72 protein-coding genes (1 of these 72 running past the window's edge) are annotated in these 57,671 nt (G+C 28.6%); 67 read left to right on the forward strand and 5 right to left on the reverse strand.

The annotated features are described in order from the left end of the window. Positions 1-105 precede the first annotated feature (105 nt). Positions 106-669 carry an HD domain-containing protein gene (locus tag B2W91_RS19515; protein ID WP_291583970.1) on the reverse strand — a complete coding sequence of 188 codons (564 nt, stop codon included), beginning with the start codon at positions 667-669 and terminating at the stop codon, positions 106-108. A gap of 158 nt (positions 670-827) precedes the next feature. After that, the gene (locus tag B2W91_RS19520) at positions 828-1,412 is read right to left on the reverse strand and encodes a LysE family transporter (protein WP_291583972.1); all 585 of its coding nucleotides are present in this window, start codon (positions 1,410-1,412) and stop codon (positions 828-830) included. A 117-nt stretch (positions 1,413-1,529) separates the two neighbouring features. Between B2W91_RS19520 and B2W91_RS19525 the strand changes: the two genes are divergently transcribed. Beyond that, positions 1,530-2,084 carry a helix-turn-helix domain-containing protein gene (locus B2W91_RS19525; protein ID WP_291583974.1) on the forward strand — a complete coding sequence of 185 codons (555 nt, stop codon included), beginning with the start codon at positions 1,530-1,532 and terminating at the stop codon, positions 2,082-2,084. A gap of 128 nt (positions 2,085-2,212) precedes the next feature. Here B2W91_RS19525 and B2W91_RS19530 read toward each other — a convergent pair whose 3' ends face one another. Next, on the reverse strand, positions 2,213-2,875 hold the full coding sequence (locus B2W91_RS19530; protein WP_291583976.1) for a hypothetical protein: 663 nt from the start codon (positions 2,873-2,875) through the stop codon (positions 2,213-2,215). Further along, the gene (locus B2W91_RS19535; RefSeq protein WP_291583978.1) at positions 2,865-3,206 is read right to left on the reverse strand and encodes a PadR family transcriptional regulator; all 342 of its coding nucleotides are present in this window, start codon (positions 3,204-3,206) and stop codon (positions 2,865-2,867) included. The genes B2W91_RS19530 and B2W91_RS19535 overlap by 11 nt, the downstream gene beginning before the upstream one ends. A gap of 621 nt (positions 3,207-3,827) precedes the next feature. Between B2W91_RS19535 and serS the strand changes: the two genes are divergently transcribed. The 54 genes from serS to B2W91_RS19805 all read left to right on the forward strand — a co-directional run bounded on the left by serS (position 3,828) and on the right by B2W91_RS19805 (position 48,794). Continuing rightward, positions 3,828-5,105 carry a serine--tRNA ligase gene (serS, locus tag B2W91_RS19540; RefSeq protein WP_291583980.1) on the forward strand — a complete coding sequence of 426 codons (1,278 nt, stop codon included), beginning with the start codon at positions 3,828-3,830 and terminating at the stop codon, positions 5,103-5,105. Positions 5,106-5,878: 773 nt separating this feature from the next. Further along, complete coding sequence (locus tag B2W91_RS19545) at positions 5,879-8,044, forward strand: transcriptional regulator (protein WP_291583983.1); 2,166 nt, start codon at positions 5,879-5,881, stop codon at positions 8,042-8,044. A gap of 125 nt (positions 8,045-8,169) precedes the next feature. Beyond that, the gene (locus B2W91_RS19550; RefSeq protein ID WP_291583985.1) at positions 8,170-8,595 is read left to right on the forward strand and encodes a membrane-associated protease 1; all 426 of its coding nucleotides are present in this window, start codon (positions 8,170-8,172) and stop codon (positions 8,593-8,595) included. Positions 8,596-8,642: 47 nt separating this feature from the next. Continuing rightward, the gene (locus tag B2W91_RS19555) at positions 8,643-9,068 is read left to right on the forward strand and encodes a membrane-associated protease 1 (RefSeq protein WP_291583987.1); all 426 of its coding nucleotides are present in this window, start codon (positions 8,643-8,645) and stop codon (positions 9,066-9,068) included. A gap of 83 nt (positions 9,069-9,151) precedes the next feature. Beyond that, positions 9,152-9,592, forward strand: coding sequence for a J domain-containing protein (locus tag B2W91_RS19560; RefSeq protein WP_291583989.1), 441 nt, complete (start codon positions 9,152-9,154; stop codon positions 9,590-9,592). Between the two features lie 14 nt (positions 9,593-9,606). Next, the gene (locus B2W91_RS19565; protein ID WP_291583991.1) at positions 9,607-10,167 is read left to right on the forward strand and encodes an FHA domain-containing protein; all 561 of its coding nucleotides are present in this window, start codon (positions 9,607-9,609) and stop codon (positions 10,165-10,167) included. A 16-nt stretch (positions 10,168-10,183) separates the two neighbouring features. After that, the gene (locus tag B2W91_RS19570) at positions 10,184-10,687 is read left to right on the forward strand and encodes an FHA domain-containing protein (protein ID WP_291583993.1); all 504 of its coding nucleotides are present in this window, start codon (positions 10,184-10,186) and stop codon (positions 10,685-10,687) included. A gap of 11 nt (positions 10,688-10,698) precedes the next feature. Then, positions 10,699-11,535: a PP2C family protein-serine/threonine phosphatase gene (locus tag B2W91_RS19575; RefSeq protein WP_291583995.1), complete on the forward strand. Its 837-nt coding sequence runs from the start codon at positions 10,699-10,701 to the stop codon at positions 11,533-11,535. Positions 11,536-11,561: 26 nt separating this feature from the next. Next, entirely contained in the window at positions 11,562-13,379 is a 1,818-nt protein-coding gene (locus B2W91_RS19580; protein ID WP_291583996.1) for a PP2C family protein-serine/threonine phosphatase, read from the forward strand. Positions 13,380-13,388: 9 nt separating this feature from the next. Further along, positions 13,389-14,669 carry a normocyte-binding protein gene (locus B2W91_RS19585; protein WP_291583999.1) on the forward strand — a complete coding sequence of 427 codons (1,281 nt, stop codon included), beginning with the start codon at positions 13,389-13,391 and terminating at the stop codon, positions 14,667-14,669. After that, positions 14,666-15,361, forward strand: coding sequence for a hypothetical protein (locus B2W91_RS19590; protein WP_291584000.1), 696 nt, complete (start codon positions 14,666-14,668; stop codon positions 15,359-15,361). Before B2W91_RS19585 ends, B2W91_RS19590 begins: the two co-directional genes overlap by 4 nt. Before the next feature lie 16 nt (positions 15,362-15,377). After that, positions 15,378-18,017 carry a molecular chaperone gene (locus B2W91_RS19595; RefSeq protein WP_291584002.1) on the forward strand — a complete coding sequence of 880 codons (2,640 nt, stop codon included), beginning with the start codon at positions 15,378-15,380 and terminating at the stop codon, positions 18,015-18,017. 44 nt (positions 18,018-18,061) lie between these two features. Then, a complete protein-coding gene (locus B2W91_RS19600; RefSeq protein ID WP_291584004.1) occupies positions 18,062-18,451 on the forward strand; it encodes a hypothetical protein in 390 nt (129 codons plus the stop codon). A 113-nt stretch (positions 18,452-18,564) separates the two neighbouring features. After that, entirely contained in the window at positions 18,565-18,945 is a 381-nt protein-coding gene (locus B2W91_RS19605; protein ID WP_291584006.1) for a hypothetical protein, read from the forward strand. A 33-nt stretch (positions 18,946-18,978) separates the two neighbouring features. Then, entirely contained in the window at positions 18,979-19,362 is a 384-nt protein-coding gene (locus B2W91_RS19610) for a hypothetical protein (protein WP_291584007.1), read from the forward strand. A gap of 48 nt (positions 19,363-19,410) precedes the next feature. After that, positions 19,411-20,190, forward strand: coding sequence for a hypothetical protein (locus tag B2W91_RS19615; RefSeq protein WP_291584008.1), 780 nt, complete (start codon positions 19,411-19,413; stop codon positions 20,188-20,190). An 89-nt stretch (positions 20,191-20,279) separates the two neighbouring features. After that, positions 20,280-20,879 carry a hypothetical protein gene (locus B2W91_RS19620; protein WP_291584009.1) on the forward strand — a complete coding sequence of 200 codons (600 nt, stop codon included), beginning with the start codon at positions 20,280-20,282 and terminating at the stop codon, positions 20,877-20,879. Continuing rightward, positions 20,879-22,297 (forward strand): contractile injection system protein, VgrG/Pvc8 family, encoded by a 1,419-nt coding sequence (locus B2W91_RS19625; RefSeq protein ID WP_291584010.1) that lies wholly within the window; start codon positions 20,879-20,881, stop codon positions 22,295-22,297. Before B2W91_RS19620 ends, B2W91_RS19625 begins: the two co-directional genes overlap by 1 nt. A gap of 296 nt (positions 22,298-22,593) precedes the next feature. After that, the gene (locus B2W91_RS19630) at positions 22,594-23,190 is read left to right on the forward strand and encodes a hypothetical protein (RefSeq protein ID WP_291584012.1); all 597 of its coding nucleotides are present in this window, start codon (positions 22,594-22,596) and stop codon (positions 23,188-23,190) included. A 17-nt stretch (positions 23,191-23,207) separates the two neighbouring features. Then, the gene (locus tag B2W91_RS19635; protein ID WP_291584015.1) at positions 23,208-23,732 is read left to right on the forward strand and encodes a hypothetical protein; all 525 of its coding nucleotides are present in this window, start codon (positions 23,208-23,210) and stop codon (positions 23,730-23,732) included. A 30-nt stretch (positions 23,733-23,762) separates the two neighbouring features. Further along, positions 23,763-24,158, forward strand: coding sequence for a DUF4280 domain-containing protein (locus B2W91_RS19640; RefSeq protein ID WP_291584017.1), 396 nt, complete (start codon positions 23,763-23,765; stop codon positions 24,156-24,158). A 26-nt stretch (positions 24,159-24,184) separates the two neighbouring features. After that, a complete protein-coding gene (locus B2W91_RS20960) occupies positions 24,185-26,959 on the forward strand; it encodes a contractile injection system protein, VgrG/Pvc8 family (protein WP_349680823.1) in 2,775 nt (924 codons plus the stop codon). 24 nt (positions 26,960-26,983) lie between these two features. After that, positions 26,984-28,219, forward strand: coding sequence for a PoNi-like cognate immunity protein (locus B2W91_RS19650; protein WP_291584019.1), 1,236 nt, complete (start codon positions 26,984-26,986; stop codon positions 28,217-28,219). Between the two features lie 323 nt (positions 28,220-28,542). Then, a complete protein-coding gene (locus B2W91_RS19655; RefSeq protein WP_291584021.1) occupies positions 28,543-29,004 on the forward strand; it encodes a hypothetical protein in 462 nt (153 codons plus the stop codon). 137 nt (positions 29,005-29,141) lie between these two features. Then, positions 29,142-29,606 carry a hypothetical protein gene (locus tag B2W91_RS19660; RefSeq protein ID WP_291584023.1) on the forward strand — a complete coding sequence of 155 codons (465 nt, stop codon included), beginning with the start codon at positions 29,142-29,144 and terminating at the stop codon, positions 29,604-29,606. 17 nt (positions 29,607-29,623) lie between these two features. Beyond that, the gene (imm48, locus tag B2W91_RS19665; protein ID WP_291584025.1) at positions 29,624-30,022 is read left to right on the forward strand and encodes an Imm48 family immunity protein; all 399 of its coding nucleotides are present in this window, start codon (positions 29,624-29,626) and stop codon (positions 30,020-30,022) included. Positions 30,023-30,054: 32 nt separating this feature from the next. Then, a complete protein-coding gene (gene imm48, locus B2W91_RS19670; RefSeq protein WP_291584027.1) occupies positions 30,055-30,468 on the forward strand; it encodes an Imm48 family immunity protein in 414 nt (137 codons plus the stop codon). Between the two features lie 243 nt (positions 30,469-30,711). Further along, on the forward strand, positions 30,712-30,855 hold the full coding sequence (locus B2W91_RS19675) for a hypothetical protein (protein ID WP_291584029.1): 144 nt from the start codon (positions 30,712-30,714) through the stop codon (positions 30,853-30,855). Positions 30,856-30,890: 35 nt separating this feature from the next. Then, a complete protein-coding gene (locus B2W91_RS19680) occupies positions 30,891-31,457 on the forward strand; it encodes a hypothetical protein (RefSeq protein WP_291584031.1) in 567 nt (188 codons plus the stop codon). 29 nt (positions 31,458-31,486) lie between these two features. Beyond that, positions 31,487-31,888 (forward strand): hypothetical protein, encoded by a 402-nt coding sequence (locus tag B2W91_RS19685; RefSeq protein WP_291584033.1) that lies wholly within the window; start codon positions 31,487-31,489, stop codon positions 31,886-31,888. An 18-nt stretch (positions 31,889-31,906) separates the two neighbouring features. Continuing rightward, positions 31,907-32,347, forward strand: coding sequence for a hypothetical protein (locus B2W91_RS19690; RefSeq protein ID WP_291584035.1), 441 nt, complete (start codon positions 31,907-31,909; stop codon positions 32,345-32,347). A gap of 678 nt (positions 32,348-33,025) precedes the next feature. Then, complete coding sequence (locus B2W91_RS19695) at positions 33,026-33,424, forward strand: hypothetical protein (protein WP_291584037.1); 399 nt, start codon at positions 33,026-33,028, stop codon at positions 33,422-33,424. 294 nt (positions 33,425-33,718) lie between these two features. Continuing rightward, positions 33,719-34,219 (forward strand): hypothetical protein, encoded by a 501-nt coding sequence (locus B2W91_RS19700; protein WP_291584039.1) that lies wholly within the window; start codon positions 33,719-33,721, stop codon positions 34,217-34,219. Positions 34,220-34,225: 6 nt separating this feature from the next. Next, positions 34,226-34,939, forward strand: coding sequence for an SMI1/KNR4 family protein (locus B2W91_RS19705; RefSeq protein WP_291584041.1), 714 nt, complete (start codon positions 34,226-34,228; stop codon positions 34,937-34,939). 95 nt (positions 34,940-35,034) lie between these two features. Then, positions 35,035-35,589 carry an RNA 2'-phosphotransferase gene (locus B2W91_RS19710; RefSeq protein ID WP_291584043.1) on the forward strand — a complete coding sequence of 185 codons (555 nt, stop codon included), beginning with the start codon at positions 35,035-35,037 and terminating at the stop codon, positions 35,587-35,589. Positions 35,590-36,007: 418 nt separating this feature from the next. Further along, on the forward strand, positions 36,008-36,718 hold the full coding sequence (locus B2W91_RS19715) for a hypothetical protein (protein WP_291584045.1): 711 nt from the start codon (positions 36,008-36,010) through the stop codon (positions 36,716-36,718). Between the two features lie 351 nt (positions 36,719-37,069). Then, positions 37,070-38,305 (forward strand): PoNi-like cognate immunity protein, encoded by a 1,236-nt coding sequence (locus B2W91_RS19720; RefSeq protein WP_291584048.1) that lies wholly within the window; start codon positions 37,070-37,072, stop codon positions 38,303-38,305. Between the two features lie 136 nt (positions 38,306-38,441). Beyond that, positions 38,442-39,173: a DUF434 domain-containing protein gene (locus B2W91_RS19725; RefSeq protein ID WP_291584049.1), complete on the forward strand. Its 732-nt coding sequence runs from the start codon at positions 38,442-38,444 to the stop codon at positions 39,171-39,173. A gap of 460 nt (positions 39,174-39,633) precedes the next feature. After that, on the forward strand, positions 39,634-40,098 hold the full coding sequence (locus B2W91_RS19730) for an SUKH-3 domain-containing protein (protein WP_291584050.1): 465 nt from the start codon (positions 39,634-39,636) through the stop codon (positions 40,096-40,098). 31 nt (positions 40,099-40,129) lie between these two features. After that, on the forward strand, positions 40,130-40,363 hold the full coding sequence (locus B2W91_RS19735) for a hypothetical protein (RefSeq protein WP_291584051.1): 234 nt from the start codon (positions 40,130-40,132) through the stop codon (positions 40,361-40,363). A 185-nt stretch (positions 40,364-40,548) separates the two neighbouring features. Then, a complete protein-coding gene (locus B2W91_RS19740; protein ID WP_291584053.1) occupies positions 40,549-41,364 on the forward strand; it encodes a hypothetical protein in 816 nt (271 codons plus the stop codon). A gap of 437 nt (positions 41,365-41,801) precedes the next feature. Beyond that, the gene (locus B2W91_RS19745) at positions 41,802-42,284 is read left to right on the forward strand and encodes an immunity protein YezG family protein (RefSeq protein ID WP_291584055.1); all 483 of its coding nucleotides are present in this window, start codon (positions 41,802-41,804) and stop codon (positions 42,282-42,284) included. Between the two features lie 308 nt (positions 42,285-42,592). Further along, positions 42,593-42,856, forward strand: coding sequence for a hypothetical protein (locus B2W91_RS19750; RefSeq protein ID WP_291584057.1), 264 nt, complete (start codon positions 42,593-42,595; stop codon positions 42,854-42,856). Positions 42,857-42,955: 99 nt separating this feature from the next. Continuing rightward, positions 42,956-43,600 (forward strand): hypothetical protein, encoded by a 645-nt coding sequence (locus tag B2W91_RS19755; RefSeq protein WP_291584059.1) that lies wholly within the window; start codon positions 42,956-42,958, stop codon positions 43,598-43,600. 55 nt (positions 43,601-43,655) lie between these two features. Next, positions 43,656-43,856 (forward strand): deaminase domain-containing protein, encoded by a 201-nt coding sequence (locus B2W91_RS19760; protein WP_291584133.1) that lies wholly within the window; start codon positions 43,656-43,658, stop codon positions 43,854-43,856. 28 nt (positions 43,857-43,884) lie between these two features. After that, positions 43,885-44,292, forward strand: coding sequence for a hypothetical protein (locus tag B2W91_RS19765; RefSeq protein ID WP_291584061.1), 408 nt, complete (start codon positions 43,885-43,887; stop codon positions 44,290-44,292). A 185-nt stretch (positions 44,293-44,477) separates the two neighbouring features. Continuing rightward, on the forward strand, positions 44,478-44,723 hold the full coding sequence (locus B2W91_RS19770; protein ID WP_291584063.1) for a hypothetical protein: 246 nt from the start codon (positions 44,478-44,480) through the stop codon (positions 44,721-44,723). A gap of 120 nt (positions 44,724-44,843) precedes the next feature. Then, positions 44,844-45,008 carry a hypothetical protein gene (locus B2W91_RS19775; RefSeq protein ID WP_291584065.1) on the forward strand — a complete coding sequence of 55 codons (165 nt, stop codon included), beginning with the start codon at positions 44,844-44,846 and terminating at the stop codon, positions 45,006-45,008. Continuing rightward, a complete protein-coding gene (locus B2W91_RS19780) occupies positions 45,008-45,355 on the forward strand; it encodes a hypothetical protein (RefSeq protein WP_291584067.1) in 348 nt (115 codons plus the stop codon). The genes B2W91_RS19775 and B2W91_RS19780 overlap by 1 nt, the downstream gene beginning before the upstream one ends. Positions 45,356-45,774: 419 nt before the next feature. Next, positions 45,775-46,089, forward strand: a complete 315-nt coding sequence (locus B2W91_RS19785; protein ID WP_291584070.1) for a hypothetical protein — start codon at positions 45,775-45,777, stop codon at positions 46,087-46,089. 440 nt (positions 46,090-46,529) lie between these two features. Then, positions 46,530-46,952: a hypothetical protein gene (locus tag B2W91_RS19790; RefSeq protein ID WP_291584072.1), complete on the forward strand. Its 423-nt coding sequence runs from the start codon at positions 46,530-46,532 to the stop codon at positions 46,950-46,952. 203 nt (positions 46,953-47,155) lie between these two features. Continuing rightward, complete coding sequence (locus B2W91_RS19795) at positions 47,156-47,866, forward strand: hypothetical protein (protein WP_291584073.1); 711 nt, start codon at positions 47,156-47,158, stop codon at positions 47,864-47,866. A gap of 322 nt (positions 47,867-48,188) precedes the next feature. Then, the gene (locus B2W91_RS19800; protein WP_291584075.1) at positions 48,189-48,437 is read left to right on the forward strand and encodes a hypothetical protein; all 249 of its coding nucleotides are present in this window, start codon (positions 48,189-48,191) and stop codon (positions 48,435-48,437) included. A 15-nt stretch (positions 48,438-48,452) separates the two neighbouring features. Further along, the gene (locus B2W91_RS19805) at positions 48,453-48,794 is read left to right on the forward strand and encodes a hypothetical protein (protein WP_291584077.1); all 342 of its coding nucleotides are present in this window, start codon (positions 48,453-48,455) and stop codon (positions 48,792-48,794) included. Between the two features lie 178 nt (positions 48,795-48,972). Here the strand turns inward: B2W91_RS19805 and B2W91_RS19810 are convergent, their stop codons facing one another. Next, a complete protein-coding gene (locus B2W91_RS19810) occupies positions 48,973-49,155 on the reverse strand; it encodes a hypothetical protein (RefSeq protein ID WP_291584079.1) in 183 nt (60 codons plus the stop codon). A 163-nt stretch (positions 49,156-49,318) separates the two neighbouring features. On the opposite strand from B2W91_RS19810, the gene B2W91_RS19815 reads away from it, so the two are divergent. The 12 genes from B2W91_RS19815 to B2W91_RS19870 all read left to right on the forward strand — a co-directional run. After that, positions 49,319-49,507, forward strand: coding sequence for a hypothetical protein (locus B2W91_RS19815; RefSeq protein ID WP_291584081.1), 189 nt, complete (start codon positions 49,319-49,321; stop codon positions 49,505-49,507). 10 nt (positions 49,508-49,517) lie between these two features. Beyond that, entirely contained in the window at positions 49,518-50,066 is a 549-nt protein-coding gene (locus B2W91_RS19820) for a hypothetical protein (protein WP_291584083.1), read from the forward strand. 20 nt (positions 50,067-50,086) lie between these two features. Further along, on the forward strand, positions 50,087-50,500 hold the full coding sequence (locus B2W91_RS19825; RefSeq protein ID WP_291584086.1) for a hypothetical protein: 414 nt from the start codon (positions 50,087-50,089) through the stop codon (positions 50,498-50,500). A gap of 710 nt (positions 50,501-51,210) precedes the next feature. Further along, entirely contained in the window at positions 51,211-51,924 is a 714-nt protein-coding gene (locus tag B2W91_RS19830) for a hypothetical protein (RefSeq protein ID WP_291584088.1), read from the forward strand. 135 nt (positions 51,925-52,059) lie between these two features. After that, on the forward strand, positions 52,060-52,695 hold the full coding sequence (locus B2W91_RS19835) for a hypothetical protein (protein WP_291584089.1): 636 nt from the start codon (positions 52,060-52,062) through the stop codon (positions 52,693-52,695). Positions 52,696-52,912: 217 nt separating this feature from the next. Beyond that, positions 52,913-53,239 carry a hypothetical protein gene (locus tag B2W91_RS19840; protein ID WP_291584091.1) on the forward strand — a complete coding sequence of 109 codons (327 nt, stop codon included), beginning with the start codon at positions 52,913-52,915 and terminating at the stop codon, positions 53,237-53,239. Positions 53,240-53,416: 177 nt separating this feature from the next. Further along, the gene (locus B2W91_RS19845) at positions 53,417-53,941 is read left to right on the forward strand and encodes a hypothetical protein (RefSeq protein WP_291584093.1); all 525 of its coding nucleotides are present in this window, start codon (positions 53,417-53,419) and stop codon (positions 53,939-53,941) included. 28 nt (positions 53,942-53,969) lie between these two features. Continuing rightward, positions 53,970-54,638 carry a hypothetical protein gene (locus tag B2W91_RS19850; protein ID WP_291584095.1) on the forward strand — a complete coding sequence of 223 codons (669 nt, stop codon included), beginning with the start codon at positions 53,970-53,972 and terminating at the stop codon, positions 54,636-54,638. A 48-nt stretch (positions 54,639-54,686) separates the two neighbouring features. Next, positions 54,687-55,157 (forward strand): hypothetical protein, encoded by a 471-nt coding sequence (locus B2W91_RS19855; protein ID WP_291584097.1) that lies wholly within the window; start codon positions 54,687-54,689, stop codon positions 55,155-55,157. Between the two features lie 440 nt (positions 55,158-55,597). Continuing rightward, entirely contained in the window at positions 55,598-56,305 is a 708-nt protein-coding gene (locus B2W91_RS19860; RefSeq protein WP_291584099.1) for an endonuclease V, read from the forward strand. 50 nt (positions 56,306-56,355) lie between these two features. Beyond that, positions 56,356-57,219 (forward strand): pentapeptide repeat-containing protein, encoded by an 864-nt coding sequence (locus B2W91_RS19865; RefSeq protein WP_291584101.1) that lies wholly within the window; start codon positions 56,356-56,358, stop codon positions 57,217-57,219. Between the two features lie 149 nt (positions 57,220-57,368). Further along, positions 57,369-57,671, forward strand: the beginning of a protein-coding gene (locus tag B2W91_RS19870) for an ABC transporter ATP-binding protein (RefSeq protein ID WP_291584103.1). 342 nt of this gene lie beyond the right edge of the window; the window shows 303 of its 645 coding nt (coding positions 1-303); the start codon lies at positions 57,369-57,371; its stop codon lies off the right edge, out of view.

Consider the following 57,671-nt stretch of genomic DNA (forward strand, 5'->3'; position numbering starts at 1 on the left):
ATTATTAATCCTTAATTTCTAAAGAGCTAAGCTGCTTTTATAGAAAACTTATTTTTCAGAGCACATATTAAATTTTCACATTGTATCCATATAGTATCTTACTGCTTAATCTAATAAACTGTATCCTTCTTCTTGCAGTTTTGCTTCATGTGCAATGAGACCATTAACAATAGTATCTACATGCTCATTAAATTCAACACCTAATTCTTCAGCAGATGTTATTAGTTGTTCTCGATTTACTGCTTTGGCAAAGGCTTTATCTTTCATTTTCTTTTTTACAGATTTAGCATTCAATCCTTCAAGTTTTGTAGGACGCATTAATGCAATTGCAATGATGAAGCTTGCCATTTCATCCACTGCATGTAGGCATTGACGTTCTTTTGAGTCTCTTGGGATTTTAGTTTCTGAAGAGTGAGAAAGAACACTTGCAATAAATGTTTCATCAAAGCCTGCAGGTTCAAGAATTCCAGGAGCACGATTTGGATGTTCTTCAGGGTATTTTTCAAAGTCAACATCATGAAGTAATCCTAATAATCCCCAATAATCTTCATCTTGCCCAAATTTTATTGCATAAGCTGCCATTGCCCCTTCAACAGCAAGAGAATGTCTTAATACACGGTCTGTTTTAACATGTTCTTTTAATAATGCTAATGCTTCGTTACGTTTCATATGTAACCTCCTCTTTAAGCTAAAGTTAATAGTAACTTTTTAACTTAATTCATTAATTTTCTGTAATTGATTTATATATAAACTTGCCTATTTAACTAGAAACTGTGATTTCAATTTGTAAAAATAAAAATACAGATAAAGATTAGGCAAGTATTTAACTAAAGAAATAATGAGATAGAGCAATAGACAAGCAACAATGCCATAACAATATTGACAATTTTATAATTTTTTATAAGGAACTTCTGAAAAATAGAGCCAAACAATGCCCAACAGCAGGTTCCTACAAAGCCAACAAAAGCAAGAATTAAAGAAAAATATAAAAGCGTAAATGTAGATTTGTAATAAGGCATTATAAATGTTGAAACTGTTGCAAGACTATAAATAATAACACTAGGATTTACAAATTGTAAAAGTAATCCCGATAAAAGTGTGTTTGTACGCTTTTGTGTCTTATGGTCATTCTGAGGACTGCTTTTGTAGATTTGCCATGCAAGCCATAGAATATAAGCTGCACCAATACAGGCCATAATTGATTTAATTGACGGGATGTAGTCATAAAGTATTACACTAAAGACACTGCTTAGAACAAATATAACAAATACACCAAAGAAAACACCTACATTAAACATTATGCTTTTCTTAAATCCGTATCTACCTGCATTTGACATTGATATAATAGTATTTGCTCCAGGCGCAAAGTTTGCAATAAGGACATAGGATAAGAATGCTGTGAGATTTGGCATGTATATTTACCTCCTAATTTTCGTATGGTATAATATACAAAACGAACGATATATTATACTGTGTAATATAATGATACTATTTGTGCAGTATACTGTCAATAAATTGGAGGTTAAATTTTGGAAAAGCTTAATTTGATTATTGCAGAAAATTTAAAAAGACTTCGTGAAGAAAAAGCACTTAGTCTTAATGATCTTTCGAAGATGACCGATGTAAGTAAAAGTATGCTTGGTCAGATTGAACGATGTGAAGTAAATCCTACTGTGTCAACAATATGGAAGATTGCAAATGGGTTTAAAATATCATGTACTGAACTTATGAGCATGCCTGAGACTAATTTTGAAATCGTAGATAAGTCTCAAGTGCAGCCACTTATTGAGGATGAGGGCAAGATTAGGATATTTCCTGTATTTCCTTTTGATAGCACAACTCGATTCGAAACTTATTCTATTGAGATTGATACTAAAGGACATCTAGCTTCAGAAGCTCATCAACAAGGTACCCAGGAATTTATAACTGTGTTTTCTGGAGAGCTTACTATAAGTATAAATGGTGAGGAGTTTATTATAACAAAAGGTAATTCTATAAGATTTAAGGCGGATAGACCTCATGCTTATAAAAATACAGGTGATACAATTTGCTCATTAAGTATGGTTATTTACTATCCAATGTAAGATCTTATTTCACTTGTTAATAAGGTTAGGATATGCGGTTTAATTACATAATAAAAATAGCACAAACTTTGTATAGGATTTCGTACAAGATTTGTGCTTTGGTTTTATAGTTTATATAATACAAATATCTATTCTATCCAGTTTATCTTTTGGGCTTGTTTGTGAATTAGGTTATTGTATAGAAGTGTAGATAGTACCCATGTAATGCCGAAAACTAAGTGTATTATATAATTTGGAAGAGAGAATAAAATAATTTCCTTTGAAGCTTTTAGAATTAGTATCATTAACAGTGGTGTTATAATTAAAATCGTCCACTTAATTAAAATTTGCTTAATTGAAGATTGAAACGCAAATATGGATGATACAAAAAAATTATAGATCACTAATACTGAAGCATATAATAAAAATAAGGATAACATTCCTATGTCAATTTTCACTATTGATGGGGATATATTAAAAAAAATAACCCCCCATATAAGCCATAAGATTGATATTTCTTTTAGCATAGAGAGAATTAATTCTGAAGGAGAAACTTTTCCATAGCTAGCAACAATAGAATCGCACCAAGATTTTTCATCAGTATCCATTATATCAGATAAAGTCTTTCCACGTCTTTCAGCCTCCATAGCCATTCCAATCAAATCTTTTCTGATAATCTCTCTGTCGAAAGCTCCAATTTTTGATATTTGTACATATTTTAAAATACGAGATAAGATTTTTTGATTTGTGCCAGTGAGTTCTTGGGTAGTGGTTTCATTTTGTCTCTTTAATATACTTAATTCATTTGACATTATCTATACCTCCTGTAGATAATATTGTATTTACAGATTGAGAAACTTCATTCCAATTTCTGCGGAATTCCTCTAGAATTGAAATTCCTTCTTTTGTTAGAGAATAATATTTTCTGAACGGCCCTAAAGGTGAGGGGCGAAACTCTGAATTAATGATGTTTTTTTTCTCAAGTCTTAAAAGAAGAGGATAAATAGTTCCTTCTTTTATTTCTTTGAATCCATATTCTTGAAGCTGTTCTACAATTTCATACCCATAAGTTGTTTTTATATTAATTATTTGTAAAATGCAGCCCTCTATTATCCCACGCATAAGCTGAGATTTATCATTCAAGACAAAACACCTCCTTTTCACTACCTTGTACCACAAAGTACATAGCTATATTGTACCACAAGGTAGCTGGGGTGTAAATATATCACAGGGGATTTGTGAAAATTAAAAAGAACAAATTTAATTAAAACAAAATATTCAGTCTTTACTTGAAAATCAGTATGAATATATGTATAATTAAGGGATAATGAAATATAGTAAAAAACAGTGATTATAAAAGCTACGATTTATGAATTTCTTCAGAGAGCCGATGAGTGGTGTGAATCGGTGAAAGACTAAATCTTTCCACTTTTGGAGCTGTCGGTGATGAATCGAAAGGGTGGTATCCTCTATAATACTAATTTCGAGTGGCTGATTTTTATTATTTATCAGCAATTTGGGTGGCAACGCGGATACCTTCCGTCCCAGTTTATATATTGGGATGGGAGTTTTTTTATTTTATAATTTAAAAATTATATAAATGCAATAAAGTATGATATTAAGTGTTCACATTATATCCCTATAGTTATCATGGGTTAGAAAATGGATGATATGGGGAAAATTAAAGATAATTTTAAAAACACAAGACTTTTAGTTATGTGAACCTCACATATAAGCAATATATTAAATTTAGGAGGAGATAATATGTTAGATTTAAGATTTGTAAGAGAGAATCCAGAGATTGTTAAGCAAAACATAAAAAATAAGTTTCAAGATAATAAGCTAGGTTTAGTAGATAAAGTAATTACTTTGGATGCTGAGTTAAGGGACACAAAAAAGGAGGCCGAAGCTTTAAGAGCTAATAGAAATAAGATTTCAAAGCAAATCGGTGCATTAATGGCTCAAGGTAAAAAAGAAGAAGCAGAAGAAACAAAGAAACAAGTTACTGCAAATTCAGAGCGCTTGGCTGAATTAGAAGCAAAGGAAGATGAACTAGAGAAAAAAGTTAAAAAAATTATGATGACTATTCCAAATATAATTGATCCAAGTGTACCAATTGGAAAAGATGACAGTGAAAATGTAGAGATAGAGCGTTATGGTGAACCTGTTGTACCTAATTTTGAAATTCCATATCACACTGAAATTATGGAAAAATTAAGTGGAATTGATTTAGATAGTGCTAGAAAAGTTGCTGGTAATGGATTTTATTACTTAATGGGTGATATTGCAAGACTTCATTCTGCAGTAATTTCTTATGCTAGAGATTTTATGATAAATCGTGGTTTTACATATTGTATTCCACCATTTATGATTCGTAGCGAAGTTGTAACTAGTGTTATGAGCTTTGCGGAAATGGATTCTATGATGTATAAAATCGAAGGTGAAGATTTATATTTGATAGGAACCAGTGAACATTCTATGATTGGTAAATTTATTGATACTATATTACCAGAGACATCTTTACCTCAAACATTAACAAGTTATTCACCTTGTTTTAGAAAGGAAAAAGGAGCTCATGGAATAGAAGAAAGAGGAGTATATAGAATTCACCAATTTGAAAAGCAGGAAATGATTGTTGTATGTAAGCCTGAAGACAGTATGATGTGGTATGATAAATTATGGCAAAACACAGTAGACTTCTTTAGAACTTTGGATATACCAGTGAGAACTTTAGAGTGTTGTTCTGGAGATTTAGCAGATTTAAAAGTAAAATCAGTGGATGTAGAAGCTTGGTCTCCTAGACAGAAGAAATATTTTGAAGTGGGAAGTTGCTCTAACTTAGGTGATGCGCAAGCTCGTCGTTTAAAAATTCGTGTAGATAGTGAAAATGGAAAATATTTTGCACATACATTAAATAATACAGTAGCAGCACCTCCAAGAATGTTGATTGCTTTCTTAGAGAACAACTTAAACGAAGATGGCTCTGTAAATATTCCAGTTGCACTACAACCATACATGGGTGGTATGACAATGATTAAATAATAGTAAAAAATTATTTAAGATTAATATATAAATTTATGAAATTATAGCTATAAAAGTTTCGAGAAAGTATATAACTAAATAAAATTTTATAGAAAAAAACCTGATTTAGGGGTCAACCTAGGTCAGGTTTTTTAATTTTTTCTACAAAATAAAAATATAAATGTTTTAGCAGGGTCTAATCATGAGAATATAACAAAGTCACTATTATCAATGGTTAGAAGGATATTTTTATTATATTATTTTACCTTGGATAACCACCTGGATTAAAAGTTTTTTTCTGCAAAATTATACTTTAAAATCATTAAAAGTATATATATGTAAATTTTATAAGGAAATTATATAATTAATCTATAATCTAAGCCTTATAAGTAGAAATTTAAGTTAATTGAATAAAATAAAAGTATTCTATAAGCCTCTTATACAGTTAGTTTTACTACATTACATATTATGTAAATATATATTTTGATTTTTTAAAAAATAAGCATTAAAGTAATATTTTATAATAATTACATTAAAAAAGCCTAATTTTTTAGTCTTTTTTTACAGAATATGAAAATAATATTAAAAAAGTAATGATTTTAAATCCAAAAATTAACTGTGCATTACAAAATAATACGGCAGATTACAATTTACAACAAATATGAAAAAGTAATATAAAATGTAAATTTAGTATAAAGAAAGGAAATTGCTATACGATTAATTTAAACGTGCAGTAAAAACGTACAGTAAAAATTGAATGATGTAATATATAAAAATATAAAGAGGTGACATGAATGGAAGTTATTGAACAGACTAATCGAACCATATTATTTGAGGAAATAAATCCTGAAAAATTAGATTTAATCTCAATAATAGGTGACACAAAAGGTCTTAATAGTTTAAATGACGATAAGATAAAAGAAATTAATGAACATCTTCTAGTTAGAAATTTTGATGAGTTTTTAGATAAGTTTTCACCAGTTGTTTATTCTTTCTATAATGCAACAAATCAAAAAGTTATGTATACCTTAGAAAAACCAGAAAATCTACCAGAAGGGTATGTAACAGAAATTCCAATTAATCAGTCAAATGATTTTCTTAAAATGTTGTTTACATTAATTGATACAAAGAGTGCTCAAGGTATAGCCAATGTAGACTTCAAATTTGAAAACTTGCTAGATATGATATCACCAAAAAAAGTTATGGATGATATTAAACAATCAAGAAAGGAAATTCAATATTTATATTCTAAATATGAGGAATTAGATGAAGAAGATCCAAGCAAGTTAGATTTAGGAGATAAGCTTAACTACATGTTCGAAGAAGCTAGCAATAACTACAACAATGTTATGGCTATGATTCCTCTAGCTATTGAGGATATCAAAACTAGATTACTTCTTGGACAAGAAGAAAATAAATCAGATAGTGTTGAGCTTAAAATTGGTGCATTAAGCATGGGGGAAAATGGAGAACTTAAAATATTAGAAGCTCCTAAAACTGAAGATACAGCACTAGTTGCATTAGATGATAATGCAAATGTTGGATTAATTGAGGCTTTTGAAGAAGATTATGAAGCAGTAAATGATGTCAAAGCAGATTATGTAAAAAGCTTAGTGGTAAGAACATTCTGTCCTTTAGCTTCAACTATGGAGAGTAAGATAGATGTAGAACAAGAAGCAACAAATTATAATACATATTTAGAGTTTTATAAGAGTGCAAAAGATGACTTCATAAAAACAGTTAAACCACTAGTAGAAAAACTAATAGGAGTTAAAATGTTCTTTGATCAATATAAAACAAAGAACAAAGGTATGGTTCCATCTTTATTAGTTACGAATGTACCAGTTAATAGATTGGTCAATCCAAATAATTTACCAAGGTTTAATGCTTATTTAAATACAGTAAATGATAAAAATGATTTTACTAATACAATTTGGTTTGGAATAGCTCCATCTGTTGAATTAGAAGGAGTAAGTAAAAATAAAGTAAGAAGAGAAAGATTTAAAGGTAATGTTCAATCAAATAAGACAGATGGAACTACTATGGAAGATTTAGCACTACTTTTAGATTGTGTAAAAAGTTATCGTATTCAAGTTTTCTTTAGTTTCCAAACAGGAGAGGAAACAAGCTTTAATCATATAGCTACAGCGGGAATAGATAGATTTATAGATAAATGTTCTCCATTAATTAGAAAGGACTATAGCGAATTTGCTATACCATGCCTGCCTAACTTTACAATAATTCCAAAGGATAAATCAGGAGTTGTTCTTGACAACAGAATGATTGTAACTGACGAAGGTGTGGCTAAGCTTTCTAAAGAAAAGGAAGATATATTAAAGCTTTGGATAGAAGGTGTTTATATAGGAGGAGCATATATATCAGCAGGACTTGTAGCTGCATATCAATGCCCAGAGTTTTTAAGAGAATCCTATAAAAATGTATCTTATGAATATCCAGGAGTTAGATTCGATATTGAATCCTCAGATAATTCATTAAAAGTTACAACTACACTAGCAAAAGAAATATCAGGCTTTACTAATGAGATAAAGAATTCAATAAATAGAAAGAAATTTGGATTTGTATTCTCATCAGATAATGCACAGATAGATGGAAAAGATATAAAACAAATAACAGTTTATAAGGCAAGAAGTCTGCTAACTGTAGGTTCAGACTTTGAGTCATTATATAAAACATTAGTAACTACTTATATAGAAAGAATGTTACGATTCCATACTAATGACTTTAAACAAGATAATATTGTTAAGTTCTTTAGCAATAATCCAAGTAGTATGAAGAGTAAATGGTTATCTAGCAAAGGTAATATAAATTCTATTATTCAAGAGGGAGATGACATAAGCTTCTCCATAGATGAAAGTAGTGGTACTTGCAATATAGATATAACCTTTAACGGAAACGTTAAGAACTTGCCGACCAGCGCATCAACAAGTGTTGCAGGTTAATTTATAATTTAATTTTATATAATAGTTTAAGCTTAAAAGCTTAAAAACAACTAAGCAAATTGCTTTTGATAATAAATATTACCAAAAGTCAATTATAAATACAACTTATAAAAGGAGGAGAGAAAATGGGATTTAAGTTAAAGGTTGAAGGTCCTGAAACTATTGATCTAGGAATCGAAAACATTTTAACAGTGGAGTTTAATACAGATACTCCAGACGATTCTAATGCACGTTCCACAGACCTTGGAACATCATTAATTATTAAAGGAAAAATATTAACACCAGTAGATGGTGAGGCTGCAGACAGTACTATAAAGTTAGCACAATGGTCACTTGTTCCAGCAGAGAAAGCAGATTGTTATAGAAATGTAGCAATAGATGTTATATCAGCATCTCAAATAGTAAGACAAATAAATCTTCCAAATGCTTTTGTGGTTGATTATGTAGAAGATTATGGTGATGAAGAAGGCGTAGGAACTTTTGAGTTACATCTTAAACAAAAGAAAGACAAAACTGCAATGGTTAAATTCGAAGGTGGATTTGGCGAATAGTAAATCCTCATGAAAAAGAAAATTAAAATATTTAAGGGAGTGAGAAAATGGGATTTAGAGTATTAATAGAAGGCGCTGACAAGATATCACTTGGAGTAGAAAGCGTTAAAAAGGTAGTTCTTAAAACAGATACTCCTAAAGATTCAAATGCTCGTTCAAAAGATGTTGGAAGCACTATGGTTATTAGTGGAAAAATACTAACAGCTTTAGATGGAGAAGAATTTGATAGCACAAGACAAATAGGAGTTTGGTCATTAATTCCAGCAGAAAAGGCTGATTGCTATAGAAAGGTTACTGTAGAAGTACTTTCAGCAGACCAAATTATAAGAAAGATATCCTTCCCAAATGCTTTTGTTGTAGATTATAAAGAGTATTTTGGAGATACAGAAGGAGTAGGTACTTTTGAGCTTGTAATTAAGCAAAAGAAAGACAAGCTTGATAAGGTTACAATAGAAGGTGGCTACGGCGCTTAATAAAGAGCAGTAGACAAGTAAATTCTAGAATAAAAATTATGGGAGACTTAGTTCTCCTATAATTTTTAAAATTGAGGGAAAGTATGAAAAATTTTTATGAAATATTAGAGGTATCTAAAGATGCAACTAAGGATGAGATAAAAAAATCCTTTAGAAACTTAGCTAAAAAGTATCATCCTGATACTAACATAAACGATAAGACCCTAAGCGAAAAGTTTCAACTTATAAATGAAGCTTATAGTGTTTTAAGTGATGAGAAAAGTAGAAAAGAATATGATGAGAAAATCTTTAAAACACAAGACCCTTTTAAAAATAATAGGGAAAAGAAAAAGGGAAATACATATAATGAAAAAACTGGAGATATTAAAGATGCTATGGAGAATTTGAATAGCAAATTTGAAGAATTCTTTGGGTTTAATGGAAACACCAGTGAAGTAAGAGACGATTTTTTAAAAAAGGATTCAAAAAATCCTATGGACACTTCTGCAATTTTCAATAGCTTTTTTAAACCAAAAAAGAAGTAACGGAGTGAATTACTTTGAATCATGAAAATATAAAAAATAAAGATAAGAAAACATTAAAAGTAATAGAAATAATAAATTTATTTATGGGAATAATTCTTACCCTAATAGGGGTTTTAATATATGTAACTGTAGAGTCACAAGAAATTAAAACCATACTTATAACAGGGTTAGTGATAATAGGAATAACATTTTTTATTAAGATAATTGAAGGTATAGATAGGCCATATGATGCTCATTCAATTAAATCCATAGTTCTAGTAAATGAAGATAATCAAATTATAAAAGAGTGGAATTTATCAGAAAAAGTATCAATGGTAATTGGTAAAAGTAATAAAGAAAACAAAGCAGATATAGATTTAAGTGAATCTATATACTCTAATTTAATAGATTATGAACATGCAGTATTAAATTATGCAGGGGGAGAATGGTATATAGAAGATTTATGCTCAGCTAATGGAATATCTATAGAAAAGAAAGAAGACAATATTGTTTACAAAGTAGCAAAATATAGTCCCTGCACTATAAAAAAAGGAGACATACTATTTGTTGGGAAAATTAAGCTTTTACTTAGATGAAATGGAGTGATTTAAAATGGGACTTATTAGATGTGAAAATGGTCATATGTTTAGTGAGAGACGTTATGGGACTTTATGCCCATATTGTAACATAGAAACTGCTTCAAAAAAGAGTAATGAAGTTACTTCCCAAAAGGAATTGGACATAGAAACAGATCTTTTATATGAAGAGATTGAACCAGTCTGTGGATGGCTTGTATGCATTGAAGGAGCAAGAGTAGGTAAGGATTATAAAATTAAAGCAGGAAAAAACTTCATAGGTAGAGCGGATGACATGGACATACAAATAATTGGGGATAATAAAGTGTCTCTTAGAAATCATGCAATTGTTGTATATGATCAAAAGAAGAAAAACAATGTATTACTGCCAGGAGACTCCTCAGGAATTGCCTACTTAAATGGAGAAGCAGCTTATATGCCAACAGAACTAACAGCTTATGATGTAATTGAACTTGGAAAAAGCAAGTTTTTATTTGTACCATTCTGTGGAGAACATTTTGAATGGGAAGATAATGATTAGAGGTAATTACTATGATGGATTTAATTAAAAGTAATTACTATATTTTATTAGCTGTCCTTATAAGTTTATTAGTTTTTCTTATATTATTAAAAATTTATTTACTTAAAATATATAAAAAAGAAGCTATACAGGTAGAAGCAGCATGTACCATAGGTAGGGAAGAAGTGCAAGAGGATAGTTTTAAAGTGGTAACTTCAGATTTTGGAACCCTTGCAGTTTTAGCAGATGGATTTGGAAAGAATAGGGGAGGGGAAATATCTAGCAAAGTAGCAGTTAATACTTTTATAGATATTTTTTTAAATCATAGAACTTCGGGAAAAATGGAATATTTTTTTAATAAAGCATTTAGTTCTTCCAATAGAGAAATTTTAAATAGAATTAATGGTAGTTATGGAGGCACCAGCTTAGTAAGTGCAGCAATAATAGATGGATTTCTCTATTACGCTATGGTAGGAGATACAGTTATAGCAGTTTTAAGAGATGATGAACTTTTTAAAGTAAATGAAGGACATACTTTAGATGTTTTAGCAAAACAGGGATTTTATAAAGGGAAATTTTCCAGGGAAATAGCATTATCCGCTATTAATGAGAGAAAACTTTTATATTATCTTGGTATGGAGGAGTTTAAAAACTTTGAAATTTTTGATACTCCTATAAAGATGAAAAAGAATGACATTATTGTTTTAATGAATAGAGGTATTTATGAAGCTTTAACATGGGCTGATATAGAAAGCACTATTAAGGATAATAATTTTTCTGGTATAGGAAAGGAAATAATAGATAAAATAGATAATTTGCAAAAAGAGGATAAATATAATGGGGCTATTGTGCTTATGAAATATTTATAACTATAAAGAGGTTTAGAGGTGAAAGAATGAGAAAATTAAATTCAAAATTCAAAACTGCTTTTGTATCAGAGGCAGGTTCATTTTTACAAAATAAAGATTACTTTGCGTTTATAGAATTAGATAATTATGCATGTTATGTAATAGCAGATGGTATAGATGATGACCATAAATTAGAAAGTGCTAAAATGGCTGTTACAAGTATTATAAGAAGTTTCACTGAAAAACCTACTATGAAAAAAAGATTTATAAAAAAGTACCTGAAGGAAGCTAATGAAGAACTTTCTTCAGCTGGTATTTACACAAAGTTAAAGGCATCTATAACAGTGGTTGTAACAGATTATGTGAAAATTAGATATGCCGTAGCTGGAAATACAAGATTCCATCTATTTAGAGATGGAGCTTTAAGGTATAAAAGTAATGACCAATCTCTTACACAAATTTTAGCAAATAAAGAAGAGGTTTCTTTAGATAAGATAGCAGCTCACAGTGAGAGAAATAACTTATATTGCTATTTAGGACAAGATGAATTAAGAGAACCGTACATATCAAAGAAAATAAAGTTAATAGATGGAGATATTATTACTCTTGTTACAAGGGGAATATGGGAAAACATAGATGAAAAAGAAATAGAAGATGCCATTGATGAGGCAAAAGAACCAAAAGAGCTGGCAAATAATGTTGAAGACATGCTGTTATCAAAACAGCTTAAGGACATAGAGAATTATACTATAGCAGGAATTTTTATAGATAAAACTTATAGGAATCCTGATAGAGAAAAGCTTATAAAAAAGATAATAAGTATAGCTATACCTATACTTATAATTTTAATTATTTCCGGGGTGATTTTTAGCATACAAAGAAAGAAGAAGAAAGACAATATAGAAAATATGAATGGCTATAAAGTAAGTGCAGTAAAATATGTGGACAATGGTAATATAACTAAAGCCAATGAAGAATATAAAAAAGCCTTGGAAATAGCCACAAAATATAAATTGAAAGATGAAAAGGAAAGTTTAGATAGATGTTATAAATTTACAGAAATTATAATTGATGCGGATAGCAAGTTAAAGGATAAAAAGCAAGAAGAGGCTTTAGATGGATATTTAAATTCTTTCGATAAAATGGATGAGGTTGATAACTTAGCTAAAGACTATATACTAGACAAGCTAGATTTAGTTAGAAATTCTATAAAAGTAATGGATTTATTGTACTTAGGAGATACAAATCTAGATCTTAAAGAGATAAATGAAGCAGAGAAACTTTATAAAGAAGCAAAGAACTTAGCAACAGACCTCCATTTAAATGAAGAAAGAAAAGAAGCAATGGAAAAATTAGATAAAATTTATGAAGAGAAAGCAGAAAAACAAAAAAAAAATAAAGAAGCGGAAGAAAAGAAAAAGAAGGAAGAAGAAGAGAAGAAAAAAGAAAAAGACGAGAAAGAAAAAGAGAAGTTAGAAATCGAAGATAAGGCTGTAAATCACATTAAGCAAGGAGATACAAGCTATAGTGCAGGAGATTATGTTGGAGCTAAAATGTATTATATTATGGCAAAACAGCTTTATGATCAAATAGGCTCTAATATTTTTTCAGCTGAATTAAACAGCAAAATAAAACTTATGGATAAGAAAATAGATGAAAGTTCTAGCCGAAGATCTAAAGCAGATAGATATCAAAGAGATGGAGACGAAAAAAATATCAAAGGTAATTTTAAAGAGGCAAAGGTACTATATACTTTAGCAAAAGAATTATATGAAAAAGAAGGCATTGTGGAAGAAGTAAAAAAGATAGATGAAAAGTTAGAAATGATAAATAAGGACTTAGATAAGGAATTGAGTAAGGAATAGGGAGAAAAAATGAAAAATGAGATTTATGAAAAGCTAAATAATATTGAGAATTTAGAAGATAGATTGATTTTAAAAAAGATTTTAAGCGGTGTGTTTATGTCTTTAGAGGAGTATACAGAAAATAGATTCAATGATTTGGAAGAGAGAGTTTTTAATGAGATTGAAGATATAAAAGGAAAGTATAATGTGTTCTCTACCATAGCAAAACGTGAAGAATTAGATCCAACTAATGAATTTTTATATCCTATATTAAAAGAAGATATGGAAGAAAGCATATATGAGGTGGAGGAAGTTTTAAATTCACTAAGAGAAAATCAACCTATGACTATGTTTAAGGTATTTTTAAAGTGCGACTATTTAATGGTTAAAAATATACTTAGCAGTAAAAAAACTTTCAAAGGTATTATTGAGACAAATAAAAACACATATGAAGCTTATTTTTCTTTAAAAGAAAACAAGGAATATATAAAAAAGCTCAATGAACTTTATAAGATGTTTATAAATAATAACATTCCATGGACTACAATAAACAATCCTTATATATATAAAATAGCTAATGTAGTTTTAATAAAGTGTAAAGAAGATATAGGTGAAGATGAAAATATAAATAAAATTTCCATAGACTTTGAAGAATATAAGGAATTCATTGAGTATGATATAGTTCCTCTTTGGAATATAAAAGAGATTTCTCTTAAAAGTCTTGGTTTTCCAATGCCTTGCGAGGATAAGATCAATTATGAACATATGATATCCATTGAAAAGGAAAGGGGAAATCATGGATACTTAGTTAATTATGAAGGTAATAATATTCAATACGTAAAGTTCATGAAAGATTCAATAGTTATATGCTCCCTAGAGGAAGAGGGCAGAAAGTGGGATGTGTATAAAATTATTTCTAAAAATACCTCATCTATAGATATTTATAACTATGAACTTATATCTAATGAAGTGGACTCTAGTTTTATTGGAAAATTATCATTAAATAACAAATGCAATGTAAAAACCAAGGCAGAATTAGAGAGAATTATAAAGTCCTTTAAGATATCTAAATATCTAGAATTTAAACATTTAGAACTAAATGAAGAAAAAGAGGACAAAACTTCAGAGAGTTACAATATGAATGAATTTATTCTTGATGAGATAAGAGATGGAGATAAAGGAAAGGTATTAGCCTTATATTTTAGAGCAAAGGACAATAATTCTTATTTAAACAGAGACATACTAAGTTTTCTAGTATCAGAAATTCAATTGTTTTATCCAGAGTATCATTGTGAAGGAAGATTAATATGAATTACATTTGGGATATATTATTAAAAGCAGATAAAGAGAACATATCAAGAGAAGAAGTTCAATTTACATTAGCTAAAGTATCTAGCCCATATATGGAAATTGCTTTTACAGATATTAATACTAGCTCTTTACCAGAAGATAAGGTTGTAGAGGTCAATCCTTATTATAGATTTTATGATATATTTAAAGACTTATTTGATGTGGACGTAGAGGAAAGCAGCCAGTTAAGAGAAGTGTTATTTGATATAGTAATTCATTACCTAGGAAAATTAGATTTAAATCAAGGTATAAGCAAAGAAGAGTTTTATAAAAAGTTTATTATGAAAGATATAAAAAATGGATTCTTTGGAGAGGAAGTATATTCAAATATTAAGCATTTTAAAAAAGATGAACTAGACTACATATTAACTGGACTCATTACTTTATATAAAACGGGAGCATCTCTACACTTATTTAACAAAATACTAAACAAAGTATTTAAAAATAACAGAGTTTATATAAATCAAGATAATCCAAAGGAAATGTATATATATTTAGGCAGACGCAAAACTCAGGAGCTAAATAAAAAAATAGAAACTATAATAAAACTATTTTTGCCTATAAATACTAATGCATTTATATATTGGCATCAACACTTTGGAATTTTAGGTGCTGAAAATACCATGATACTTGATGAAATCATTATGATGTAAAACTTAAGGAGGCACAATGACTTCGTATTCATATAGATTATATAAAGATAATAGAAAAGAAAAAGAGAATAAAAATACATATAAAGAAAAAGATTTAAAGCTTATGACTACCTTCCAGCTAAGAGAAATATGTATTAAAGAGAAAATAGTAAAGAGCTTAGTTAATCCCTTAGATAAAGAAGAATTAATAAAGCTTATAATGAAATACCGTGGAGAAGAAGACAGCCTTCTTATAAATGGACTTAGAGAAGGTGGGCTAGAGAGAATAGAAAGATTTTTAAAAAAATCAGAAAAGCTTGTATTAGAAGATAAAAAAATAGAGTATCCAGGGAAGCTAACAATATATAAGGGGCTTAATACTGAGATATATGATGGATATAGAATAGAGAGCAAAGATAAATTAGAAGAAGTAAATATGCTTTTAGTAGATGGCGATTTTAAAATTTGCAGTATATTTAATGTTAAAAAAATAAATGAATATGGAGAAAATAAATATTTTTTAATAAATAATGGAGATATTCCATCAGAAGAATCAATAGTTAAAAATTATAGCTTACTTTATTTTGAAAAAGAAGAATCAGAACTTCTTTATAACATTTATGAAGGAAACAAAGACATAACAAAGGGATTTATAAAGTTTCACTCATTACCTATTCTGCAATTTGAAATAAAAGAAGTAGAAGAAACCTCAATGCCACTTGCTATAGATTTTGGAACATCTAATACTACAGCAGGTATCTATATAAATAAAGAAAAATTTTTATCACTGAATAATAGAGATGAGTCTAATGAGGATGCAAATAAAAGTCAAGTAAGACTTGTGGAAATTTTGGATACAACTAAGGACTATGGAAAAGTAACACCACTTATCCCAAGTGTAGTAGCTATAAGAAGTATAGGAGAAGAAAATATAGAATACATATTTGCTTATGATGCAATTAAAGAATCCAAAAGAAGCTATATAGATGATGGATTAACTATATTTTACGATATTAAGAGATGGGTAAGTGATTTTGAAAAAGTTGAAAAAGTAATAGATAAAAGTGGTAAAGCAACATTTATAGCAAGAAAATACATTGTAAAAGCATATTTAACTTATATAATATCCCAGGCAAACCAAAGATTTAAATGTAAATTTAAGCATATATATATATCTTGTCCATCAAAACAGAAATATAAATTCCATAGCTTATTTAAAGAAATACTAAATGATTATGTAGTTGAAGAAGAAAATATTTTAGATGAAAGTGCAGCAGTTCTTTATAATACTATATCTGAATTAATAGAAAAAAAGAACTATGTTCAGGGAGAAGAATATAAAGCTCTAATAATAGATTGCGGAGGGGGAACCACTGACCTTTCAGCTTGTAATTTCACCATATACAATAATAGGGTTTCTTATGAACTAAATATAGAAACCTCCTATGAAAATGGAGATACGGATTTTGGAGGTAATAATCTTACCTTTAGAATAATGCAATTTATAAAGATTTTAATGGCTAAAGAGTTATCTAAAAATAATGCCATGATAAATAAGACCATAATGGATGAATTTGATATAGATATATTTAGGTCTATAGATAAATACGGAATAGAAAAAGTATATGAATTATTAAATGAAGAGTATGAAAAAGCAGAAGAGATAATTCCTACTAAATTTAAACTTTATGAATGCAAAAGAAAAGAAGAATATTACAAGGTGAAAAGCAATTATTATTTCTTATTTGAACTAGCAGAGCAGGTAAAAAAGAAATTCTTTAGTGATCCTAGTCTTTTAAAGTTGAATTTAACATCAAAAGATAGTGAAGGTGTAAATGAAGATACTATAAGGTTTGATAAGTGGAAGCTTTCTTATATATATAACGACAAACTACAAATAGTGAAAGATGCTCCCAATATAGATATAAGTGTATATGAAATAAATACTCTACTTAAAGGAGATATATATAACATAATAAAGAGTTTTTTAGAAAATCTTTATGAAGACCATGAGCTTTTTGATTACTCAATAATAAAATTAACTGGACAATCTTGTAGGGTTGAAATATTTAAGGATGCCTTAAAGGAATTTATCCCTGGTAAAGTTATTCAAGTTAAGAGAAATAAAAAGGACACTAAGGAGAACTATGACCTAAAACTTGCTTGTATTAATGGAGCACTTAAGTATCTACATGCTAAGAATTTTGGATATGCTGACATAAAAATAGATATAAAAACTCCAGCACTTCCTTATGTTATAAGTGGTTATACTCATGAGGGAGAAGAAAAAAGCTTAATTAAAGGCAGAGATAAAACTAAGGGACATATATCTAGATTTATGGAAAATGTCATGGAAAAAGTGACTTTAAAGATATATCTAAAGGATATACATGGACAAATAAGATATGAATATACCTATGAAACAGAAGAAGAAGTTTTAAAACCCATATTATCAGAGGAAATAGAGAAAATGTATGAGGGCATTATTGCTCAACAGGATACAGATAGCATTGTAAACAACGAAGTAAAATTCTTTGTTTGGGCAAAGGAAGAACTATGGGGATTTTATGTCACTTCAGTTTTAAGACATAATGAGAAACTATATATAGGTGAAGATAAATTTTATCCTTTTGAAAATGATCAGTGGGAGAAAAATTTCTTTGATGGACTTAAGTAGCCTTAAGTTAAGTATTGAAACTAAAACAAATATGGAGGATAACTATGGATAATGAAAAAGCATTGAAGTGCATAAAAAGTGCATGGAGGTCAGCAATAGCACTTAGTCTAATAAAATTAATATCAGTAATAGTATTAACAAAAATAAGTAATTTTGGATCTTCAGAATTAATTTTATATGCTCTAATACTTATAATTTTGGATCTCGGATTAGCTTTTGGAGTATATAAAAAAAGTAGAGTTTGTGCAGTGATGCTATTTATTTTTTTCCTAGTATGCCAGCTAAATACTTTAATTATTAGCGGTATGGGTAGTATTGGAAGTTTCATAATAAGTGTTGCTTTTGCTACATGTTTTTTTCAAGGAATAAGAGGAACAATACATTATCACAAAAATAAAAAGATAGAAATCAATGAAGACTCCCATAAATTTTAAATAAGTTAAATATATTCTGAGTCATGTTAATTTAGAATATATACCTTTTATTTTTGCAAAAGGCAGTTAAGAGATATGTATAAAGTTAAATAAAACAAAAATGGGGGAAAATTATGGATATCCACAAAATATTAAAATATATATACAATGCATGGACGGCAGCAATAGCATGCAGCTTAATAACATTAGGCGGAATAATAATATCAGTTCTGGGAAATAGTGATTTAGGATTAAGTTTATACAGTTTAGTAGATGTAGTTCTTTTATTAGGATTAGGCTTTGGAGTATATAAAAAAAGTAGAGTATGTGCAGTAATACTATTCGTTTGTTTTACATTAAATCAGCTATATACGTTGAGTAGCGGTATGAGTAATGGTGGAGGCATTATATTAAGTCTTGCTTTGGGGAGATGGTTTTTTCAAGGAATAGTAGGAACTATAGATTATCACAAAATTAAAAAGATAGAAATTTATAAAAACTTCGATAAATTTTAAATAAATTAAATAAAAGAAAAATGGAGGAAAGTTATGAATAACGAAAAAGCATTAAAATATATAAAGAGTGCATGGATGACAGCAATAGCATGTAGCGTAATAACATTATTAGGAATGTTATTATCAATTTTAGCAAATAGTGACTTTTTAGGATTAGATTTATACAGTTTAGTAGATGTAGCTCTTTTATTAGGATTAGCCTTTGGAGTATATAAAAAAAGTAGAGTATGTGCAGTAATACTATTCATTTATTTTATATTAGATAAGCTATATATGTTGAGTAGCGGTGTGGTTAATAGAGGAGCCATTATGATGAGTATTGCTTTTGGGACATGGTTTTTCCAAGGAATAATAGGAACCATACATTATCACAAAAATAAAAAGATGGAAATCAATGGAGACTCCCAGAAATTTTAAATGAATTAAATATATTCTGAGTCATGTTAATTTAGGAGGTGAGAAGCTGTGTTTTCAAATACATATCCACTATTTAAACCGGGAAGAATTTTAAAAATTGAAATGCTAGAAGAACTTAGGGATTTCCCAAGAGAGATTTTAGATATAAGCTTTAAGGAATATTCTAATGGAATAATTTCAGGATGCAATATAGAGGTAAATAATGATTACATAATTGTAACTAAAGGCATAATAAAGCATCAAGATATGATTTATATACTAAAGGAAAACTATACTATTCCATATGAATCAACTAACCAAGTTCAAGTATTAAAAATAAGATTCTTAGGAGAAACCATAAATAAGGATTTCATTAAATTAGAGTCTGAAATATTTTTAGATGACAATTTACAAATAAATATAGATGAAATGGAGCTTTGCAGATTTAAGCTAAAAAGGGGAGCTAGGCTTAGAAATAATTATGTAGATTTTAGGGATATGTCAACGGAGTATGACACAGTGAATACAATAAATGCACCTTATTCAGCTTATAGTGAAAGCAGTTTAAATCCTGATATTTTAAGACAATTTGGAAGGCAATTATTAAGTTCCAATGTTAGTGAAGCATGGGATATATCTTTTGGAATGACTTGTATTCAAAGTAGGGATACTGTCCAAAAAGAAATAATTGTGAGCTATTTATTATACAAATTAGGTATTGAGAAAAAGGATTACTCCAATGAAGAATTATATCTTTATCTTTTAGATGTATTAAATAGGGAAAATAATGGACAAGCCGCTAGTGAACGTAGAAAAAGCGGAAGATTTAAGACTATACTTATAGATTAGTAGATAATAATGTTTAAAAATTCCAAGTATCATTATAAATTTTTCAAGAATTTAATCTTTAATTGTGAAAATATAGGAGGATGGGAAAAGTGGATAAGAGAGTTGATGAGAAAATCTTAGATTTTATAAATGAAGCGGAAAAGAGAGAAGAAAAAAGAGACATATGTAATGGCACAGTAAAAATTGGGGATAGATATTATGAATTTGAAGAGAAAGAATTCTTTGACGAAAAGTTAAAAATATATATTCCAAAAGATTTTGAGGATATGCCATTAGAAGTAAGAAAATTTAAATATCCATCAGAAAGTCGTCCAGAAATAATAAAGAGCAATGAAGATGGAAGTATAGCAGTAACCTTAAATATTATTGATAGTCCACTAGATGAGGAAAGTGTAGAAGAATTAAAAGATGGAATGAAGACTATTATAAGAAAAACTAACCCGTCTAATGTATTTTATGAAGATGATGTTGTAAATATTAATTCTAAAAATATAGGATATTTTGAGTTTAAGAGCTCAGCAATAGATGATTTTTTATATAATTTAATGTTCTTTTTTGAATTTGAAGAAAAGACTTTAATGGGAACTTTTAGCTGCTTGTATAAAAGCTATGAGGACTGGAGAGATGTTGCATTTCAAATTGTTAGCACTATAAGAGTGGTAAAGGAAGAGAATGGAGATGAGGTTTAATGAGTGGGGAATACATGTATACTCAGGGGGACATTTTAGTAGCGCCTTATAAGTTTCAAAAAATAACAAAACTAAAGATAACTAGAGAAGTGAATGAGCATGCAAAGCTTTATATAAGTGGAATCATTGATGAAGAAAATGCAGACAAATATGTTGAAACAGCAGATGCTGATACGAACATTGCATTATCAGTAAAAGACGACAAAAATTCTGTAACTCATGTTTTTCAAGGAGTAGTTACTAATATTCAAGTTAATGCAAATAGAGATGTTAGAACTTTGGAGATAGAAGCCTTAAGTAGAACTTTTCTTATGGATATAAGTAAAAAAAGCAGAACATTTCAAAATGAAAGTTCAAGCTATAAGGATGTATTGAATATTGTAAACACTGGATATAAAAATATTCAAATGCTAGATAAGATTACAAATGGAACTAAAATAGATAAATTCATAGTTCAGTATAAAGAAACAGATTGGGAATTTATAAAAAGATTAGCTTCACATTTTAATGTACCAGTAGTGCCAGAATGCCAATTAGAAAATATAAGATATTCAATGGGAAATTCAGGATGTTGTAAAACATATAAGCTTGATGAATTTAACTACTCAGTAAAGAAGGAGTTACAAGAATATAAGCTTAAATCAGGAAATGGTGTTAATGGGTTAAATGATGTAAATTTAATAAGCTATGAAGTGATAACAAACCAAATAATGTATTTACACAACTTAGTTAATTTTAAAGGCAGAAGTCTTTATATATATAAATCAGAAATGGAACTTGTAAATGGTGTAATTTCAAACAAATATGTTTTGAGAGACGCAAAAGGGATAAAAGTAAGAAAAATTTATAATAACAAGATAGTAGGTGTATCTTTAGAAGGAAGTATTTTAGATACAAAAAATGATGTAGTTAAAATTAATTTAAAAATAGATGGAGGCAAAAATAAAGGTGAATCAAGATGGTTCCCTTACTCCACAGTTTATTCATCACCAGATGGTACAGGCTGGTACTGTATGCCTGAGGTTGGAGATGCTATAAGACTATATTTCCCGGATAATGAAGAAAAAAATGCATATGCAATAAGCTCAGTAAATCTTCAATCAAGTGATTCTAAAAAACGAAGCGATCCTTCTGTAAAAAGTCTTGGTACTAAGTATGGTAAAGAAGTAGTAATGAAGCCAGGAGCAGTTGAAATAATAGGAAATGGCAATTTGCTTATGAGATTAACAGATGATGGCGGAATAGAAGTTAAGAGTGATAAAAAAATAATACTGGATGCCAAAGAGGATATTGAGATAACTGGAGGTGGAAAAGTATCTATTCAAGGAAGCAGTGGAGTTGATTTAACTCAAGCAGGAGCTAATGTAAAGATACAAGACGATGTAATAATGAGCGGCGGAAAAGTGAAAATTGAGTAAATCCAATTAATTTCTTTAATAAACTTTGTAGCGGCGAACAGTGTTCGCCACTCCCCCACCTCTGGGGAACAGTAGTGAAGCCCTTTAGGGTTCCCCTGAGGTGCAGTATAGTTTGGAACTAAACCAGTGAATTACACCAATACTGCAGAGATATGTAATGTTATTGAAATATCATTTAATAATGTAGATATTGTGAATTGTACATTGTGAATTAAAATGCCATAAAGATATATATTAATTTTAAAGCCAATATATCTATCAATAAGTGTGACTAAAATAGGAGGTCGCAATATACTATGATAATCGAAAGCAATAAAAGAGAGATTTTAACGGAGTTTCAACATAAATATGTAATTAATGAATGGATTAATAAGTTTCTTGAAATTGATGAGGTCTATAAGGGCAATAAATGTGATATAGAGGAAAATTTGGTTTCAACATTTAATGAAATATGTGGACAAGCTATATGTCTTCAAGAAAAACAATTAAAAGGAGAAATTAAATATATTTATTTCTCTTTACTTAGAACCAGCATTCTTGAAAATAAGGGTGAATATAGAATTGATTTCTATGATGAAAATTGGTTTTTGGATAAGGAAGAATGCTCTATGAATATAGATTTAAGCTTTATCTTTAATTCAATTTTTAATTATAAAGAAGAACTTAAAGAAAAGAAAAAAGAGTACGGAAAAAATATAACTGATATGGATATAGAAAATATAATCCTTAAAGAAATTGATAAGTATCATATTTTAGCAGTAGAATTCCTAAAAACTATGGTAGGAAAATTTATAGAAACATCATCTTATAAGGAAATGAAAAAAGCAGAAGATATAGCCATATTAGCAGGAGAGTATATGGATGTAACTCAGATAATATATCCTGAAAGTTAGATAGAAAAGGAGAATTTATGGACTATTTTTTATTAAATCAAGATGAAAGATATACAAATACTCCAAGACTTATTGATGTGTTTAAAAAGGTTAATATAAAAAATCTTAATCTTCCAAATGCTCATAAAATTGAGGACATTACAATATTTCAAGTTAGTGCTGATGAGGGGTGTGAATTCCTAGATATTTTAGATAGTCAATTATTCTTAATATCTGAGGACATGAAGAAAATAATTGAAAAATATGATAGAAATATTTTATTTAAGACCTTAGTGATTATTGATTCACTTCGTGATAGGCAAGAAAACTATTCCTTGCCTATATTTGAAGAAATTGAATGTTTAAGTGATAAAGCAGAACTTAATTTAAATAAAACAGTAGTTAAAAAAATAGTACTAGATAAAGAAAAGATTCAAGGTAAGAAAATTTTTAAAATAAAAGAGAGTTCAAAACCATTAATAGTAATAAGACTTGATGTTGCTGAAAGTTTATTAAGACGTGATTTTAGAGGAATAAAGCTTGAGAGGCTGCAAGTTGAATAAGCTTAAAACTTAAAAGAGGAAGTGAAAAATATGAGTGGTGGAGACAATTATTATATAGTTAGAGGAGCAAAAATGAGATGCGATAAAGGCACTCATGCAAGAAAAATAAATCTTCCAGTAAGCCATGGATCATATGTAGGTAAAAATCCTAAGATGAATAAAACTGACAGAAAGGAAGATAACATAAGCTATTTTGGCATATGTCATGGAGACTGTCCATCTAGTGGAGAAAATATTTATTTAGTAGCAGAAAAGGGAGGAACAATTACCGGAAAAAAATGCTGTGTAAAAATATTAAAAGACTGGATGAATGTAAAAGAAGATGCATTAGTTGAAGGGGAACCAGCACTTACAACGGATTCAGTCCTTATATGTAAATATGGAGGAAAGATAAAATTTGAAGCAAATGGTCAAGAACAGGAGTAAATGAGAGAAAAGAGGGGAGAAGTTAAATGGGGGTACTTCATGCACTAAGGGTTAAATCTCCTTATAAATTACTGCGTATAGAAGACATAAAAATTGATAATAAACCTAATGAACATGGATATTTATACTTAAAATGTCTAATAGATGATTCAATTAAATTTCAGTCTGCTATAAATGCGTCCGCTAGTGATAAAATATGTGTTTATGAAGAATTAGAAGATGAGAATTTAAGAGAGAGCTCTATAAATATTAATGTAGTTAACGAAAATAAAAGTAACATACTATTTAACGGAATGATAAGTAGTATAAAGACAACAAATAATAATGGAGTATATTATTTAGAAATAGAAGGAATAACATCTAGTTTTGAACTGGATATACAAGAAAAGAGTAGATCCTTCCAAAATGCTAATATGACATATGAGGAGCTTATAGGAACAATCCTAAAGGACTATTCAGGCTACAGTTATACACAATGTATATCAAAGGGGAAAAAAACAGGCAAGCCCTTATTTCAATACAAAGAAACCGATTGGAGCTTTTTAAAGAGAATAGCTAGTGAATTAAATTCAGAATTATTTTGTGATATAATTGAAACGCGTAATATGTTTTATTTTGGAAGACCAATTAAAGCAAGTTATGAAATAGAAGATAAGGGTTTTTATAAAGCTTGTAAGGATTTAAAGAGATTTCATGAAACAGGTGGACTTGAGGCAGGACATGATACAGATTACTTTTATTATGAAATAAAAAGAAGAGAAAAGTATGATATTGGAGATAAAATAAGGTTTAAAAATAAAGACTTTTATGTAAATCAATATTCAGCTTATGCTTTAAAAGATGAAGTAATTTATAAATATCGTTTATGTAGAAAAAATGGTATATGGCAGACAAAAATGTACAATTCACTTTTAAGCGGTGGGTCTCTTGAAGGAAAAGTTCTTGCTGTAGAAGGTGAAAAAGTAAAACTCAATCTTGATATAGACAAAGGTCAAAGTAAAGAAGCCGCCTGGTTTTCATATGCACCGCCTACAGGTAATACAATGTATTCAATGCCTGTAGCTGGAACAAGTGCAACACTTTATTTTCCAAATGAAAGTAGTGAAGCTCCAATTGTAACAGGTTGCGTAAGAAAAAATGGAGGCAGCTGTGCTAAAACATCAGATACAACTAAAAGATATTTTGGAACAGAACATGGCAGCGAAATAGAAATGACTCCAGGTGCATTAAATATAAACGGTGGATCAAAAGAGCCCCTTAATATAAGCTTTGATGACAATACTGGAGTAACACTTAAAAGCCCTAAAAAACTAAGTTTAAATGCAGATAGTGAAATAATAATAAAAACACCACAAAATATAAACATAAAAGCAGAAAGCCAGATATTCGTAGCAAAAGCAGGTACTCAAAGTGGTTTTTCAGTAGAAAACGAGTTTCATTTTTTAGGAGATACCGTAATAGAAGATGCAAGAGATAGAGAAACATATCCTCCATTTGATGATGAACCAAAGACAGCTCAAAAGCCAGAAGAAAAACCGCAGAAAAAAGAGGAAAAGAAGCAGGAAGAAAAGAAAGAAGAAAAGAAAAAGTTTAGTTGGGGAAAACTAGCAATAGGCGTTCTTGCAGGGCTTGCAGTAGTTGCAGTGGTAACAGTAGCAGCGATAGCAATAACAGCGGCAGTAGCAACAGCAGCAATAGCAACTACAGTTGGAATAGGTGCGGCAATAGCAGGAACAGCAGCAGTTGCAAGTCAGGCAATATCGGATAGAATGAGTGGAGAAGTTAGTGATGCATCTGCCTATATGTGGGCTGGAGGCAGAGAATCATTTATAGGTGCACTTTCATCAGCAGTATTTGGACCTTTTGGCACAGGAAAAAATCTAAGTGGAAAAATGCTGCTTGGAGGAATAACCAATGGATTTGAAGGCATGGTAAGAAGAAGATTAGAAAATGAAGAAATAACCTTTGGAAATACAATGTTTGACGTTGGAATTGGGATGTTAACAGCATGGGGCCTCCATAATGTAGGGAAATTATTTAATAAAGCAAGTCCTTGGGTAAAAAGAGGAGTAGCAAAAGTTAGCGATGCCATAGAAAATGCAATTAATAAATTTAAGAACATGGCTTATAACCTTGGTAGTAGGTTTGAAAATAAACTTGCTATTGAAGGAATGGGCAGTATTAATGGAATCTCCCTAATTGATGATGTTAAACTTAAACCTACAAGTACACAGATAGCTTACAATGAAGCTATGAAGGAAGCAGCAGATAATCAGATGAAGAAAGCTGTTTCTGAAGGATCAAGTAGCGTAGATTTAGATGACTTTAATGCAAAAACTGCTACAACGAAACAAAAAGGAAATTTTGGTGAAATAAAAGCAGATAATAATTTATTAAACAATAAGAGCTTAAAAGATGCGGGATATAATTTAAAGTCAATAGGTAGGGATGCACCATCAGGTGTAAATGATAAAATAGTAAAAGGAATTGATGGACTATACGAAAATGCAAATCCAAACTCAAATATAAAGTATGTTATTGATGAAGCTAAATTTGGTACATCAAAGCTAGGAAAAACAAAAGATGGACTACAGATGTCTGATGATTGGTTAACAGGAACAAGCACTGGAAACAATAGAATATTGAGTGCTGTTGATGGAGATAGAAAATTGGCAAATAAGATTATAAAAGCATTGGAAGATGGTAATGTTGAAAGGGTATTATCAAAAATCGACAGTAATGGAAATGTAACAACACATAAGTTAGATGCAGTTGGTAATATAATTGGAGTATGGCCTTAACTTGAAGTAAAGGAGGAGTAAAATATGATGCGAGATAATTTATGCATAGAAGAAAAATGCAGAGAAGGAATTGAATATAACAAAGAATTTATAGAAGAAAATCGAGAGGATATTAAAGGTTTAGAAGAAGATATTAGAAATGGTATTCAAAAATATCCTAAAGATAATAAAAGCATTATAGAAGCAAGACATTTAACAACTTTTAAATATGAGATGGAGAATATTAGAGCAAAGTACTCTTTAGGGGGAGACATAAGTACAATAGAGGAAGAGTTTGATAACGCAATATATGATTTAGAAAATGTAATAAATAAAAAAGCTGGCTATTTAAATCTTCTTTGGATGATATCTTTAGGAATATTATTAGAAACTGATAAAAAGAATATAGAAAGATTGGCTAAGTTAGTAGAAAAAGAAAATATTCAAGATTCAGTAATTGATTATTTATTATATGCTAGTGATATTGAATGGACAAAAATTACAAATATTTATTATAAAGAAAATCCATATTCAAAAACAAAAGAAATTATAGAACTTGCACAAAAAGATAAAAATGAAGCATCTAAAAGGATGAAACAATACATGGAAAAAGAATGGTTTCAAGGTCATTATGATTATGAATGGAAAAATGCACATAAGGAACCTGGATATGTAGGATTCTGGAGCTTTGAAACAGCGGCATTAGCAAAAATATTGGGTCTTGATGATTCCAGTTTAATAGGAAGTAATCATTATCCATATGATTTAGCACATTATAAGGCTGCAATGAATTTTAAGCAAGTTCCTATGAATGGGCATAGTTATGAAAATGATAATGAGAAAATAGAGTTGGCAAAAGAAGGAATTGAAAACAATCCTAAGTTAGAGAAAATTATTCCAGCAAAGTGGCATTCATTTATAAATGAATTAATAAGTGATTATAATGTTCTAGACAATAGTAGCTTTTACGAAAAATACAAAAAGCTTATAGGGCTAGATCAAATATGGTTTTTATTACAGGAATATGAAGAAGAAAATAAGGAAAAAAATCTTTTAGGAAGCTTAATTGTTTTTGCAATGGAAGAAGAAGGCTATATTTTACAATTAGATTATAAGGAAGATTTGGAAGAATATTATTCAAGTATAAAAAATTATTGGGACAATTCAGAAGTAAAGCTAATTCAATTTGTACTAAATAACGACCAAAACTATTATGCATTGGTACCAATAGATACAAATATTGAAAAGATGTATGAAGTCACTGTTGTAGATGTAAAGTAGACTTTAAGTATTATAAATTATGTAGAAATATAATAGTCTTGAAAATAAGTTACTATTTAATCTTAATAATGTAGTTGGATAAATACTAAATGAACTAGCTGAAAAATAAGTAGGCTGGTTCATTATTTTTGCACATAAAAAAACACCACAAAATATAAACATAAAAGCACAAAGTCAGATACTTGTAGCAAAAGCAGGTACATAAAGCGGTTTTTCAGTAGAAAATATTATGGGGATAGCTTACGACCATCAAAGTTCAATGTGAAATATACAATAGATGATAAACCATTTAGTAAAAATATTTTAAATTAGAGGAGGGAAAAATGAGTAAAGTTTTTGAGGATTATTTTTCAGAGTTGCAGGCTGATATGGTTTCAATTTGCTTAGAATATGTTGAAAATAGAGCACAAAAAATATTCATATACTGTTCTTTTGAGGATGGCTTAATCTCTAGTGATTTCTTTTATAAAGTAGATAATTTTATATTGGAAAGGAATAATTTAAATGATATAGTAAATGAAGGGCAAGAGAAATACAATGTTACTATTGATAGGCAAATAGCCGTGATGGATATAATCAATGAGGATATAGAGAAAATTTATAAATTATGCAATAAATTTAAAAAAGATGTGCCTACAGAAATAAAACTAATATATGATGTAGAAAAGAATAGTTTAAAGGCTGAGTATAAATATGATTTGGTCTATTCTAATGATCCTGTTAAGACTGCTGATGACATTGCTATGGAATGGTTTGAGGCCATAAGGTTAGAAAATAATAAATAGTAGTAGCAATTAAATTAACATATATTTAAATTGATAGATTAACTGCAAAATTATTTTTTTACTAACTTCATAATATTAAAAGAGTATATGTTATAGCAACGGAGGAGTTAATTAGAAAATCAGTTGAAGAGATGATAGTGAGATTGAAGAATGTACCTTGGTTTGAAAACTGTGGAAATATGAATGCAACCTCTAAGTATGAGGTCAGTTATGCAAAATATATAGATAGTGTAATAAAGCATTGTTCAAGTACTCGATGGGAAAATCTTTTGTTAGATAAAAGTGAAGATGTAAGCTCATATATTACTGTGTATAGAGTACAAACTAAATATCGTTGGAATGAGGTTGTTCATATAATAAAAAAGGATATATTGCCAGAACTTTTAGAGTATGTAGAAGAAAAATGGAACATTAAATATGGAGAATCAAAAGAGATAAAGCTTGAAATATATTCAACTTTACTTACATTTTTATTATTATATGCATTTCGTGAATATAAAGAAGAGCCATTTCATAATGAATTGCTAAATATTTATGAACAAGGCTATTTTCCATGTGGATGGAAAGGAACTTACCCTAATGGTAAAATAATTATTTTTTAAGAAAGGGAAGTAAACAAATGCAAGATAGTGTTTTTATTAAAAATTGTGAAGTCATGACATCTAAGCTATTTGAAGTAATGGGAATAGAATTTGAGGATTCTACGGAATTTGATAGGCATATACTGGCAATATTTTCCTTTGGAATGATAAGCGCATATGGGATGGAAGAAAGAGTTGGAGTTGAAGTTGTACGTGTAGCATCTCAATATGTGTTAATAAAAGTTTTCAAATATTCAAAAGAACAGTCAGAAACTTTTCTTCAATTATTAATTGATAGCACTCAAAAAGGAAAAAATCCTGTTTATTATCGTATAATTCATGAAGGAATAGAAATGTACTATGAGTATATTGAAGATGAAAATGATAAAATATTTGATAGAATAATGAAGATGTATTTATCATTGAAAAAATCATAAAGCTATTATATAGAGGAGAAGTTATAATATAAATGCAACAAGATATATTTTTAAAAAACTGTAAAAAATTGGTTGAAAATTTATTTGAGATTCTTGAGGTTGAGTTGGAAGAGTTGACTGAACAAGAAAAGGAATTGTTAATTGCTTATTCGTTTGGGATGATAACTATAATGTCAGAAGAAAGCCAAATTTCAAAAGAAATGGAATATTATTCGATTGAGAAAGTTATTATAGAAACTTTTAAATATTCTAAGCAGCAGGCAAAGGATATGTTACAAGAATTAATAGACAGTATTCAAAAAGGTGGCAAAGAAATTTTTGAGATTATGATACATCAAGGAAAATTTGCATATCCTAAGTATAAAGAGAATAATTATAACGAGGTATACGATAGGCTTACTAATATGATTGATGTTATTGTAAGTGGAGAATATAAGAATTACTAGACTTTTATAGTATATCTTAATTGCTATAAGTTTAATATAAAAACTGTAAGAGCCATGTTTCTAATTGAAGAAACATGGGCTTTTTTTCTTATATAAAGAAGTTGATAAGTATCATACTCTAGCAGTGGAATTTTTAAAGGATATGATAGAAAAATTTATAAAGACATCTTCTCATGAAAAAATAAAAAATAGAAGGTATAGTGATATTAGTAAGGAAATGAGTAGGAGACAATGTAATAAAAAATGGAAGTGATAGAGAAATATATCCTCCATTTAATGATGAACCAAAGGCAGCTGAAAAGCCAGAAGAAAAACCACAGAAAAAAGAGGAAAAGAAGCAGGAAGAAAAGAAAGAAGAAAAGAAAAAGTTTAGTTGGGGAAAACTAGCAATAGGCGTTCTTGCAGGGCTTGCAGTAGTTGCAGTGGTAACAGTAGCAGCAGTAGCAATAGCAGGGGCAGTAGCAACAGTAGTTGGAACATGTGCGGCAATGGCAGGAACAGCAGCAGTTTTAGGCCAAGCAGTATCAGATGGAGTAAATGGAGAAGTTAGTGATGTGGATGTATATATGGGCAAGGGGTTCAAAGATACTTTTGTAGGTGCTTTATGTGGAGCCTTGCTTTCACCATTTATGATACCAGTTGCAGGAGCAGGACTTTTAGGCCAAATACCTACATCTTCACAGATTATGGGAGCTTTTTTTAAAACAATGCATATAGGCGGAACATTTAGCTATACGTACTATAATTTAAGAGAGTTTATGGATGGACGTATACCTAGCGCAAGGCAAGGATTAGAACAATATAAGTCAGGAGCATTATTTTCAGAATTTATGTACACTGCACTAATAACAATTTCATCAATTTCTCCACACATCAAAAGTGCATATAAGAATAATGTTAAGAGTGGTACTGGGGGTGGCACTAAGAGTGGAAGTAACCCTGAAAAGCAATTGTTAGTGATTCCCAAAATACATCTAATTCTGGTTTAGAGGGGGTAAGTAACCCTGAAAAACTTTCGATGAATCAAATAGATGATTTAATAGAAGAAATAGGTGGGTCGATAAAAAGTCATCCATTGAGGCAAGAATACGAGAATGCTGTAAAAAACTTGAGTAATTATGAAGTAGAACTTAGAGCTAATGGTTTAGGCGAAAAAGAAGTTGCACAAGCAATGCATCAAGCGCGAAGAGATTTAGGGGTAAAATATAAGAATTTAACTCCAGATGCATTGAAAGAATATATATATGAAGTAAATATAAAAAGATACGATGGAGACCCATTGGGAGGTAGTTTCGAATTTTTCGAAAATAAATATATGGGTGACTATAGCAAAATAATAGATGGTTCTAAGAGAACAAATGGAAATGTAGATAAGTTATTAGAAAACTTTAAAAAATGGCTAATAGAAAAGAATAAATAAGTAGGTGAATAAAAAACAATGGAAATCATTAAGAATATTAGAAATATGGATGATACAAGTATTGTATGTGTATATGATATTAATAATATAACTTATAAAGAGGTTGTAGATGATAATTATAAAATAAAAAAAGATATAGGGTTTTATATTAAAGTAATTAATGATATAGTCGGAGTAATGGAATCTAATAGAGGACCTATATTTTTCTTTAATAACCGTCTATATTATTTAACAGAGTGTAATTATAAATGTCATCAGGCTAATTTAAATGATACGACAGGGAAGTTTAAATTGATAATAGACGAAACAGTAGAAGAAGATATTACGTATAATAAACCAGTGTATACTGATTACGACCAGTGGTCATCAGAAAAAGATGTAGATTTCTTTCAATGGATATGTCAGTCACAAGAAAATGTAACGTCTAAAGATAGATTTCATAAATACTATACAAGATAATATATCTAACTACAAAATTAGGAAGTAAATAACTTCATAATAATGGGTGGATATGGGATTGATATAAATAATAAAATTCTATATAAGTATAGAATGCATAATCTAAATAATGCATTGAAAAGACAAAATGAACTAGCTGAAAAATAAGCAAGCTAGTTCATTATTTTTTTAGTGATAAAATAGTGGTAGATTTTGAAAATATCATTTTAACAGATCAGTATCTATTAGTGAAGCTGGAATTAAGGTACCTGTATTATGCTTAGGTGGAGTAATCTCTATAGCAGCATCTGGTCTTATGTTTTATAAGACGGCTTTAATAGTGGAAGTGGTGGAGATAGTAATAGTTCTTCTAGTGGAAGTCCTGAGACTAATAGGTCAGGTAAAACTGTTGAGGATACAATTAATGATACTGTTGAAACGACAAATGGAAAAGGTATTGCAAGAAATTTTGAAAGGGCAGGTGGATATAGAAAGACTTTAAAGGATTTTGAAAGCCTCAATCCTACAAATATAAAAGGTATACAAACACAATATGAACGTGGCAAAGTTGGTACATTAAGTGATGGGACAAAAGTTATTGCTAGACAAGGAAGTACAACAGGTAGTCCAGCTCTAGAAATAACAGTGTCTAAGAAAAAATATTTAAAGTAATATATTGGTAATAAATTGGGGGTAAAAATGGAACGATGGGAAGAAATTTATAAAAATACTATACCAGTTGGAAAATATAAAACATTAGTTAAAAACGGTGAGGAAGTAGGCTTAATTATCAAACTTGAAGACAATGAATACATTGTAAATATTGATTTTGGAATAGTATCAGCATTTAGAATGCTGGATGAAGGAATAGCATTAAAAGGAATATTTGATGAAAATGAAATTTTAAAATATAAGAAGAATAATTTTTCTAATACCATTTATAAAATTCAAGATGGTGAATTTGGCAAATTTATAAAAAGGAGTAGTAATGAATTATATGATTATTTAGATTTAGAACATTATGTTATAATTACAATGAATTATATAATAGAAGTAATATCTGAATGGGAACCAAGTATCGAAATATCAAAAAAATAGGATATGAAGCATTAGTTCACCTTTATCTAGAGTAAAAGAAAATATCATTGTAACTGAAATATCGATACTACTGTAGTATCGATATTTCTGCTTTAATAGAATTGATATGGTATTTAAATATTACATAGGGAAACATATCCTCCATTTAAAGATGAACCAAAGGCAGCTCAAAAGTCAGAAGAAAAACAAGAGAAGAAAGAGGAAAATAAGCAGGAAGAAAAGAAAGAAAAAAAGAAAAAGTTTAGTTTTGGAAAACTAGCAATAGGTGTTCTTACAGGACTTGCAGTAGTTGCAGTGGTAACAGTAGGAGTGATAGCAATAGCAGGAACAGCAGCAGTTTTAAGCCAGGCAGTATCAGATGGACTAAATAAAGAAGTTAGCGGTGCATCTGCCTATATGTGGGCTGGAGGTAGAGAATCCTTTATAGGCGCACTTTCAACGGCAATATTTGGACCTTTTAATGCAGTAAAAGCTCTACGTGGAAAGATGGTGCTTGGCGGAATAACCAATGGATTTGAAAGCATAGAAAATGCAATTAATAAATTTAAGAACATGGCTGATAACTTCAGCAGTAGATTTGGAAATAAACTTGCTATTGAAGGTATAGGAGATTTTAATGGAAGCTCTCCAATTAATAATGTTAAGCCTAAACCTACAAGTACACAAATAGCTTATAATAAAGCTATGAAGGAAGCAGCAGATAATAATTTATTAAACAATAAGAGTTTAAATGCAATTAAGAATGATATTAAATGGGAGAGTGGAGCTGTAGATGATATTTTGAAAGGTAGGTAATAGGAATTGGAAAATACAAATAAGCTAGATTTTTTAAATCGATATACATTAAATAAAGAGATAAAGGTTGAATTGGTAGGTATAAAAGACATAGATAAAAACATTATACCAAATATTTGGGTAGAAATATTTGAACAGAAGGATGTAGAACATAGAGTTATATGTTTAATTCAGTACTGGGAAAGTATACTAAGTTATGAAATGAGAAATACGATATCTTATTTTAAAGAGCATCTTCAAAACGTCGAACTTATGAGATTAGGGAGTAAACATTATATACTATATTCAATAAGAAGCTTAACAACTGAAAAAGTTTTATTTTATTGTGGAGGAAATCCATTAGAGAAAAGCTTTGACGAGCAAAAAGAATTAAAAAAGGATTGGGGTAAAGTGCCAGAGAAAGTAAAACAATTTTATGAGGAAATACATGATGGCTTCTACTACTTTCCAAGTAGAAGTATGGGGTTAGATGCTATTGAGAATATTACTTATTTAGATGAATACGAATGGAGTATTGTTGATGAATTAGAAGAACCAATAAAAATTGATATAAAATCATCTTATGGTTTTTTTAGTAATGGAGTAGGTAAATATGTAGTAATAGATATTAATAACTTTACCGAAAATGGAGCTACATTGTGGTCATCTAAATCCCTACCAAAGTATAATTTGGATTTTTGGGATATTGTAGACGAGTGGATGGTAATAGGATTTAATTAAATTTTAAAAGACTGCAAAAATTAGTTGAAAATTTATTGATAAGGATTTCAAAATAACTGACGCTGAAGAAGGTGTTTTAAAAGAGGGTATTTAAAATGGATTACATGCCACTAAGTAAAGAAATATCATATGCATTAAGACATGCACCATGGGAATATGAACTAGAACTTGATGAGAATGGTTGGGTAAAAATCGAACAATTACTAACCTCATTAAGGGAAGATAATCGATGGAGTAGTGTGACAGAAGAAGATTTAAATAATATGATAGAAGGTTCAGAAAAAAAACGTCATGAAATACTATCTGGAAGAATTAGAGCTTTATATGGTCATCCATTACCTCAAAGGATAGTAAAAGATGAAAAAGAACCACCTGAAATTCTTTACCATGGAACGCCGAGAAGGTTTTTATCATTGATAAAAGAAAATGGATTGCTACCAAAAGGAAGGCAATATGTTCATCTATCGATTGATATTGATACAGCATCTAAGGTAGGAAAGCGTCGTGACAACAAGCCAACTATTCTTGAAATTAGCGCAAAACAAGCTTGGAATGAAGGAGTAAAGTTCTATCAAGGAAATGATAAGGTATGGCTAGCTGATTTTATTTCAAGTAAATATATTAATGAAATTGATTCTGAAAAATTATAATCTAGCTTCAAAATAATGTTTTAGCCAACTACAAAATAATGTATGAGCAGTAAAAAAGCTATACATGCACATAAGCTAATAATATTAAACACTAAGTGTAGTACAATATTAACTGCGTGATTGTAATAATGCAATTAAAAGATGAAATGAACTAGCTGAAATTTAAGTAGGCTAGTTCATTGTTTTTTAGAGTGCTAAAATAATAGCAGGCATTGAAAATACTAAAGTCTGCACATGAAAATAATAAGACAGACTATGTCTCAAGGGTGTAAGCAATCCTAAAAGATAATCATTAAATGCTTTAGAATGAAATGTATTTATACAGGAATGCTGAAAATACACTATTTTAGATATTATTGCCGCATATCTGGCTCAGATTGATACATTAAAATAAATTTAAGAGAAAGCAGAGATGAAAATGAGAAAAATAGATTCTAATAATATTGTGCTAGTAAATGAAATTAACAACATCCAGACTCAATATGTTAAATGCATTAGCGAGTGTAATTTTTTAGAACCAGAAGATTATAAGTGTCTAAATTTAAAAGCAAACTATAACATGTATAACTTTGGAATTAGAATATTCATACAAGAAAATGTTAATGGCATAACTATTAGTTTATTAGCTGAGAATATTTGTAGGAATATAGAAGTAGATGATGATGCTATGGAAATTATACTAAATGAAATATTCATAATAACTAAATTAGTCAGGTGCAAGTTAGAAGAGCATATGAGTACAACTAGTGAGTTTCAGGAAAAGATTAAATCAATAGAACTTGATACTATGATTACAAATAATAATATTCAAGTCGATAAGTTTAATTTAGAAGAGTTTGAAAGTAAAATAAATAATTTATATAATAATTTAAAACCTGGGAAAGTAGAATATAGTAATGAGACTAATAAATTATTTGTTTTTACTAAAAAAGGAGAATATTTAGCGAAAATATTAACTGAGCTAAATATTTCTAGCTTTGTTAGAACGAGAAGTGGATATTCAATTAGATTTTTAGAAGAAGCATCAAGATGCACTAATAGCTTTATTGATAAATTCGCAAAGGAATTATCCAATATTGCTATTCCGTCAATGTCAGCGCCAGATTTATATTTAGATTATTCGTGGTAAGATATAATGACAATATGTATTAATTTAGAAAAATTTAACTGCAAAGCTTATAGGTATTCAACTGCATAATAGAAGATGTTTCCATGCTATTCAAAAATAAATATAAGGAGTAAATGAACTTACTGCACAATTATAATAATGCGGTGAGCTATAACTAAAAGAAAAACTAAATATATATTATAACAATGAAAAGAGTTACTGTTTCTGATAAAGAAGTGATAACTCTTTTTTGTACATATAATTCTCTTTTTTTCTATGATAGAATATTGGTGATGGCTGGAAATGCTTAATTCTAGCATTTAAAAATAATAAGATAGCTTTATGCTTTTTATAAGGGATGAGGAGCAATTTATGTTACGAGATAACTTAAAGCCTTTGGAGTATTTTGAAACTCAAATAGCTAATAAAGAAAGATATATACAAGAAAATAAAGAGGAAATAATAGAGTTAGAGGAAGATATAAGAAATGGTATTAAGAGATTTCCAAAAGATAATGAAAGTATTATTTATGGAATATATCAAACTAGTGCTATATATGAAATAAAAAAGATATGTGCATTATATTCCGCTGGAATGCCAATAGAGGATTTAAATCAAGATTTTGAATATACAATAACCTGTATGGAAAATTACGGTGAACATAAAATTGGATATTTAAATCTTCTTTGGATGATATCTTTAGGAATATTACTAGAAACTGATAAAAAGAATATAGAAAGATTGTCTAAGCTAGTAGAGAAAGAAAATATTCAAGATTCAGTAATTGATTATTTATTATATGCTAGTGATATCGAATGGACAAAAATTACAAACATTTATTATAAAGAAAACCCATATTCGAAAACAAAAGAAATTATAGAACTTGCACAAAAAGATAAAAACGAAGCATCTAAAAGAATGAAACAATACATGGAAAAAGAATGGTTTAAGGGTCATTATGATTATGAATGGAAAAATGCACATAAGGAACACGGATATGTAGGATTCTGGAGTTTTGAAACAGCTGCATTAGCAAAAATATTAGATCTTGATGATACAAGTTTAATAGAAAATAATCATTATCCATATGATTTAGCACATTATAAGGTTGCAATGAATTTTAAGCAAGTTCCTATGAGTGAGTATAGTCATGAAAATGATAACGAGAAAATAGAATTGGTACAAGAAGGAATTGAAAACAATCCTAAGTTAGAGAAAATTATTCCAATAAAGTGGCATTCATTTATAAATGAATTAATAAGTGATTATACTGTTCTAGACAATAGTAGCTTTTATGAAAAATACAAAAAGCTTATAGGGCTAGATCAAATATGGTTTTTATTACAGGAATATGAAGAAGAAAATAAGGAAAAAAATCTCTTAGGAAGCTTAATTGTTTTTGCAATGGAAGAAAAAGGCTATATCTTACAATTGGATTATAAGGAAGACTTGGAGGAATACTATTCAAGTATAAAAAATTATTGGAGTAATTCAGAGGTGAAGCTAATTCAATTTGTACTAAATAACGACCAAAGCTATTATGCATTGGTGCCAATAGATACAGATATTGAAAAGATGTATGAAATCACTGTTGTAGATGTAAAATAGATTTTAAGTATTATAAATTATGTAGAAATATAATGGTTTTGAAAAATAAGTTACTATTTAATCTTAATGAAGAAGTGGAAGAAATAGAAGGGCTAATTCAAATATCATAATAATTAGAATTATATAAGGGTGAATTATGAGTAAAATTGTTAGAAGAGGATATTTTCCTAATGATGAAAAAGAATTTAGTAATGAATCAATTGAAAAATTGCATAAGGCTGGGTATGATTTATATTACCTTTTAAGTCAAGGATATAACATAAAAAGTGCATCTGTATTTGTAGGCAACCATTATCTATTATCTGAAAGGCAGAGACTGGCTTTGACAAGAGCAATTTCTTCAGAACATAATATTCAAATTAGAAGAGATAAAGAAGTTAAAGAAAATTTAGAAGGTAATATTGTAAACATTGATGGATTTAATACTATAATTACTTTAGAAGTTGCTTTATCAGATTCAGTATTATTAAAATGTATGGATGGAACTATTAGAGATTTAGCAGGATTGAGAGGCACCTACCGTTTGATAGATAAAACGCAATTAGCAATTATAATGATTGGCGAAATCCTAGAAAAAAATAAAGTAGGAAAAGCAAATATCTATTTAGATGCTCCAGTGTCTAATTCAGGAAGATTAAAGGAACAAATATTAGAATTATTGAATGGTTTTAGTTTTGATGTACAAGTTGAAAATATTAATAATGTTGATGCAATTTTAGAAACATTAGATAATGTCATAACAACGGATGCAATTATTCTTGATAAATGTAAAAGTTGGATTAATTTAAATAAAAAAATCATAGAAAGCAATATTTGTAATTATCCATATGTTGATTTTGAAATGTTAAATAGTTATTATAAACAATAGAAATAGGTTGATTAATTTAAATTCATAAATAAGATGTTAGATAGAATCTAACAGAAGACAGATTTCAATATTTATTATAGTAACTTTAATAAATTTTACATTTTAGTATAATTCATAATATTAATAATCCAGTGAGTAGGGAGATAGGTGTCAGAGTGAAACATAAAATTTAAGTTAATTAAACTAAAAAATAGTTTTAAAGCACTCTGCAAAATATCTGGTTTATCCCTTTAAAGATAATTATAATCAAAAGTAAAATACATTGTAATTAATAATAGAGCCAATATTTCTAATAAAAGAAGCATTGGCTCTATTTTTGTGGAAAGAAATAGAAGTTGATTTTAATTATAAATATCTTTTTAAATACAAAGTCATTTAATACGAGAATATATACAGAAACATTTGCTAACTGTAAAATTACTTTTAAAACTTTTTGCCAGTAAGAAAATAGGAGGGGTATATGAAAGATATTACATTAAAAAGATTAAAAGAAGCTGGTTGGAATGAATCAAGAAGTATAGAACTGAAAGATATAGAACTACTTTATAAATCAAGAAATTTTGAGATCAATGAAAGAGTAAGGCGATTTCTTGAATATTATGGAATGTTAGAATTTCATTTTCCTAATAAAAATCCTAAATTTTCTGAAATGCGATATATTAATTTTAATCCAATTAAGGCATTAGGAAAAAACTTATCAAAAGAAGGTCTAAATTATTTACAGAGTGAATATTCAGATGTTTTAGGGGAAAAAAGTATATTCCCAGTGGGTGAAACCGAAAATAGAAACATGCTACTGTTAATCTCAGAAGATAATCAATTTTATGGCTATACTGATGGGTGCTTAATCAAATATGGGAGCAATGTAGAAGAAATGTTAGATTGTGTTATTGGAGAGTATACAATGCCTTTATTTTATGATTAAATGCAGGTAAAATAAGGAGAATGAAATAATAATGAAAATCTTAGAAAGGCAGAAAAAATTAGAGGAAATGAGAATACCTGATGATGCCTATTCAATTTTGAAAGGTGGTTTACCAAATGAACAGCTGTGTTTGGTAAAAAATGATGAAAAATGGGAAGTTTATTATAGTGAAAGAGGAAAGAAATCAGGAATCAGGACTTTTGAAAATGAAGACAATGCATGCGATTATTTTTTTGAGAAATTAAAAAAATATTCTCAAATATAGGCTATCTATTATGTATTGTGAACATATAAGAGGTAGAATAATAATGGAATGGGAAAACTTAAAAATTCAAGGAGTAGGTAATATTGAAAAGTGTGTTGGAGAGTTTAGAATTCAGATTAAAAAGAATGAAATTAACTATTATGGAAAAGTACTAAATTAAATATTTTTGTTAGAGGTAGACTCATATGATTATAAAGGCAAAAGAATTTAATCAGAACAATAATGATATATATTTTATCGAAATCTTATCAGATAAAATAATCATTAATGATAACTATAACGGTATACTAATACTTGATAACAATCTTGAGCTAATAAAAAAATTAGAAGTTTTTGATGATATAACAATATACTCTTCCTTTAGTAATAATGTTAATGAAGAAATTTTACTATTTTGTCCAGACAACGAGTGTATGGTGTATATTGATCTGAAAACTTATGAATATAACGTGATTTATCTCAATAATGGATTAGAAAATTTAATTTTTTCAAATTTGTACGAATGGAATGAGAATGGCTTAGCTTTATCAACATATAAGGGTGAATTCTATAGTATTTATATAGATGAAAAAATAATACAAAAAATTGATTATAAAGAAGTTAAAACATTATATTCTAGGCTATATAAGTTTTATCAAAAGTCAACAAAACAAAAAGTTATAAAAGTATTTCCAGATGAATATATAGCGATTATAGAAGATGAAAAGTGCAATATAAATGCATTTAGCTATAAGAAGCAAATTAAACATAACCTTAATGATGCTTCAATTAATTTCATTGATATTCAATTTAAAGAAGAAATATTTGTTTTAGTTGATGAAAATACAATAGAAATAATTACACCTAATGATAAAGAAGTATTGCATCCCGATGAAAATTATATATTTTTGAATGCGAAATTTGTTAGTAAGCTAAAATGTACTTATCTTGTGACATTGAGTAGCAGCAATTCCAATATTGACCACTCTAAAATTGATATGTTTGAAATTTCTACTTTATAGATTATTAGTGGTGTGGTTTATGTATACATTGCCGACTAGAGGCGTTGTTTATGAAGAAAGAGGATTTGAAGATTAGCATTTATATATAATATTCTAGTAAATTTAGTGAGTTGTTCTATAGTATTATGTAGTCAGAAATTAAAAAAAAGAAAAATAGTAACTAAATAATAGCCCATGCTTTAAAAGGCATGGGTTATTTATTTGAAAGATTTAAATAAGGATCTAATTATTAAAAACCTTATAAAATTACTCATGAGCTTGCGATTATTATCTTCAAGGCTGCAGTGTTATATCATTTCTAGGCAAGGGTGCACCATCAGGCTTAGATGATAAAATAGTAAAAGAAATTGATGAACTATACGAAATTTAAAATATAGAGTATGTGATGGTGAAAAATTTACTCAAATTAGAATGAATCCATAGAAAGGATGATAGCAATGGAAATAGAATTAGATGAATTATATATGAAGATTGGAAAACATATTATATCTATGATTCCAGTACAATGGAGTCAAATATGTTATTTAGGAGAAATAGAAAAAGGGAAAATGAGTATATCATCTGTTTTCTATTTTAAAGAATTAAAAAATGGAAACATAGTTAAGTCACATAATATTCCAGAAGTTTATGGAGTATCTCAAACTATATATAATGAGTTGCTTTCAGAATTAAATATACTATTATTAGATTTGTATTCTTGTTTTGAAAAAAATAGTCAGCCTTTATGGGAGCAAATGAGTTTCTCTATTAATGCTGATGGAAAATTTAATGTAGAGTTCTATTATGATATTATGAATGAAAATGACGGAGGTCAAGTTCAAAGAGAAGTTATTTGGGCATACAAAACATTTGGTTTATTACCTAAAAATGGGAGTTGTACAAGAAAAACTTTAGATAAATATTTGCAAGAAAATAAATAATATTATTACGTATCTGTTTTGCTATATTAAAAGGGCAACTATTCTTAAAAGTGAGTTGAGTTTACTAAATAAGCAACAGCATCCATATTAAACTATTTAAGTCCGGAAAGAAATAAAAAGTTACCTATTCTGCGAGTTCCTTGGGCAGAGACAAAGCAAGATGTCCAATAAAAGCAGCCAATAGCGGCGTTAGGAGAACGTAGTGAGCTATTGGCTGTTTTTTATAGTCTATATATCCTCCATTTAAAGATGAACCAAAGGCAGTTCAAAAGCCAGAAGAGAAAAAAGAAGAAAAGAAAAAGTTTAGCTTGGGAAAACTAGCTAAAAATGTTCTTGCAGGTTTGGCAGTAGTTGCAGTGGTTGCAACAGTTACTGCAGCAGTAGTACTTACAGGTGGTACTGCAATACCAGCGGTGGCAGGAGCACTGGCATCTGTAGGTATTACTGCAGCAGCAGTAGCAAAAGCAACCTTTGTTGGTGGAATGACAGTGGGAGCAATGGGAGTTGCAGGCAAAGCAGTATCAGATATAACAAATGATGAAGTTAGTGATATGGATCTGATATCAAAATAATTGATTCTTTGGGAAACTCTGTTAAAGCAATAGTTCAGACATTGATTGATGAAGGGTATATAAGAATAATATCTTACTAGAAAGGATGTAAATTAAACTATGGATTTAGAATTAGCAAAGAAATTGTTATCAGAAGAACACTTAACTTTAGTTGATTATGACGATAAAATTTATTATGACGACAGAGAAGATTTATCTGTGCCGTTAGAAAATCATTATAGCATTAATATAATAAATAATGAATGGGCTTTTTGCTTTATACGGTTGGAACGAAGAAATGTACCAGATATAGGAATATTAAAGAAGTTTGAAAATAAAAGTGATGCCATAGATCATCTATTTTTACATGTTATAAGAAGGTACTTTTTTGATAAATATATTATTCAAAGCAGAAATTCAGGATGTCAGATAAGTAATTTAGAATCATTAAAAATAAAAATGTCAGAATTATTTATTTCTGAAGATTACGTATGTGAGAAGGAGCAATTGAAAGAACACTCCATTTGTTTTTATAAAACGACCAATGGTTGGTTTGAATCTTTTATTGGAGCAAAAAATGAGATAATAGCAACGAGTAAAAAAAGTTTTCCTGATGAAGCTCTTTTTTTTAGTAATACTCGATTAAATTCTATTTACAGTTTGTATTTGCTTGATATATACATCAAAGAATTATTGGAGATTTCAAACATTATATTATCATATAGTGATTATCAAATAGCGAATTACTTAGGATACAATATTTGATATATGTAAAATAAATGAGAATGCAGATAATTTAGAGATTAAATAAATTTTACAAATTTGTAGGAATACAGCCTATGATACTAAACTAAAGATACTTGAGGATATTGTTTCACAGATAAAAGACCATAATATTTCTGAAACAATAAATCTATATCCAGAGTTACCTTGTTGCCAAAGTTGTTCTAATTTAATACTTGAATTTAGAAGAAAACATCCTAACATAAGGTTAAACATTTATGTTAAAAGCATGAAATAAATAATTAATTATAGAAAGGAATTATAGGATGAATAATATAAATTATGAAGAGATTAAAGACTCAGTGGTTTTTAGCTTTGAAGAATATATGGAAGAAGACGGTTATAACTCTTCGCAAGCCGCTGCAAGAATATTAGAAGAAGATTGGAGAAGTTTGAATTATAGCTTATTTAGTAAAACTTGTTACCATACTTTGATAGCTATAGAAAGCTTTAAAACAGAAGAAATTGCTGATTTTATATTTGAAAAGCTAAATGAATATCTTGATATAAACGAGTTTAATGAAGACATTAATCAAAATGATGTTGAACAATTGAAAGAGGATATTATAATTTGTAAAAAACTTTTAAAAGAAAAAAATTATAGCGTTGTAGAAACAAGTTATGCTACAAAGAGTAGAATAGATTATATTTTGAGTTTAAAATCGGATTTTTAGAACTGTTATGGGTTTCAAATCTATAAGAGAAATAGGCATATAGAAACAATATAAAGTAACTCATACGCGATTTTATTTAACTGTAAAAATAGTAGATAGGAAATGATGAATAGTAGTATATAAATTTTAAATAAAAATCAATGTTTAATAAGCTGAAAATATTTTTAAACAATTGGAGTGAAAATATGGGGACTTATGTTTTAATCATAAAAATTAGTGAAGATAAGAACACGGCAATTTATGGATTCGGACCTGATGAAGAAAATCTAGGAAAAGTTGAATTTAATAAATTAACAGGTGAATATAAAAAAATAGATACAGACATATCTATTCCAGAGTTTTACTATCTAACAGCTGTATCTAAGATACTAAGACATAATAAGAATAATCCACATGACTTATACCCAAATAAAATAATTTATGCTTCATAAATATTAAAAACACAGCCATAAAACAGTTTTGAGATGGCTGTGTTTTGATTACTTTTTGAGATTTGTTCTGAAACTAATAATTTAGATGATGTAGCTAGTGGATTGCCAGAGATTAGGCAATTGTATGAACAAAATCCTAGAGTTATAAAGGAATTACGTGCATATATGAAAGAAATTAAAATTGCAGATGAACTAGGATTAAAAGATGTATCAGCACAATTATGGGAGAACTATAGGAAAGAACGAGAATATATACTTAATATATTCAAGGAGGGAAGAAAGTAATGAGCATTAATCAAATAATAAAGAAAATTCAGCAAGGAAATTATGTAAATGAAGAATTACAGGAATTTCTAGAAATAAATAATATTTTTGTACTTAGTAATACTATGAAAGAAATAGTTAAACTTCAATATAAAACAGAAAAAATAATAAGTAGATTAATTGAGGTAAGTGAGTACAGAAAAAGTTCATATGTTTTAATGGGTGTATATACAATTGGACATTTAGCTATTGCAACCCTCTTAAAATTAGGATTTAAGAAAGAAAAATTAAATTGTTATAATGATCTTGATGATTTTAATAAAGATATCGTTGAAAAATTAGTTAAAGGATATGAGTATGTGATATAAAATCTATAAAATAGGCAAAATGAACTAGCTGAAATATAAGTAGGTTAGTTTATTGTTTTTTATAGTGATAAAATAGTGGTATACATTGAAAATACTAAAGTCCACCACTAAGAAAAAGTAATACAGGCTCTGTTGCAAGGGGAGAAGTAACAGAATCAGCAGTTAAAGTCCGAATAGATTCAGCTGTTAAAACCCAATGAATAGACCCTAAAACAGGAGTATTAACAGGTACTTCTCCATTAGAATCAACTTATGCAATAAAGATTCCTAAAGGAACAACAATATATGAAGGCCAAGTTGGATATCAAGGTGGAGTATATTTAGGTGGAGAGGATATTATTCAGGCGTTTATACAAGAACCTTGGAAGTTAAATGTTGAAGTAATAAGTAAGGCACCGTTAAAGTAAGGAGAAAATAAAATGAGCAAAAGTGAAAGTATTTATGAATTAAAACAATTATTTGAAGAGTTGCTTTTGATTGTTGATAAGTATGGAGATAATACTATTAATAATGAAAAAAAAATAATAAATCGCATTATTGAAAATATTTATAGTATAGATATCAGTAATTTCGAAGAAGAATTTATAGAAATACAAAGAGATTATAAAAATTTATATCCAGCAAGAGGTGGATTGTCAGAGTTCTATATTTGGAAAGATGATTTTAATGGAAGACAAAAGCTAAATGAGCCTTTAAGCAAAATCAGAGAGCGTTTATGGGAGTTATTAAAATAAATTATGATTTATAAGGAGTATATTATAAATTTGAATGCATAACTTAAATAATGCAGTCAATAAGTTAAAAAGGCCCTAAAGCTCTAAAAAATAAAAGTATAAATTAGATTAACCAATAAAATTGGTTAAATGAATAATCTAATACATTTTAAAATATGAGATTTAAAGGCAATAAGAGAATTTTAGAGGGTTAATGTTTTAGTAATTGGAGCATTAATCTTTTTTTATTGCAATAAAATATCTTTAAAAGTTAAGATAAGAAGGAGTGTAAAACCACCGTAAGCTGAAACCAGAGGAAATCATAGGATTGATAATTACACTTTAGAAGGAGTAGCAAAACCTAAAAAAGACGTTGTTATTATATTTAAAGATGGAAAAATTCAATCAATGATGCTGAGTGATCCAAAATCATTTAATAAATTACAATAAGGAGATTAGTCATGGAAAGTTTTGAGATTGAAGAAATATATGGATATGGCTATGAAAGATGGGCTAGAGTTAAAATTGATAGTTCCAGAACAGTAGGATATGTGCATTTTATAGAGTACGATGAATATTTAGAAAATAATAGCGCTTCAATCAAGAGAAAAAAGGGGGACATTTTAAAAGGAAATATAAAAATAGATTTAGTAACAGAATATAAAGTAGTAGATGATGATAAAGCTGGATTTATTCAACTTATTAAGAACTCTTCAAACATCACTGCAATAGGACTAGTAAAAGAAATAGAGGACAGTGATGTTATAATATGTAGCATTAAAGATTTGGGTAATGATATTGTAGTTGAATTTGAAAATGATATTGAAATAGGCGTTAATACAAATATAGAAGTGAAAGGATCACTTGAACTAGAAATAGAATAAATTTATAATTTAGATGCAAAATTATAATTCAAATAATTGCATAATATTGCTATTAAGTGCTGCTATAGTAACTTCAGCAGTACAATGTATAATGTTAATAATGCAGTAAGAATAGAGTAAATGAACTAGCTGAAAAATAAGTAGGCTAGTTCATACTAGTATTTTAAAGTAATAAAGATATTCTACAGCAATCGGGGGATAAAATGAAACAAATAGATTTTGAGAAAATAACATTAATTAATGAGATTAATAAGTGTGATAATCAATATTTAAAATGTATAAAGGAAAGTAATTCTACAAGCTTATTAAATTTTAAGGTATTAATTTTTAAAACCGTATATTGTGAACATAAATTTGAGATAAGGATGTTCATACAGGAGAATGATAATGATACAAATATTGAAGTATTATTTGAAAATATTTGTAAAGATATAGAGATTGAGGATTATATTATGGATCTTATCATACTTGAAATAAGTAAATGTGCTAAAATGGTAGAAAATAAGCTAAAAACATATGATGATATAAAAAATAAACTACATAATTTTAATGGCAAAATTGATCTAGATAGTATGATTATTGAAAAAAATAAATTTAGTTTAATAGCCCAATTAGATAATTTTCAATATAAACTTAATCAGTTATACTTGACTTTAAAACCTAATAATATGGAGTATAATAATTATATAAATGAGTTGTTTGTATTCGGCCAAAATGGTAGAAAAACAGCAATAGTTTTAAAAGAATTGGGAATAGCAGATTTTAGAAAGACTAGAAGTGGATATTTAATTAGCTTCTTCGACGAAATATCAAGTTACTCAAATAGTTTTATTTATAATTTTTCAGAAGAGATTTCAAGTATTGGTATCCCATCAATGGCTATACCAATTGAAATTTTAGATAGTTCGTGGTAAGGAAAACTTAAAAGTTAATTAACTAACTATATAATGATGATGTAAAATACTAAATGTAATTAATAATAGCAATAAGCAAAGGAATAACATTAATGCTAAAGTGTAAGAATTATTGAATGAACTAGCTGAAAGATAAGTAAGCTAGTTCATTACTTTTTTAGTGATAAAATAGTAGGAGGGCTTGAAAGTACTCAACTATACCACCCAGAAATAGTAATACAGACTCTGAGCAAAGGGAGTAAGTAACCCTGAAAAGCAATTATTGAGTGATTCTAAAAATAAATTTAATTTTGGTTTAGAGGGGGCAGGGAAGCTTGATAATATGATGCCAGAGAAATTGAGTAAACTTACACCCGAACAGCTCAAACAAGCATTGCCAGACGGATGTGCGTATAGTGGCAGTACAGATGGTAGGTTTGTTCATACTAAAGATAGTAATGGAAATTACCGCATCAGGATTGAACCAGCTGATAAAGTAACTAAATATCCTCATATACACATATTAGATGGAGATGGAATTAACGACAATATTGTTCTTTCTAATGGTCCTAATGGACATATGCCTAGATAATAAAGGAGAGATAAAATGCATGTATTAGAAAAGAAAATGATAGAACTTGGTGTCATTGATACTACGATTGAATCTATTCATATCGATGATTGGTTTGAAAATGCAACTATCGCATTTAGCGGAAAAGATGATATAGGTGAAGTTACATGTGATTTCAAACAGTGCTTTGAGATTTCATTAAAGCATGATAGGACTTATAGTAAAGGGAAAAATGCAGATGGCAGTATGGATTACAAATACTTTATTCAGGACGTAGAAATTGTTGAAGATGGGGAATTTTATATTTTTAGAATATCAGCGTGGCCATTGGTTGGAGAAATTATATGTAAAAAAATTTGTGTAAGCACTGATCATTAGTATGATTGTCTGACTAAAATAAAATTATTAGAAATTTGAATAGTGGCACAGTAAATGTAGAAGCTTTAATGCATTTGCTGTGATCTAATTGCTATTTAAAATGGTGTTTAAAAACTTCATAATTTAGAACTTCTTGCTGATAAAGGTACGATTCTTCTAGAGTTAGCAAATCGGTAAATTACTGAATATAATTTTGCTCCAGCACCATACCTTTTCCTGGTAAGTTATCAATAAAAAGTTCCGCCTGTAAAATTATTTCATGATCCTGTACAGATTTCTTAGACTTTGTTTTATTGAGAGTAGCAAGTAACATATTGACCCGTTGTTGAATAAACATAGTCAGTAATTCTTGTTCTGTCATAACTTATCCCTTCTTTTGATAATATACGATACCGGAAACATTTGAATAAGTCGATACCAGAAACTACTAAAAGTCGGTGCTTTGATTTGGTCAAAGAGATCAAACGGATTCATGAGCAGCTTGTTATCTTACTTAACTAATTATGATTTTAACGGAGGCGTTCATGCTCCCTTCCTTTTGGACTTTTATGGCAAATGGGATTTCTGGTAACAAAGTATTGTCACGAAGGTTTATTAGTAGTGAACATACAGTTGAAGTTTTCGGTGAAAGTATTGTAGTTTATTTAGAAAATGGAGTATTCCATTCAGCATATGGTGATTTTAAATTGACTTGGTTGAATTTTGGATTTTAGGAGGGGTTAGATGTTCTTAATAAATTATGAAATCCTTGAGGACGAAAAGAATAGAATTTTTAAATTAAATAATATAATGGAATTTGAATCAGATGTGAATACTGTTATGGGACAAATTCAGCTGATATTCAATAACACGAAAGAGGGATTTGTCGATAAGGATATTCCATTTAGTGGTGAGTTTTTAATTACATGGTTTAAGAGATTAAATGATGCTTTAATACAATTAAAAGAAAGTTCATTTGTTGCGATAGAACTATCTGATAGCGATAGTATATGGCTTGAGTTTAAGTTAAATAATGAAGAAGTGTTAATTAGCGAGATTAAAGCAGAAAAGGAAATGCATATTGAGAAATTCATAGTAAATTTGCCTAAGAGAAGAAGTGAACTTTTTTGGTGCGAGAGTATTTCTAAAGATGAATTATTTAATACAATACTTGACACTACAAATAATTTCATGAAAGATATTTTGGCAATAAATCAATTGCTTGCTGAATCAAAAGAATTTAAGGAACTTGAAGATAAATATATTAAAGCGAAGAATTGTCTGAAGCAATGAAAGTAAATCGAGAAGAAAAAATGGATTTAACTAAAATAGATGATTTACCAGATCATATGGATAAAAATAGCATATATAATTGGTTTAATGATGTGCTAAATTATGCTGAGAATGATAAAAATTCCGAGAGAGTTGAAGAAATTACAGATGCATTATATGAATTATCTTTAAGACAATGGCATGTGTATGACCAGCTAGATAATCAAATGAAAAAAAGAGTAGAGATGTGGATAAAGAAAGTCTGGACATTTAGAACAATGGATTTTTTAGAAGGAATTACAGGAATAATAGGGATGTTAGGGCTAGGTAATGTATATAGATATATTAAAAGTTCTTTAGAAACAGAAGAGAATGATAATATAAGAGATATGATTTCATATATTGTTAAAGAATTAGATGGACATGAAGATAATCCCTATTGGAATCTAAATTAATTCCAATAGACAATTACTATGTTATAGTAATTTAACTGCAAAAAATATTAATACTTACTGCATTAAAGAGTATTTTATAAGAATTAATAAAATGAATATAAGATAAAGAAAATGCTAAATGTATAATATAAATAATGCAGTAAGAGAAGTACTAAATGAACTAGCTGAAAAACAAGTAGGCTAGTTCATTATTTTTTAGTGATAAAATAGTAGGAGAGCTTGAAAACACTCAACTATATCACCACGAAATAATAAGACAGACTCTGAGCAAAGGGAGTAAGTAGCACTGAAAAGCAATTATTGAGTGGTGCAGAAAATGTTGATTAGGTAACTAAAAATAAATTTAACTTTACTTCAAAGGGGCCAGCTGACCCTATAGCAAATGATATATTAAATCAATTAAAAGATGCACCAATACAAACTAAGTTAAATAAGGTAACTGGAAATATGGAGCCATACATGAAACAAATTGTTGGTGAAGATTATAAAGTGATTTTAAGAAGAGATATCGGAGAAGGTTTTTCTCAGGGAGATTTAAATCATTGGAATTTAGAGGTGTAAACTCCTAAAGGTAATATGAAATTTGATAGACATATATATGTTGATTCTCAAGGGAGCATCATAAATATTTCAGATTATATACCACAGAAAAAAGGAAAACCTATAAAAACTACTATTTTTTATAAAAATAAATAATGGAGGTTGTAAGTATGTCAGATGATTTAAAAGGAGAGAGATATCAAATAATATCATTAGATAAGGTAGATGAAGAATGCTATGAAATTGAAAATGATAATATTGGACAAATTGAAATTTTAAATATAACTAAGGATATAACTAAAAAGTATAAAGTTAGCTTAGAATTAAGTAAAGAGGCCATGATTGGATTTGCAGTATCAGCAATAAGATGTAAAGAGGGATTGCCAGAAGGTTATGATATTAGAGTAGAGCCACTAGGGCCAAGTTGTACAAATCAATCAATGGGATTTTTCTTAACACCTGATAGTTCAGAACTATATTTCTATGGAAAAGAGTATGGAACTTTAAAAGAAAATTCAATAAGTAAAGTATGTAAAAAAGAAGAGAAAAATAAATCTCAATTAGAAGTATTAATAGATTTAGAATGGGAAGATGAATATTATGAAATACACAATATTGGCTTCAATAATATTGCCAAAATTAAGGTGTACGAGAATGAAAAAGAAATTACATCTAGATGTGATGTCATATTTAAATTGAGTAAAAATGCTTTTTTAGGGTTAGGGACAAGCTTATTAAGAATGGCACATAACTATAAAGAAGGTAAGAGTTATGTATCTAGGGAGAATGATATAGGTTTTTATCTAACTAATGAAAGTGCAATATTGGAAATAAAGTGTATAACACTTGGGAGTGTTTTTGATTATAATCCAACAATAATTTGATGTATTTAGCTAAATATTCCATTGAGTGTAAATTGAAAGTACCTAAGCCTAAAAAATTAAGAGCAAATTCAAAAGATTTATTTTGAATAATAGATTTAGATGAAATTTTGTATCTAATAAAATGAGGTGATGTAATTGAAAGTAAAATGTATAAATAATGGTAAAAAGCCTGCATTAACGATTAATAAAAGTTATATAGTATACGCAGGAGAATTCACTTTAAATGGTGGAATTAAGGAATATACATTATTTAAGATTGAGGATGACTATGGAAGTGTAATTCCTTATAATTCGAAGTATTTTACTATTAGCTCTAATAACAATAATAATTATGTTAATGAAAATGTTGAAAAAAATAAGTATAACTTTAATTATAGATCTATTGCTTATTGGGAATTTTGGTCAATGTTATATGATGAGGTAGGAAACTCAATAGAAGATTTTAGAACTGCTAAACAAGAACTATATAGGAGTGAACTAAATCAAGAGGAAATAATAAATAGATTAAATAGTGGTAATGTAGATGAAAGAAATTTCATAGTAGAATTATTGAGAGAGGATAAGAACTGTGAATTTATAGATGAGATCAGTAGAATCTGCAAAGCACAGTTAGATCAATGGAAAAATAATAATGATTTGGATGTACTATTTAATTATTTAAGCGATTTTAAAAATGAAACAGTAAATCAATTTTTTATTGATTATTTATCAGAAAATGAAAAGGGAAATGAAATTTTAGATAATATAGTATATAAATATTTTCAAGACTAAATATAAAAAAGCTTTCGGTTAGTTTCAGAAGTGTTTTTGAAAATTATAAGAATCATTACATAAGGTATAGATAAGATATTTGGTATTAATTTATTATTGAAAGGGCACTTAGAATATAAAATTTATATTAGTTATAAAGTTTTAAAAGCAATATGATTGAAGCAGAAGAAAGTATAGAAAGATTAGTGGAGAATACTACATTAATAGGAGTAGAAAGATGCATAAAAAAGAAGATTTTAAAGATTTAACTATGTATGAAGAAATAGCTTATAGTATAACGTGCTTAGAAAAGTTGTGTTCGGAGTGGAATATAAGAAGTAAAAAAGTTGCTACATTTATAGAAATATTATGGGGATTTACAAAGGATTTTGATTGCTGGGAAGCTAATATTCATACTCTCAAACGTAATTCAAAAAACATTGAAAGGTATGAATTACATGATATTAATGATGAAAAAAAGAAGATCATAGCTAATATTATTGAGAGATTATTTAGAATTTGTTTAGGAAATTTATATACAGAGTATAGGTATACAGCGTATTAGAAGATATATTAAGTATTGAAGAATACTTAGAAAAAAACAAAATAGAATGCCCAAACTTAAATTTCTATATAGGAAGGGAAAAAATCTACCAAGATAATTTGAGTATGCTTAGATGTAATAAATATAATTTAATAAATAGTATTTCATTTAGAGAAAAATAACAATTTGGAGGATAAAATGGAAAATTTAAATTTTAATAATGTATCCATAAGAGGAAGATTTATATTTGCGTTGGAATGTTTATTGAAAGTAATTAATAAGTTTCATATTGTAACTGATTTTGATACATTTATTGTTGATTTGTTGGAGTTTACGAATTGTTCTAAAATGGAATTATGGGAAACAAAAATAATGTTATTATTACCAGAAGAATTAAATAATGATACTCTTTCTTATGATTTAGATTATGATGAAGATATAGGTGAAGAAGAACAACAACTTTTAACAGACGTATTTTTAGAAGTCTTGAATGTTGGGAGAGAAAACTTATATAAGAATTTTGAGAGCGATATAACATTACATCATGTGATGAACATAGTAAATTTACTAAATAAAAATAATATAGAATTGCCAAGTATTAATAAGATAAAATTTTCAACAGTTTCAGAGAATGATGGATGGGGAAATGTATTTTATTGCAAAATTGGATATGATAATGTTTATGAGGATGAAATGCACTATGTTATAGATATTGTAAAGTAGTTAATTAACTAATTAGGGGATTATTTAAATGGAGATAGTTTTAAGTGGTAATATATATGATGAAAGAATTAATATAAAATATGATGATATTATGATTTATAATGACTATGTAGACAACTTAGTAACATCTGAAGACGTAGATTCAGATATAGAATTAAAGTTGAATTATGGTGATAAATCAAATCAAAGCAATATAATAGTTAGACGTTCAGGGAAGAATATATTGTGTCTTCCTAATATAAAGTATTGCTTTAAAGATAAGTATATGTATATACCAATTATATTTTCACTAGATGAATTTAAAAAATTATGGGAAGCTATGGGCTATAGTTTTGAGAATGATATTGAAAAAATAAAGGAAGCAACAAATGAAGAATTGATGTTGGCTTGGTATATTACAAGTAATATCAGAGATAATGTAGATAGTATGCATTACTATGTAAATACAATAAAAAGAAAGTTTATATGTACAGATATAGAAGGTGAAGATATAAATAAACAAATATATCAGCTTTTTAATTGGAATGAAGTATTGCATAAAATGAATCTGATGGTTACGTGCAAAGAAAGTAATAGTATGACTAATGTGAAGATATATTTAGATGACAATGTTGAATGGGATGCAATTAAAATTGCTGATAAATCTAAGATTTATTTAAATTTATCTAATAAGATTTACATATCTATACTAAACTAGATTAAAAAAAGTATAGTACTAAAATATTAGAAAAATAGGAGGAGCTGTATGTATTTAGAACTAGTACATTATGATAATGTAGTTGTTTTGATTAAATATAATGGAGAACACCAATATTATGTCTCAGATAAAGAATTATGGATTCTAGATTTAAAAAAATTAGAAGAAGTATTTGAAATAATAGGATATGACATAAATCCGCTTGAAGATGAGAGAATAAGATTTGATATTTTAGCAAAGCGACAATATAGTGTGTATAAAGATAAAATAACAAAATATAAAGTAAGTTATGAGGAATTGAGCGATTATTATCAGTTATTTCAATTAACAAAGAAACCAGAAGATGATATTAGAGAAATTCTACCGGTATTTTATATTGACTTTGATAAAAAAATATTTTATTCATTCCATCCTGAGCTAGGCTTACATGAAGAGTATATCCCAGAAGGTTGGCAAGGATTTCTAATAGATGATTTTGAAAAAGTAATACCTAGTAATATGGTGTATTGGGGGAAATAATATATAAAAAAGAGTTTTCAAGGATAAAAGATGATTTAGATGAAGTATGAGTATGAAGCCATAATGGTTAAAGAATTTTAATAACGCAGTAAAAAGATGAAATGAATCAGCTGAAATTAAATAGGCTGGTTCATTATTTTTGTACATTGAAAAAACACTACAAAATACAAACATAAAAACACAAAGTCAGATACTTGTAGCAAAAGCAGGCACATAAAGTGGATCTTTAGTAGAAAATAAGTTTCATTTTTTAGGAGGTAATGTAATAAAATTTGACTGATAGTAAATTAAATCAAATATAGAAACTAAATATACAATAGCAAATACACGAATATAGATACGAGATATATTATCATATATGAATAGAGTAATATAATTTATAATAAGACGATCTATAGAAGATTTAATGGTGACAATAATAGAGGTTAGGGGTAAGAATTATGAATGAGATAATTAAAAATAAAATTTATAGCGAGGAACAGTGCATTGATATTCAAGAAAAGTTAAGTGAAAAGATAATAATAAATTCTAAAATTGAAATTGAATCCATATCAAAAGTTGCAGGAATAGACCTTGCATATTGGAAAAAAGGTGATTATGAACATGCAGTGTGCTGTATTGTTGTAATAGATTCGGTTACAAAAGAAGTAATTGAAAATGTACATTCAGTTGGGAAAATAGAATTTCCATATATTCCAGGTTGTTTGGCATTTAGAGAGCTTCCACTTGTATTAGAAACAGCTCAGAAATTACAGAGAAAGCCTGATTTATATATTTTTGATGGTAATGGATATTTACATCCAAGGCATATGGGAATAGCTACTCATGCAGGAATATATCTAAATAAACCTACAATTGGTGTAGCAAAAAGTTATTATAAAGTCGATAACACAGATTTTATAATGCCTGAAAATATAGAAGGTGCATATACAGATATAGTTATTCATGGTGAGATTTATGGACGTGTATTAAGAACGCATAAAGATGTAAAGCCTATTTTCTTATCCCTTGGTAATTATATAGATTTAGAAACTTCAACACAAATTATAAAGAGTTTAGTAACTAAAGAAAGTCATATTCCCATTCCAACAAGATTAGCAGATATAGAAACACATAAAATGAGAGACGTATATAAGGCTATGATATAATTTAGATGGTAAAATTATTTATATTTTGAGAATATGGGGTGACAATAAGTATGTCATATAAAGATGAGGGTAAGTATGATAAGGAATCATATGAAGGTTTGAGAGTTGATTGTGAAAAATGTTTTGGGTTTTGCTGCGTTGCATTGTATTTTTCAGCTTCTGAGGGGTTTCCAATAGATAAAGATGCAGGTAAACCTTGTATAAATTTGCAATCTGATTTTAAATGTGCTGTACATAAAGATCTTAGAGAAAAGGGACTTAAAGGATGCACTACTTATGAATGTTTTGGAGCAGGACAAAAAGTTGCTCAGGTTACATATGAGGGCCGTGATTGGAGAAATAATCCTAAAACTGCAAAGCAAATGTTTGATGTGTTTTTGGTTATGAGACAGCTTCATGAAATGCTATGGTATCTAACAGAAGCACTAAGGGTGCAGTGTGATAGCTGTATAAAAGAGGAAATTAGCTGCATGATAAGTGAAACTATGGGGATTACTAATTTAGATGCTGATTCTCTCATAGAACTAGATATAGTATCACACAGAAATAAAGTTAATGTTATACTTTCAAAGACTAGTGAACTTGTGAGAGTTAAAGCTTGTAAAGGACAAAAAACTACTTTAAAACGTAAGAATACAATTGTTGGAAGGTTAAATCTTATTGGATCAGACCTTAAGAAAGTTAATCTAAAAGGAGAAGATTTGAGAGGAGCATTTCTTATTGCAGCCGATCTTAGAGGAGTGGATTTAAGTGGTGCAGATCTTATTGGTGCTGATTTGAGAGATACTGATATAAGAGGGGCTGATCTCACAAATAGTATATTTATTACGCAGGCTCAGATTAATTCTGCCAAGGGAGATTCTAATACAAAGCTGCCAATATCATTAATTCGACCTTCATATTGGGATAAATAATTAACTTAGAAATCTTAGATTGTATAATTGATTATAATAATAGATTTATTTCAATAATAAAATATAGAGTTAATGTTTTTTATGTATTAAGACTAGCCTATATATTAGATTTAGTATTAACTTTAATATAAATGAAGGAAGGTGAAGTATTGACTGAACAATTATTTCAAGCAAATAATCTTATTTATGAGCATAACTTAACTTATGATAACGTAAAAATTGAAAAAGGCAAAATTAATTTTATTGTTGGAGAAAGTGGAAGTGGTAAAAGCACTTTTTTAAAGTTGTTAAATAATTCTATAAGTCCAGCATCTGGACAGCTGCTATATAACGGTAAACAAATAGAAGAATACGATCCTATTGCTTTAAGACGTGAGGTAAGCTTAGTTTCTCAAGAACCTTTTCTTTTTGATGAGAGCATTTTAGACAACTTTAAAACTTTTTATTCTTTA

This window comes from Clostridium sp. UBA6640 (assembly GCF_002455975.1).
In the GTDB taxonomy this organism is placed as follows: Bacteria; Bacillota; Clostridia; order Clostridiales; family Clostridiaceae; genus Clostridium_J.

Coding starts and splice junctions, on each gene's coding strand:
- B2W91_RS19555 (WP_291583987.1), top strand. CDS start 8,643: ATGGGATTTAGAGTATTAATAGAAGGCGCTGACAAGATATCACTTGGA.
- B2W91_RS19530 (WP_291583976.1), bottom strand. CDS start 2,875: ATGTCAAATGAATTAAGTATATTAAAGAGACAAAATGAAACCACTACC.
- B2W91_RS19710 (WP_291584043.1), top strand. CDS start 35,035: ATGGATTACATGCCACTAAGTAAAGAAATATCATATGCATTAAGACAT.
- B2W91_RS19840 (WP_291584091.1), top strand. CDS start 52,913: ATGCATAAAAAAGAAGATTTTAAAGATTTAACTATGTATGAAGAAATA.
- B2W91_RS19730 (WP_291584050.1), top strand. CDS start 39,634: ATGAAAGATATTACATTAAAAAGATTAAAAGAAGCTGGTTGGAATGAA.
- B2W91_RS19725 (WP_291584049.1), top strand. CDS start 38,442: ATGAGTAAAATTGTTAGAAGAGGATATTTTCCTAATGATGAAAAAGAA.
- B2W91_RS19780 (WP_291584067.1), top strand. CDS start 45,008: ATGAGCATTAATCAAATAATAAAGAAAATTCAGCAAGGAAATTATGTA.
- B2W91_RS20960 (WP_349680823.1), top strand. CDS start 24,185: ATGGGGGTACTTCATGCACTAAGGGTTAAATCTCCTTATAAATTACTG.
- B2W91_RS19550 (WP_291583985.1), top strand. CDS start 8,170: ATGGGATTTAAGTTAAAGGTTGAAGGTCCTGAAACTATTGATCTAGGA.
- B2W91_RS19740 (WP_291584053.1), top strand. CDS start 40,549: ATGATTATAAAGGCAAAAGAATTTAATCAGAACAATAATGATATATAT.
- B2W91_RS19815 (WP_291584081.1), top strand. CDS start 49,319: ATGCTCCCTTCCTTTTGGACTTTTATGGCAAATGGGATTTCTGGTAAC.
- B2W91_RS19575 (WP_291583995.1), top strand. CDS start 10,699: ATGATGGATTTAATTAAAAGTAATTACTATATTTTATTAGCTGTCCTT.
- B2W91_RS19820 (WP_291584083.1), top strand. CDS start 49,518: ATGTTCTTAATAAATTATGAAATCCTTGAGGACGAAAAGAATAGAATT.
- B2W91_RS19600 (WP_291584004.1), top strand. CDS start 18,062: ATGGATAATGAAAAAGCATTGAAGTGCATAAAAAGTGCATGGAGGTCA.
- B2W91_RS19610 (WP_291584007.1), top strand. CDS start 18,979: ATGAATAACGAAAAAGCATTAAAATATATAAAGAGTGCATGGATGACA.
- B2W91_RS19630 (WP_291584012.1), top strand. CDS start 22,594: ATGATAATCGAAAGCAATAAAAGAGAGATTTTAACGGAGTTTCAACAT.
- imm48 (WP_291584027.1), top strand. CDS start 30,055: ATGCAACAAGATATATTTTTAAAAAACTGTAAAAAATTGGTTGAAAAT.
- B2W91_RS19585 (WP_291583999.1), top strand. CDS start 13,389: ATGAAAAATGAGATTTATGAAAAGCTAAATAATATTGAGAATTTAGAA.
- B2W91_RS19590 (WP_291584000.1), top strand. CDS start 14,666: ATGAATTACATTTGGGATATATTATTAAAAGCAGATAAAGAGAACATA.
- B2W91_RS19845 (WP_291584093.1), top strand. CDS start 53,417: ATGGAAAATTTAAATTTTAATAATGTATCCATAAGAGGAAGATTTATA.
- B2W91_RS19755 (WP_291584059.1), top strand. CDS start 42,956: ATGGATTTAGAATTAGCAAAGAAATTGTTATCAGAAGAACACTTAACT.
- B2W91_RS19545 (WP_291583983.1), top strand. CDS start 5,879: ATGGAAGTTATTGAACAGACTAATCGAACCATATTATTTGAGGAAATA.
- B2W91_RS19795 (WP_291584073.1), top strand. CDS start 47,156: ATGAAACAAATAGATTTTGAGAAAATAACATTAATTAATGAGATTAAT.
- B2W91_RS19625 (WP_291584010.1), top strand. CDS start 20,879: ATGAGTGGGGAATACATGTATACTCAGGGGGACATTTTAGTAGCGCCT.
- B2W91_RS19520 (WP_291583972.1), bottom strand. CDS start 1,412: ATGCCAAATCTCACAGCATTCTTATCCTATGTCCTTATTGCAAACTTT.
- B2W91_RS19605 (WP_291584006.1), top strand. CDS start 18,565: ATGGATATCCACAAAATATTAAAATATATATACAATGCATGGACGGCA.
- B2W91_RS19650 (WP_291584019.1), top strand. CDS start 26,984: ATGATGCGAGATAATTTATGCATAGAAGAAAAATGCAGAGAAGGAATT.
- B2W91_RS19800 (WP_291584075.1), top strand. CDS start 48,189: ATGATGCCAGAGAAATTGAGTAAACTTACACCCGAACAGCTCAAACAA.
- B2W91_RS19825 (WP_291584086.1), top strand. CDS start 50,087: ATGGATTTAACTAAAATAGATGATTTACCAGATCATATGGATAAAAAT.
- B2W91_RS19570 (WP_291583993.1), top strand. CDS start 10,184: ATGGGACTTATTAGATGTGAAAATGGTCATATGTTTAGTGAGAGACGT.
- B2W91_RS19695 (WP_291584037.1), top strand. CDS start 33,026: ATGGAACGATGGGAAGAAATTTATAAAAATACTATACCAGTTGGAAAA.
- B2W91_RS19830 (WP_291584088.1), top strand. CDS start 51,211: ATGTCAGATGATTTAAAAGGAGAGAGATATCAAATAATATCATTAGAT.
- B2W91_RS19850 (WP_291584095.1), top strand. CDS start 53,970: ATGGAGATAGTTTTAAGTGGTAATATATATGATGAAAGAATTAATATA.
- B2W91_RS19720 (WP_291584048.1), top strand. CDS start 37,070: ATGTTACGAGATAACTTAAAGCCTTTGGAGTATTTTGAAACTCAAATA.
- B2W91_RS19690 (WP_291584035.1), top strand. CDS start 31,907: ATGGAAATCATTAAGAATATTAGAAATATGGATGATACAAGTATTGTA.
- B2W91_RS19855 (WP_291584097.1), top strand. CDS start 54,687: ATGTATTTAGAACTAGTACATTATGATAATGTAGTTGTTTTGATTAAA.
- B2W91_RS19635 (WP_291584015.1), top strand. CDS start 23,208: ATGGACTATTTTTTATTAAATCAAGATGAAAGATATACAAATACTCCA.
- B2W91_RS19790 (WP_291584072.1), top strand. CDS start 46,530: ATGGAAAGTTTTGAGATTGAAGAAATATATGGATATGGCTATGAAAGA.
- B2W91_RS19810 (WP_291584079.1), bottom strand. CDS start 49,155: ATGACAGAACAAGAATTACTGACTATGTTTATTCAACAACGGGTCAAT.
- B2W91_RS19770 (WP_291584063.1), top strand. CDS start 44,478: ATGGGGACTTATGTTTTAATCATAAAAATTAGTGAAGATAAGAACACG.
- serS (WP_291583980.1), top strand. CDS start 3,828: ATGTTAGATTTAAGATTTGTAAGAGAGAATCCAGAGATTGTTAAGCAA.
- B2W91_RS19515 (WP_291583970.1), bottom strand. CDS start 669: ATGAAACGTAACGAAGCATTAGCATTATTAAAAGAACATGTTAAAACA.
- B2W91_RS19580 (WP_291583996.1), top strand. CDS start 11,562: ATGAGAAAATTAAATTCAAAATTCAAAACTGCTTTTGTATCAGAGGCA.
- B2W91_RS19595 (WP_291584002.1), top strand. CDS start 15,378: ATGACTTCGTATTCATATAGATTATATAAAGATAATAGAAAAGAAAAA.
- B2W91_RS19560 (WP_291583989.1), top strand. CDS start 9,152: ATGAAAAATTTTTATGAAATATTAGAGGTATCTAAAGATGCAACTAAG.
- imm48 (WP_291584025.1), top strand. CDS start 29,624: ATGCAAGATAGTGTTTTTATTAAAAATTGTGAAGTCATGACATCTAAG.
- B2W91_RS19640 (WP_291584017.1), top strand. CDS start 23,763: ATGAGTGGTGGAGACAATTATTATATAGTTAGAGGAGCAAAAATGAGA.
- B2W91_RS19765 (WP_291584061.1), top strand. CDS start 43,885: ATGAATAATATAAATTATGAAGAGATTAAAGACTCAGTGGTTTTTAGC.
- B2W91_RS19745 (WP_291584055.1), top strand. CDS start 41,802: ATGGAAATAGAATTAGATGAATTATATATGAAGATTGGAAAACATATT.
- B2W91_RS19860 (WP_291584099.1), top strand. CDS start 55,598: ATGAATGAGATAATTAAAAATAAAATTTATAGCGAGGAACAGTGCATT.
- B2W91_RS19715 (WP_291584045.1), top strand. CDS start 36,008: ATGAGAAAAATAGATTCTAATAATATTGTGCTAGTAAATGAAATTAAC.
- B2W91_RS19675 (WP_291584029.1), top strand. CDS start 30,712: ATGGAAGTGATAGAGAAATATATCCTCCATTTAATGATGAACCAAAGG.
- B2W91_RS19735 (WP_291584051.1), top strand. CDS start 40,130: ATGAAAATCTTAGAAAGGCAGAAAAAATTAGAGGAAATGAGAATACCT.
- B2W91_RS19865 (WP_291584101.1), top strand. CDS start 56,356: ATGTCATATAAAGATGAGGGTAAGTATGATAAGGAATCATATGAAGGT.
- B2W91_RS19655 (WP_291584021.1), top strand. CDS start 28,543: ATGAGTAAAGTTTTTGAGGATTATTTTTCAGAGTTGCAGGCTGATATG.
- B2W91_RS19785 (WP_291584070.1), top strand. CDS start 45,775: ATGAGCAAAAGTGAAAGTATTTATGAATTAAAACAATTATTTGAAGAG.
- B2W91_RS19805 (WP_291584077.1), top strand. CDS start 48,453: ATGCATGTATTAGAAAAGAAAATGATAGAACTTGGTGTCATTGATACT.
- B2W91_RS19685 (WP_291584033.1), top strand. CDS start 31,487: ATGAATCAAATAGATGATTTAATAGAAGAAATAGGTGGGTCGATAAAA.